Raw genomic sequence first — 57,449 nt, 5'->3', positions numbered from 1 at the left:
GTGAGCTTCGGCGCGATGTAGCCCGACGTGGCGCAGCCGCTGCCGCCTTGCGACGTGGTCCCCTCGCAGTTCGGCCAGCCGTAGTTCCCGCCCTTCTGGATGAGGTTCGTCTCATCCATCACGCTGTTGCCGAACTCCTGCTCCCAGAGCCGGCCCGTGGAGTCGAACGCCAGCCCCTGCGGGTTCCGGTGTCCATAGCTCCACACGAGGTTCCCGAAGGGGTTGTCCGACGGGACGCGGCCGTCAGGCTCCATGCGCAGGACCTTGCCATTGAGGCTGCTCGTGTCCTGCGAGAGGGCCGCGTTCTGAGCGTCACCCGTCGAGGCGTAGAGCTTGCCGTCCGGCCCGAACCGCAGCCGGCCGCCGTTGTGGTACTTGTTGCGGAGTATGCCGGAGACGAGCACCTGCTCCGTCGACGTGTCGAGCCTGTTGCCGACGACCTTGATCCGCACGATCCGGTTGTCCGTGGGCGACGTGTGCATGATGTACAGCCAGCCGTCGGTGCTGAACGTCGGCGCCACGGCCAGCCCCATCAGGCCGCCTTCGCCGTCCGTGCCCGCGACGTTCGGCACCGTGCCGAGCGTGGTCTTCGTGCCGGTGGCCGGGTCGAGGCGGATGATGTCGTCCGCGTCCCGCCGGCTGTAGAGGACCGAGCCGTCGGACAGCTCGACAAGGCCCCACGGAACGTCGTTGTCCGTGGCCACCTGGATGACCTCGCAGACCGCCGAGCTGCACGCCGCCCCCGTTGTCACCGAGACGGAGCCGCTCGCCGGCGAGACATTGCCCTGCGCGTCGCGCGCGATCACGTGATAAGCGTAGGCCCGCGTCGCCGCCAGCCCGCTGTCGACGAACGACGTCGGAGGGGGGTTCGAGGCCGTGCCGGCCACCGTGCCGACCTTGGCGCCGTCGCGGTAGATGTCATACGCCGTGACCGCCGCGTTGTCGGTCGACGCGTTCCACTGGAGGGTCACGCTGGTCCCGGACGCCCTCGCGGTCAGGTTGCTCGGAGCGGTCGGCGGCTGCGTGTCGACCTCGCAGTGCGGCGTGGCCAGCGGCAGCGTCTCGCTCGCCTGGGAGACATTGCCCGCGGCGTCGCGCGCGTTGACGTAGACCCCCCAGCTCACGCCCGGCATCACCGTGATGCTCGTCGACAGCGTCGAGCCGCTCACCGACGTCATCTGCTGGCCGTCGTGGTAGATGTCGTAGAACGCGACACCGGAGTCGTCCGTCGACGCCGACCACGAGATCGTCGCCGAGCTGCACGTCACGTTGCTGGCGCGCAGGCCGGAGGGGGGCGTGGGCGGCTGGGTGTCTCCTCCGGCCGGCCACGACCATTTCTGATTCGTCTGGCCGTTGCAGGTCCACAGATCGACGGGGCTGCTGTCGGCCGTCCGCCCCCCCTCGACGTCCAGGCACAGCCCGGATGGCTGGCTGACGATGGTGCCGTTCGTGTTCATCGTCCATTTCTGGCGAGGCTGACCGGAGCAACTGGCGATCACCACCTTGGTACCCGCGGTGGTCCCGCCGCCCGACGCCTCGACGCACCTGGTGGTTCCATAGACCCGGAGCTCACCGGCGGCTGTCTGAGTGAAGGCCTGGTTCTCCCCGCCATGGCAGGTGTAGATTTGCAGCGCGGCGCCTGCCGTGGTGCTCCTCCCCTTCACGTCCAGACACTTCCCGGACGCGACGCCCTTCACCGGGGCGCTCGTGAAGAGCGGCGCCTCGTCGGCGTCGATCACCTCGGCGTCCCCGCCAGATTCACCGATGCAGGCGGCGGGGAGGAGCGCCAGCGCGGCCGCTCCGGTCATCAAGTACCGTGATCTCACGTGTCTCCTCATGATCGTCCCATCCATGTTGGCGGTCCGTTGTGCTCGCCGAAGGGTCAGCCCCAGACGAGCCTGAAGCGACGCCTCGGCGCCCATCTCGAATGCTCTCGCCCGGCTGGCGCGCGACGAAATTTGACAATCGGCGGCGATCGCACGGCTACGCCGATGAGTCTGCTTTCCCTATCATGCTCGACCACGTGCGCAACGAATTTCCATTGCCTGAACACGCGAAGGCAGCCTGCTCGACCGATTGCAGGCATCAGCTCATCAAAAAGAACGACACGCCGTCCATCATCAACCGCTTGCGACAGGGCGAGAATTTTCTGATCAATCAGCGGCGACATGTCTGAATAGGCTCGTCGCCAGCCGAAGAATCGAGTCGGCCCCTGTGCAGTCGGCGTACCAGTGCCTGTTTTGCTCGGCGCGGTCGGCCGACGAGCGCGGCGCGGCGCAAAAGCGCCTCACTGAGCGCCACGCGGCGCAAAAGCGCCTCACTCGAGACGCGGCCGCGCCGCCGTCTCGGCGTCGAGCTTCGCTTTCGATGAGCGGCCGCCGGCATCGACGAAGCTGCAATGTTGTCGTGTACCTGATACAGCGTGACGGCCGCGCGACGGCGACAGCCAGGGAGACGGCGCCTCTCATCCCACCATGGCGCACGCCGCCCGCTCGGCGCCGGGCCCGCGAGCTACCGTTCGAGAAGAGGAGCCAGAGTCTGGTAAGGTGGGCGCAATGAGTCAGCCAGACGCCGCGGCCATGAGGGTGGAGCTCGCGTTCGTCCCTGGCTTCTCTGCGTCGCTCGCGGGCTGGGAGGCCACGCTTGTCGCGGGGGGTCGTGGCTCGTTGAAGTGCCACTGGATCGGGCCGTCGGGCCCCGAGGAGCGCTCCAGGGCGCGCCACGACTTCCCGTTGACGCCTCCCCTGTTCGAGAGGCTCTGTCGCGTGCTCGAGGGGCTGCCCGCGGAGCTCGGGGCGTCCACGATCGACGACGCTCCGGTCCGGCACATCCGGTGCCACGACGGCGATCGGATCATCGAACGTCGTCGATCGGTATGGAAAAAGGGCGTGACGCCCCCCGAGGCGGACTTCGATCGCGTCTGGTTCGAGCTCTTCGCGCTCGTGCGACCGATCTTGCTCGACCTCGGGATGCCTGCCTCTCGAGACAAGACGGGGGCGCTGCCCTGACACAGATGGACACCACCACTCGACACACTCGAGCGCGGCCGTGCAGGCGGCGACGGAGCGCTTCGTCGGCACCGGGTCACCTGGTGACACGTGATAGGCACCCCTGATGAAGAACGCTGAAAAAAAAGAGACGGCGCCCCGTGCCCCGCGGGGCGCGTCCCGGCCGAGGACCCACGTCAAGAAGGACTTCCCGGTGGCCGAGATCCGGCGGTTCCTCGAGCCCGGCCCGATCGTGCTCGTCAGCTCGGCGTGGAGGGGCGAGACCAACATCATGACCATGGGCTGGCACACGGTCATGGAGTTCACGCCGTCGCTGGTCGGGTGCATGATCAGCAGCGGGAACCACAGCTTCGAGCTGATTCGCCGGAGCAAGGAGTGCGTGATCAACGTCCCGACCGTGGACCTCGCCGGGACGGTGGTCAGGATCGGGAACTGCTCGGGCCGCGACACGGACAAGTTCGCCGCCTTCGGGCTCACGCCGGTCCCTGGCGCGACGGTCAAGGCGCCGCTCATCGCCGAGTGCCACGCGAACCTCGAGTGCCGGCTCGCGGATGCTCGCCTCGTGAAGACCTACAACTTCTTCATCTTCGAGGTGGTCAAGGCGCACGCCCCGACATCACCGCGCTACCCGCGCACGATCCATTACCGCGGCGACGGCGTGTTCATGCTCTCGGGGGAGAGCACAAGCCGGTATCGCCGGCTCTTTCGTCCCGAGATGCTGTGACGACAGGCCGCCTCCTCGCCGCCTCACCTCGGTACGAAGCGATCGATCTGCTTGTCGGAGCGCAGCTCCAGGATCTCGGTCTCCCGCTCCTCGGAGCCGGTCTTCATCGTCTCTCGAGGACCTTGAAGGAGGTCACGGCCTCCCAGATGGCCGCCGAGCGAGGGCGCCCGCGCTCAGTTCCAGAGCCGCGCGACAAGGCCGTAGGTGGGGAAGGTCTGCCGGATGCCGGCCACGAGCAGCTTGCCGTCGTTCGCGATGGTCATCGAGTGCACGAAATCCTCCTCGCCGAGGAAGAGCGACTCCACGCCCTTGTCGCCGAACGTCGGATCGAGCGTGCCGTCCGGCAGGAAGCGCACCAGGGTGGGCTGGCTGACCGCGTACTCCCCCACGTTGCCGGCGACCACGATGCGGCCGTCGAGCTGGAGCGCCATGTCGACCGGAGCGCCGTCCGTCAGCCCGGCGAGCGCCTGCGCGTCCTGCCCGAAGCTCAGGTCGAGGCTGCCGTCCGGCCCGAAGCGCACCACGAGGAAGTCGTCCTTGCCCGCCTCGACGCTCCGCGCGGCCACGAGGACGCCGCCGTCGGGCTGGACCGCCATGGCCACGGGCTCCTGGTTGCCAGCCCGCGAGACCTGCTGCATCCCCAGGCCGCCGAGCGCCCCCTCCCGCGTGAGCTCCACCAGCATGATGTCCCGGTCGCCGCCCTGCTCGACCCAGCCGGCCACCAGCATCGCGCCGCGCGCGCCCCTCGCGAGCGCCGTGCCCGCGCTCGCGCTGCCCGTGAGCGGGGCGGTCCACCCCTCCGTGCCGAAGTCGTTATCGAGGTAGCCGTAGGTCGGGTTGATCGCCGCGACGAAGATCTCGCCGTCGCGCTGGCCGGTCACGAGGAGCCGCTCCGCGGCCGACAGCTCCACGGCCGCGACGCTCTCCTCGCCGCCGAGATCGATCAGCCCTTTGCCCGTGTTGCCCGAGTCGACGCCGTCCAGGGTCCCGTCGTCGCGGTAGCGCAGGAAGGCGATGTCGTTCGTGCTCTCCCCGCTCGCGTCGCCGACGAGGGCGACGGAGCCGTTCAGGAGCCGCGTGATCCCGCTGATCCGCTGGGGCTTCGTGCAGCCGCAGAAGCTGTCCGTCACGCCGCCGCCCGCGAAGGTCGTGTCGGGCGCGCCGTCGCCGAGCAGCCGGAAGCCCCTGAGCCGCTCGCCGCCGAGGCCGCCGACGCTGTTGCCGGCGGTCAGGATCTTGTCCTGCGCCGTCTGCCGGATGTCGTAGAGCCCCCCGCCGTCGGAGCCGAGGTTCCAGGCGGAGATGCCCGCCGCGCCGAAGCTCTCGTCGAGCGTGCCGGGCTTGCCCGTGACCACGGCGCGCACGCTGTCGGTGCGCACCGTCCCGCCGGCGGTCGCGACGAGGTCGAGGTCGAACTCGGTCCCCAGCGTGAGCGTCCCGGAAGCGCCGACCTCCAGCCTGCCCGCGGTGCTGCCGGAAGGGATGGTGATGGACGGCGCGACGAGCCCGGGCGGCGGCGCCTGCACGACGACCTCGACCGGCTCGTCGAAGCCGGCGATGCGGGTGATCGCCACATCGAGGTGACCGACGCCGTCGTAGGGGACGTTGACCCCGGTCGACGGGATCGCGAACGTGAAGTCGCCCTGGGCCTGGCCCCCCTGCCCGCCCCCGCCCTCGCCCGGTCCCCCGCCGTTCGTCGCGGTGGAGGACGACGGTGACGACGAGGCGGCGCCGCCGCCGGTGCCGGCGCCCGGGTCGAGCGACACGTCGTCGATGCCGAGGATCGCCTGGCAGCCGAGGAGCGCCACGGCGCCCCCGAGGAGGGCCGCGACGGCGGCATGGCGGGCCAGGGCGGCGGTGGTTCGATGGGGTGTGCTGGTCACGGCACGACCGAGGCTAGGCCAGCGGAAGCACCGCGTCGAGGCGGCGGGCGCGGACAGCCGGGGCGTCCGCGATCCGCGCCTTCCAGCTCACGCGGATTCGAGCCGCGTGACGAAATCGCGCAGCGCGGACGCGAGCGCGAGGGGCGCCTCGAGGGGCGACAGGTGCCCTGTGCCGGGCAGGACGCGCAGGCTCGCGCCGGCGATGCGCGGCACCACCTCGCGCCGCAGGACGTCGAGGCGCTCGACCTCGTCGAGCTCACCGGCGATCAGCAGCGCCGGCGCGTCGATCGACGCGACGTCTGCGGAGATGTCCTCCAGCGACGCGACGTGCGGCCACGCGGCCTTGGCGGCGGGCGCGCCGCGCAAGCTGTCCTCGATCACCTGCTGGCGCAGCGCGGAGCTCAGCGGACGCGCGGTCAGCACATGATCGAGCACAGAGCCGATCGACTCCGGCGAGTCATAGGCGCGGGCCATGGTCGCGCGTTGCTCGTCGCTGAGCGGCATCGGCGTGGGCGGCGCAGGGGCGACGAGGACGAGCCCCCGCAGCCCGGCCGGCCGGCGGGACGCGCGGGACGCTAGAAGCTGCGCGACCTTGCCGCCCATCGAGTGGCCCACCAGCACGTGGCGCTGGAGGCCGAGCACCTGGATCACGGCCTCCGCGTCGTCGGCCATATCGCCGATGCGATAGCCCTCTTCCGGTGCGTCGGAGTCGCCCCAGCCGCGGTGGTCGATCGCGACCGTCCGGTACCTCGGGGAGAGCGCCTCGGCCACCGCCGCCCACGTGCGCGATGAGCCGCCCCAGTAATGGAGGAAGACGAGGGCGATGTCCCCCTCGCCTCGCTCGCGGACATGGATCTGGATCCGGTTCGCCTTGATCTTCATGAGCGCTCCGTCCAGCTCAGCTGTCGAAGGGGGCGCCCTCCAGGAGGGCGCTTGTGTCGACGGGCTCAAAACCCGGCACGTAGCGGCGGCCGAAGTCCGAGAGGAAATTGCCGACCGCGGTGTGCGGCTTCCGCTCCACGACGCCGCAGAGGACGCGCCGGAACTCCCGCTTCATCTCGAGCCGCGGATAGGCCCTCAGGACCTCCTCGACCGCCCCGCGCGGCAGCGCCTCCAGCCCGACGCCGCCGTAGTCCATGCTGATCCCGAGGTGGGCGACGGCGACCTCCGGCTCCTTGTGCGAGGCGATGCCCAGGCTGCTGTGCAGCGCGATGGCGTCCCACACGAGGGACGCCTTCTCCCGGGGCAGGCCGCGGTCGACGAGAAAGGCCCTGGCGGCGTTGGCGCCGTCGACCTCGAAGCGCTCGGGGCCGGCGAAGCGCTCGGTCAGGCCGAGGTCGTGCAGCACCACGGAGAGGTAGAGCAGCTCGCTGTCGCAGCCGAGGCCGCCGCGCTGCCGGGCCGCGAGCTCGCCGAAGTAGTACGAGCGCATCACGTGGTGGAAGAGGTAAGGGTCCGAGACCTCGCGCGCGAGCTCGGTCGCGTCACGGGCGAGGCGCGTGTCAGGGGCGTGGATTCCGGCGATCTGCGTGGTCATGGCGGGGGCTCCTGTGTGCCGGCGAAGGCCGAGCTCCAGGAGGGTGCGCGCTCGCCGGCCGGGCGCCCTGCCGACCTTCCGTCAATTCCTGCCACGCGCGCGGGCGCTCCCGGCGAAGCGCTCCCGGTGCTCGAGCGGTCCCGCGCCGCGTCGGCACCGACGCTTCCGTGCCCGGGTAAGACCTCCTGGTCAGGGGCCGCCGGAGAAGTGCACGTAGAGCACCGGCACGAGGACGCCGATGGCCAGCCACACGCCGCCCCGGCCGAGCAGGCCGCGGCGCCCCGGCAGCATGAAGATGCCGCTCACGGCCAGCACCAGGAGCCCGGCCGCGTAGGTGTCAGCCACGTAGGTCCACGCCTTCTTGCCGCGGTTGAGGTGCAGCCAGTTGGCCACGCGCAGGAGGAACCGCGGCTCCTGCCCCTCGTCGAGCACGCGGCCCGTGGCGGGGTTGACGTGCAGGGTGCGCTTGTCGAACACGACATCGAGCTGCTCATCCGAGGCTCGATAGACCTCTTGCGGCTCGCCCGAGATCTCCAGCCGCTCCATCACCGCGGCCGCCACCGCCTGGTCGTCGCCGACGATCGGGCCCCCGAGCTCGTGGGTGCGCTCGTAGCTCTCGAAGCTGGGATCCCAGTCCTTGATGTGGTTCACGGCCAGGCCGCTCAGCGCGTAGATGAACGTGAGCCCCACGGCGAAGTTGCCGAGGTCCGCGTGCACCACCCGGATCAGCTGGCGGGCGGAGAAGCGCCGCTTCCCCTTCCCCGCCTTGCCCGCGCCGGGCCCCCTCGGCGCGGGCGGCGCCGGCTCCGCCTCGCCCGGCGCTTCCTCAGCCATACCGCTCCTCCTTCCAGGGGTCGGCGTGGTTGTGGTAGCCGCGCGTCTCCCAGTAGCCCGGCTGATCCTTGGTGACGAACCGGATGCCGGTCAGCCACTTGGCGCTCTTCCAGAAGTACAGATCCGGCACCAGCGAGCGCACCGGCGGGCCATGGGGCCGGGTGAGCGGCTTGCCGTCGTGCTGGTGCGCGACAAGCACGCTGGGCGCGAGCGCCTCGGCGAGGCGCACGTTGGCGGTGTAGCCCTGCGCCGCCTCGAAGATGGCGTAGCGCGCCGTGTCCCGCACCTTGGCCAGCCTGGCGAGGTGCGCCACCTGCACCCCGCGCCAGCGGCCGTCGAGCAGGCTCCAGCCGGTCACGCAGTGCACGTCGCACACCTGGTCGGTCTGCGGCAGCGCCAGCAACGCGGCGAATTCCAGGTTGAGCGGGTTGTCCACCTCGCCGTGCACGCGCAGGCGGAAGGCGGCCGGGCTCGGGTCGCCGGGGTCGCCGCCCATGGGCTTGAGCGCGTCGATGATGCGCTGCCCGGGCGGCAAGCGCAGGCGCCCGTCGGGGCGGGCCGCCCGGGCCCGCGGGTCGTCCGCGGCGGCCATCACGTAGGTGCCGCCGCCGAGCGCCGTGATCACGGTGCCGGCGAGGGCGGTCTTGAGGAAACGTCTGCGCTCGATGGAGCGCGTCAGCTCCGGGTACTGGTCCAGCTTGGAGGAGCCCATCACCCCAGTCTACGCGCGGGGAGCCGGGCGGTTTCGGTTCCCGCCATGGTCTCTGCCCTCGGCGCTGGCTCCGAGCTGCGCGCCGGCAGGCGCCGGACGTTCCGCCAGATGAGGATGAGCCCGCCACGGCACACGGAAGTCCGGCCATCCATCGCCGGACTGCTGGCGGGCTGGCGGGCGGACCTAGCCGCGCTGCGGCCGGCCGGCGGCGAACGCGCCGTCGCCGAGCAGGGCCTGCGCGCCGAGCGCGATCATCAGGAAGGCGACGTACTCCCAGCCGCCCCCCTGGCCGGAGAACATCCAGCCGTTGGGGAGGTGCACGAGCAGCGCGCCGGCCATCACGGGCAGGAGCGCCAGCGAGACGAGGCGCGTCCGGAGCCCGGCCAGCAGCGCCGCGCCGCCGAGCAGCTCGGCGAGGAACACCGGGTACGCCGTCCAGCCCGGGAAGCCGCTCGCCGCGAAGAACGCCGCCGTGCCCGGCAGCGTGAACACGAGCAGCTTGGCGAGCGCGTGCGCCAGGAACACGGCGCCGAGCCCCAGGCGCAGCACGAGCGCGGCCAGCTCGGCCGAGCGGGGAACGGAGAGGATCGCGTCGAGACGGGTCATGGGTGATGCCTCCATGCCCCGAGGAGTAAGCCCCGGCGCCGCGCCACGGTAGAGCGCGCCCGGGAACGAATTGTTCGCGAGGGAGAACGATCCGCCGCTACGCCCACGAGGTCCCGCGGAAGGCGGCGGCAAGGTGGTCGATGAGCCGCCGCACCCGCGCGGGCGGGCGCCGGCCGGCCGCGTGCACCGCGTAGATGCCCATCGGCCGGGGCGCGAACGCGTCGAGCAGCGCGACGAGGCGCCCGGCCCGGAGATCCTCGTCGACCATGAAGCGCGGCAGCACCGCGAGCCCGATCCCGGCGACGGCCGCCTCGCGGAGCGCCGTCCCGTTGCTGGCCGTGAGCGGGCCGGAGACGGGGACCGAGATGCGCCCGGCGGCGCCGTAGAAGCGCCACTCGTCCTCGACCCGCAGGTGGGCGTAGCGCAGGCAGTCGTGGCGCAGCAGGTCGCCCGGCTGCTCGGGCCGCCCCCGCCGCTCGAGGTAGCCCGGGGCGCCGACGACGTGCAGCGCCGTCGTGGCGAGCTGGCGCGCGACGAGGCTCGAGTCCTTGAGCTTCGTGATCCGGATGGCGAGGTCCACGCGCTCCTCCACGAGGTCGACGAGCCTGTCGTTCAGCACGAGCTCGACGTGCGCGCCCGGGGTCGCCCGGAGGAACCGCGAGAGCGGCTGCGCGAGGTGCATCTGCGCGAAGCTGACCGGCGCGTTGAGCCGGATGCGGCCCCTGTCGGCGTCGGAAGCGCCCCGCACCGCGGCCGCCGCCTCCTCGAGCACCCGCGCGCAGCGCGCGTAGAGGTTCATGCCGGCGTCCGTGACGGTGAGCTTGCGCGTGGTGCGCACGAGCAGCCGCTCGCCGAGGCGCTCCTCCAGGCGCGCGACCCGGGTGCTCACCATCGATTTCGACACCCCGAGCTCGGCCGCGGCCGCGGTGAACGAGCGGCGCTCGACCACGCGGGCGAAGCACAGCATGCCGGGCAGATCGTCGAAGAGCGGGTCGATCACGCGCCCACTGTGCGCGGGGCGGCGGATTGTCCGCAAGCGAGAACAGCGCGCGCGCCAGGAGGGCAGGAGTCGGGCGGCGGCCGCCGGAGCGGCGCTGACGAGGGGTGCAGGGACCATGGGGTCCCAGCCTGAGGGGCGGTGGGTCAGACGAGGCGCTCGTCGGGGACACGGAGGACGTGCCGGCGGACGTGCTCGTAATGCTTCTCCCAGTCGGTGCTGGACGCCTCGACGCGCGCCAGGTAGCTCGCCTGCACCTCCTCGAACCGGCGGGCGAAGGTCGCCCAGTCGACGCGGGTGAGCCGCCCGTCGTCCTTCACCACCTCGCCGTGGATGATCACGGTCCTCACGTCCGCCGGGCTGGCGAAGAGCACCATGGCCTGGCTGAGGTCCACGGCGCCGAGCAGGTTCGGCGAGCGGAGGTCGACGAGGATCAGGTCGGCCAGCTTGCCCTCCTCGAGGCTGCCGATCTCGTGCTCCATGTGGAGCACCTCGGCGCCGCCCAGGGTCGCCATGCGCAGGGCCTGATCGGTCGTCAGCTCGAGCTTGCGGAGCAGCTTTCCAGGGTCCTTCGCGTCGACATGGAGCGCGTGATTGCGGATGGCGCGGGCGGACTGGAGGTGGAGCCGCATCTGGGAGAACATGTCCCCCGAGCACACCGTCTGGCAATCGGCGCCGAGCCCGACGCGATTGCCCCGTTGCAGGCACCGGAAGCCCTCCGGATCGCCGTGGCCCATCTGCATCTCGGTCTCGGGGGTCGCGGCCACGCCGGCGTTCAGGCTGCGCAGCGCGGCGAGCTCGGCCTCGCTCACGTGGTTCGCGTGCGAGACGACAAACCCCTCATCGAGGAGGCCGCGCTCGTGGGCGCGCGCGATGAGGCCCTCGCCCTGGAAGACAGGCGCATAGTGGAACGTGATGATCCGGGCGCCAGCGTCGCGGGCGACGCGGAGGGTCTCGCGCGCCAGCGGGGCCGCGTCGACCTTGACGTTGTCGTAGGCCATGCCGAGGGTCACCCGGCCGTCGTTGTCGTCGGCGGCGGCGAGGGAGCCCCCGATGCGCTGGATCTCGGCGAGCTGCCAGCCCCGCGCCGAGTCGGCCTCGTCGTAGGGCCGCCGCGCGTAGGCGTAGACGCTGCGCAGGCCCGACCTCAGGGTGGCCCGGAGGGCCTGGCGGGCGTGGTCCGCGGAGATGCTGCAATGGGAATGATCGAGGACGGTCGTCACGCCCGCGTGGATCGCCTCGCACGCGCCCTCGAGCTGCCCATGATAGATGTCCTCGGGCTCGAAGAAGCGGTTTCTGGCGTCGAGCTCGAAATAGCCCATGTACTCGAGCAGCGTCTGGTTGCCGGAAAAGGCGCGCATCACGTTCTTCCAGAGGTGGCGGTGGGTGTCGACGAAGCCCGGTGACACGACGTGGCCAGCCGCGTCGATGACCCGGGCCGAGGGGTGATCCGCGGGGAGGATCGTCTCGGCGATCGCGTGGATCCGGGCGCCGACGATGAGGATGTCGCGCCTGGGGAAGGTGATCTCGGGAGACAGGGCGGTGCCCTGCTCCGAGAACGTGAGGACACGGCCGTTCCGGATGAGAAGGGACGATTGCATGCCGGGAGCGTAGAGACGGCCGGCGCTCCCACCAGACATCGCGGCGCGCGAGCTCTGTTTCGCGGGTGGAACAATGCCGGGCGGCGGGCCGTCTCCCCTCCCCCGTCCGACGAGGGTCACCCCGCCTTGGCCCTGCGACGCGGCGGCGACAGCGCCGCGAGGGCCTGGCCGCGCGGCTGGAGGAGCGGCTCGCGCGCGAAGCGATCGACGACCCAGTCGACGAAGACGCGCAGCCTGGCGCTCGGGGTCTTGCTGCGCGGGTAGACGACGTGGATGGGCTTGGGGTCGGGGGTCCAGTCCTCGAGGAGGGGCACGAGCTCGCCGCGATCGAGGTGGGGTCGGGCGAGGAACGCCGGGGCGATCATGGCGCCGAGGCCCGCGAGCCCGGCGTCGAGGTAGGCGCACGAGTCGTTCATGGAGACGATGCAGCGGCCCTGCACCTCCACCCGCTCGGCGCCCCGCCTGAGCACGAACGGGATGAGCCGGCCCGTGATGGGCGAGAAGTAGCTGACGACGGTGTGCGGATCGCGCGCGAGCTCCAGGGGGTGCTCCGGCGCGCCGCACCGGGCGACGTAGCCGGGGGTCGCGCAGGACATGTAGACGAACTCGCCGAGGCGCCGCGCGACGAGGGACTCGTCGAGGATGCGGCCGCCGCGGATGACGCAGTCGATGTTGTCGCCGATCACGTCGACCACCCGGTCGGTGACGCCGAGGTCGATCTGGATGTCGGGGTGCCGCGCGTGGAAGTCGGGCAAGGCGGGGATGAGGAAGCGCCGGCCGAGGGCGCCCGGGACGTCGACGCGCAGCCGCCCGCGGGGGTTCATGCGGGCGTGGGCCATGCTCGACTCGAGCTCCTCGAGCTCGGCGAGCATGCGCAGGGCGCGCTCGTAGTAGGCGACGCCCTCGGGGGTGACCGTCACGCGGCGCGTGGTGCGGTGGACGAGCCTGGTGCGGAGCTGGTCCTCGAGCTGCTGGATGAGGCGCGTGACGGTGGTCTTGGGGAGGCCGAGGGAGTCGGCCGCGCGCGTGAAGGTGCCGCCCTCGACGACGCGAACGAAGGCCTGCATCGCGGCGAACTTGTCCATGGCTGCTCGACGGGCTCCGCGCCGAGACCGTACCGGCGCGGCGCCGGCGCCGCCACCGGCGCGGCGCGTCGGGCCTCGACCAGGGACTCGAGCCCCCGCGCGCAGCGCGCGTGGAGGTCCATGCAGACGGTCGCCTCGACCTCACCCGCGTCGAGGCCGTCTCATCCGTTGATTGACTTATTTATCAACCAGAGAGCTCGCCGTCCAGTGAACCGTGCTACCTTGCGGGCGTCCGGGCGGGGCCGGGCGCCTCGATCAGGCCGCTCCTTGTCGATGTCTGCCGCTCCTCCGCCAGGAAGAGGGGCGCCGCGCGCGATCGGCGCGCGATCAGCCGGATTGCGCCGCGCATCTCTGGCCGCGGGGCGGTGCTCACGGAGCGACGGGGCGCGGACGCCCGGGGAGACAGCCTTGCCTCGGACATTCAACACCCCTGGAAGGAAGGCAGATGATGAGAACGGTCAATGCGCCCTGGATTGTCGTGCTCGCCTCGCTTGTACCCATCATGAGCTGCGCCAGCGAGCCTGAGAGGACGGTAGTTCCGACCGAAGAGCCCACGGCGGACCCGACGTTCCACAAGGACGTGGCGCCCATCCTGCAGAAGCGATGCCAGGGCTGCCACTCGCCCGGCGAGATCGCGCCCTTCAGCCTGACCAGCTACGCCGACGTGAAGCAGGTCTCGCAGCTCGTCGTGACGGCGACCGAGGACCGGTCGATGCCGCCCTGGGGCGCCGTGGAGACCGACGAGTGCGCGCCGCGCTTCCCGTGGAAGGACGACAGCAGGCTCTCCGACGCGGAGCTCGCGACCCTCAAGGCCTGGCACGAGGCCGGCGCCCCCGAGGGCGACCCCGCGGACGCGCCCGCCGGGGCCGAGGTGCCGACGCGCAACGGCCTGGAGGGCGTCAGCGCGACCATCGAGCCCGCGAAGCCGTACGTGACGGGCGGCGACGACGACCAGTTCCGCTGCTTCGTCATGGATCCGCAGCTCACGGAGGACACGTTCGTGAACGGCATGAACGTGCTCCCGGGGAACTCGAAGGTCGTCCACCACGTGGTGGTGTTCACCGACCCGAACGCGGAGAGCGACGCCCTGGCCGACGCCGACGGCGGCTATGAGTGCTTTGGCAGCTCAGGGGTCCAGCAAACCCAGGTCCTCGGCGTGTGGGTGCCGGGCGGGCGGCCGACCGAGTTCCCTCCCAACGCCGGCTTCCTCGTCCGCGCAGGGTCGCGGCTCGTGATGCAGGTCCACTACCACCCGGCGGGCGCGGAGGCCGAGCCCGACGCGACGAGGATACAGCTGCGGTTCCTCCCGGAGCCGCCCGAGTACAGGGTCGTCTTCATGGCGTTCGGCAACTTCCCGTCCCAGTTCCCGAACGGCGACGGCCTCCAGCCGGGGCCCAACGACAGGGATGGGGTCGAGTTCTTCGTCCCGGCGGGGGTCAAGGACCACACCGAGACGATGAAGATCAAGATCCCCGAGGAGTTCATGGGGGAGCCGCTGGTGGACGGCATGAAGCTCTACAGCGCGATGACCCACATGCACTATGTCGGGACAGACATGCTGGTCGACGTCGAGCGCCCGAGCCCGCAGGGCAGCGACCCGGCCGAGGAGTGCGTGGTCCAGACGCCGAAGTGGGACTTCAACTGGCAGCAGACGTACGCCCTCGACGCGCCGATCGAGGAGCTCCCCGTCCTGAAGACCGGCGACATGATGACCTTGCGCTGCCGCTACGACAACACCCTCGACAACCCGTTCGTGAAGAAGGCGCTCCTCGAGGAGCACCTCAACGCGCCCAGGGATATCGTCCTCGGCGAGAGCTCGCTCGACGAGATGTGCATCGCCCTCTTCAACGGGTTCGTCAAGAACTGACGGGCGCTCGTCCAGGCGGCTGAGGCCGCTCGCGCGCGACGACCCGGCCCGGGCAGCCCTCGTCTACCCCTTCACCTCGGCGAGCGGGCGGGGCGGTCGGCCGTCGAAGGAGCGGCAGCGCGCGGCTCCGGCTTGCCTTCGCTCCTCGCCGCCGGTAGCGTCGGCCTCGGTAGACCTTCCCGTGGCGGCGCCGATCGTGGTCGAAATCGCGTCGGGCCCCGCCATGCAGGGCGAGCTCGCGGCGCTCCTCATCGAGGCGTGCTCTCGCGCGGCCGGGGGCGGCGGGTGCGCGCTCGGCGACCCGAAGCGCACCGGGACCCCGGTGAGGGCGCTCGCCGTGGTGTGGCTGGACGGACCGGAGCACCGTCACCTGCGGGTCGACGTCGCCTCGCTCGGCTCCCCCGAAGGCACGCTGTCGTCGCGCGAGATCGAGTTCCGCGACGAGGACCCGGTGCCCGATCGCTACCGCACCGCGGGGCTGATGGTCGCGGCCCTGGCGGCGGAGCGCGCCGGCGCGGCCGCGCCTCCCGCGGCGACCGACGCCGAGCGAGGTCCCGCGGCGCCGGACACCGAGCGCGACGCGGACGCGGCGCCCCCGCGCGCTCTCGGCTGGTCCGTCGGCGCTGGCGGGCTCGCTGGCAGCGGGATCGAGGGCGGCCCCGCCCGGGCCGGCGGCTGGGTCATGGCGACGGCGCTCGACCGGCGCTCCGGGTTCTTCGGGACGCTGTCGGCGTCCTACGCGACGGCGCTGCGCGAGCCGGCTCCTGGGCTGTCGGTCCAGTGGCTCACGCTCGGCGGCGGCGGCGGCATCGCGGCGCCGGTCCGGCCGCTCGACGCGCTGGTGCGGGCGAGGCTCGAGGCCACCGTCGACTGGGTGGTGGGCTCCGCGCAGGACCCGAAGAAGCCGCCGGAGCCGGAGATCGCGCGCGGGTGGGCCTTCGGGACGCGCACGGCGGTCGACCTCCTGTGGCCCGCGGAGAGCGCCGTGGCCCTGTTCGGCAGCGCCGAGGCGTTCGTGCGCATCCATGGGACCGCCCTGGAGGTGCACCCGAAGCCCAGGGCGGCGCTGCCGACGGGGGGCTTCACCGGGATGGTGGGGCTGCAGCTGCGTCTACACTAGAGCGGCGGCCACCCGCTTCGGATACGGGCCCATCTCGACGTTTTCGGTGCTCAGCGCACGAGAGTGCGCTTGCGCGCCGAAAACGCCGATCTGGACCCGTCTCCTGTGCGGGTGACCGCCGCTCTGTGTCTCATGGTTCAGACGCGGCCGAGCACCGCTCTAGACCGGGTTCACCGCGATCTGCATCTGCGCGATCACGATATCGCCTTCCAACACCGCCTTGGCGTGAAGGCCGCTGTTGCCCCGTTCGTCGGCCTTGATGGCGCCTGCGTAATAGTTCGCCAGATTGCCGGTGGTGCGCGCCTTGTACGGCTCGTACGCGGTATGGACGGAGTCGGTGAAGTCGGGATCGAAGTAGAACTGCGTCGTGAAGATGTGGCTTCCACCCTGGTAATTGACGCGACCCAGCGACGTCGATCCCTTCTTGAAGCAGACGAAGTGGATGTGAACATCACGGCCGTTGTACCAGCCGGGGAAGATGCTCCGGAACGAGACGACACCGTCTGCGTCCGTGGTCTGGACGCCACGACAGAAGCGTTCATTGGTGTCGAGGTTGTTCTGGTTCGGCCTGCCCGCGTACGGCGCGTCGGGGTTCTGTTCGTTGGCGGTGCCCCGGGCGCCGAAGCCGCTGTAGAACCCCTGCCCGTCCGTGTGCCAGATGTAGACCTCGACGTCGGGCAGGCCCACGCCCCTGCCATTGCAGTCGGGCTTGCTCATGTCGAGCACGCGCAGGTGGAGATGCATCTCCACGCCGGGGGGCGCACTTTCATTGTAGCGGCCACGAATGTCCTGCCGGACCAGGGAGATGTCGTCGTCCTTCTCGAGCTCGTGAATGAAGAAGGGGCCCTGACCGGCGCCGTCCGTCTTGTTGAGCGCCACGCACATCGGCACGTCGTCGAACGGCGGCGCAATGAGGTCGCCGCCGCCACCACCTCCCGTGCCTCCCGCGCCCGGGTCGGTGCCCCCCGCGCCTGAGCCGCCCGAGCCTACCGCGGTGGTGGAGCTCGCTCCCGCGCCGCCCGAGCCTGCCGTGGTGGTGGAGCCGGGCCCCGTGACTCCCGTGCCCGAGCCAGTGGTCCCGCTGCCACCGGAGCCCGTGGTGCCCCCGGTGCCGCTGGTGCCAGGGTCCGGATCCGACTCGCCGCCATCTCCGCACGACACGGTGATGGCTATCGCCCCAAGCCCCAGGAGGGCCTGCCGCCGGTCGACGACCCTGCACGACGGGCCCAGGGTCTCGGTATCTTGTTCCTTGCTCATAAGCAGCTCTCCTCAGGTGGCCGATGATCTGTCTGTCCGGCCGGACAATGCGCCGAACAGGCAGCATCTCCCAAGAACGGGCGCAGTAAAGCATGTCGGCGCGGAGCGCGGAAGATGGGACATGAGCCGATTCCATCTTCCCGCCCTCATGTAGTTATCCTCCGCTGTTTCACGCGCCCCTCGCGCCTGCTGCTCATTCAGGGCCGATCATTCCAGAATGACCGATCCTGAATGAGCAGCAGGCACGCGGACAGCTGGGCTCAACCATGGAACCAGCGCGCGCCGCGCGACAGGCGGCGGCTCCTCGGGCCGGGCAGCTCGGCAGACCTCCCGCGCAACCAGGGAACCAGGGACGAACCAGATGGGATGAGACAGCCCAGACCACGCCTGAGGCCGCCATCGCCACCGCACCGTCACAAGGTCCTGCTGCACACGCCACGTCCGCAACGTATGCCCACACGCCCAACGCAATGCGCCGTCGTCCGCCGCGTGATGACCGGCTCTTTGCCGGATCGAGCGAGCGAGGTGGACCGGCGCGACCACAGGTCGTGATCTAGTTCAAGAAGAAGTTGCGCCACGCGACAGACCGCCACGCGCGCATGGTCGAGCAGCGGCGCTGTCGAGCGCGAGCGCGACGTGCACGGCTGTCCTCGGATCACGATAGGGAGCCTGCCGTGCATGCAAGCACGAGAGGAGGCGTCGAATGACGACAACCATCCACGAGTCGATGGGATCGGTGCGGAACATCGCGGTCGACGACGCGCTGACTCTTCCCGAACGTGCAGACGTGCATCGCCGTCGTGGCCGTGGCCGGCGGCCAGCTGGTCGGCGTGGCGATCCCGATCACCTCGTTCCATCCGTGACCTCCCCGAGCGCGGGTGGCGCCCGGGGATGTCCTCTCGGCGCGCGACCCTCTCCAGCTCGGGTCGCCGGCCGCGCACCGGGCGGAAGCGCCGCCACCCGGTGCCAGCCGAGCGACCGATTGCAGCTCATCCAGCGACGTGGTCAAATGCCGCCAGCGGAGGAAAATCCACGGTTCAGCCTGGTTTCGGGCGGACCGGCGACTGGACGAACATGGGAACCGTCGAGCCACGACCAGCAAGCCGCCGGCTCAGGCTCGTCTCCCCCCCGAGCACCGAGCCCCCCGCGACCGTCAGCGACGAGGAGCTCCTGCTCGCCTTCGAGCGGGGCGAGCGCGGGATCGGGCTGCGCCTGTACGAGCACCTGCTTCCGGTCGTGGACCGGACCCTGTATCGGATCCTGGGTTGCCGCGAGCAGGACCATGCCGACCTCGTGCAGGGCGCGTTCGAGCAGATCGTGAGCACGCTGTCGAAGCGCCGCTTCGCGGGCGAGTGCAGCCTGGCCGGCTGGGCGTCGGTCATCGCCTGCCATGTCGGGCTGACCGCGCTGCGCGCCCGCCGGCGCGAGCGCAAGGTCATCGATCGCACGCCGGAACGGCCGGAGGCGGACGCCCGGCCCGAGCCGCCCGCGCGGGGCGCCGACCCCGAGCGGGAGGTGAGCACCCAGCGCGACCTCGAGGCCCTGCGCCGGCACCTCGCGGCGATGGATGGCGACCGGGCGACCGCGCTGCTGCTCCACGCCATGGGCTACTCCCTCAAGGAGATCGCGGACCTGACCCGCGTCTCCGAGGCCGCGGCGCAGTCCAGGCTGTCGCGAGGGCGGCGGGAGCTCGTGGCGCGCTGTGCGTCCGACGCGGCGGCGCGGCGCGACCCCGCTGGATCCGAGGAGGTACGATGAAACAGGACGACGTGGACGCCACCCCGGAGGAGCGCGCCGCGGCAGCCGGCGCCGAGGCCTCGCTGCTGGCGCTGATCGAGCAGCCGGTGCCGCCGCTGCCCAGGACCCAGGCGAGGTACCTCCAGCAGCGGGTCGCCTGCCGCATCGACCAGCTGGCCGCCGAGCAGGCCGAGCGGCGCGCCCGCGCTGGCCGGCGGCGGCGCGCCGTCGTCGCCGCGGCGGCGCTCGCGGCCGCCCTGGCCGCGGTGGCCGCCGGCGGCGCGCTCGTGTTCCGGACGCGCCCCCTGCCGGACGCCGCGGCGCAGGTGACGGCGCTCCAGGGCGAGGTCGAGATCGCCGCCGGAGACGCGACGCGCTCGCCGCCGCCGCGCGCGCTGGTGCCGCTCGCCAGCGACGAGGAGCTGCGGACCGGCGAGGGGGCGACGGCGAGGGCGTCGCTCGCGACGGGGGCGACGGTGGAGGTCGGGCCCTCGACCCGCGTGAGGTTCACGCCGGCCGGCGCGGGGCGCGACCACGTCGAAGACGTCGTCGCCCTCGATCGGGGCCGGGTCTCCGTGGACGTGCCGCCGCTGCCGGCGGGCGCGACCCTGTCGGTGCGCACCGCGGACGCCGTGGTGACGGTCCACGGGACGCGCTTCTCGGTCGAGCGGCGGCCCGGCGCGGCGGGAGCGCCGGCCGAGACGCGCGTCTCCGTCGCGGAGGGGCGCGTCTCCGTGCGCCGCGGCGAGGCCGAGCGCTTCCTGGGCCCGGGCGAGACGTGGTCGTCCCGCGACGAGGAGCGCCGGGTCGATCGGCCCGCCGAGGCACAGGCGGGCGGCGCGCAGGCGCCGTCGCCGGAGGCCGGGCAGCCGAGCGCCGCCCGCGAGGGCGGCGGCGGCGACGGCACCGCGGGCGAGCCGCGCGCCCCGCGCGACGTGCGCGAGGCGCGCGAGACGCCGGCGGCGCGCGCCTCGCTGGCGGCCGAGAACGAGCTGCTCCAGGGCGCGATGGAGGCGCGGCGGCGAGGGCAGCCCGGGCGGGCGATCGAGCGGATCGACCGGCTGCTCAGCCGCTACCCGGACTCGCCGCTCGCCGAGATCGCGCGCGTGGAGCGGCTGCGGGCGGTCGAGATGCTGGGCGACAAGGACCGAACCGCGGCGGAGGCGCGGCGGTACCTCAAGGACTACCCGCAGGGCTCCGGGCGCGACGAGGCCACGTCCGCGTCCCGCCCGGGCGGCGCGCGCCCGTGAGCGCGCCCGCGGGACAGCCCTCGTCAACAATCTGACGAACGGCTGCCTGCTCTCCGCGCCTCCGGTTACTTCCCCTTCATCGACGAGATCATCGCGCCGGCGATCGACATCGCGCATCGCCGGGCGCGATCCAGCCATGCTCGCCTTCGAGCAGGGAGGACCCTTATGCGTTCGTTTGCTTCGACGGGATTCTTTTGTGGTGGGCTGTTGCTTCTCGCGGTCGCCGGCCCGGCCTGCGGCCGGGTGTCGACGGGCGACGCCGGCGGCAACGTCGTCTCCGGGGAGCCCGGGGATGAGGTCTGCGTCCCTTCGGACGAGGAAGGGAGCGCGCCCGCCCCGACCTTCCCTGGCGCGGGCTTCTCGGGCGCCGGCGACCCCATCACCTCGGCGCTCGATCCGCTTTCGTGCGGCTCGGGCAGCCGGTTCACCCCCGTGGAGGAGACCGTCGAGGTCGACTGCTACTACTCGAACAACGATCAGACCACCCCGATGGCGTTCGTCGAGCGGATCGTCGAGATCGCCGCGAGCGAGGAGCTCGTGCACGTGCGGCTGACGCTGAACCCCGCGTTCGTCGACAACACCTACGGCGAGACGGCGATCGGCTGGGGCGGCGACGAGCAGGCTGAGCCCGCGCCCGGTCCCGGTCCCGGTGGCGGTCCCGCGCCGAAGCCGAAGGGGCACAAGGGGCACACGTTCAAGGATCTCGTGGGCAGCGACAAGGCCCAGTTCCAGATGACGGACGCGACGGGAGAGCTCGTGCTCGACTTCTTCGTCGACTACATCTCGGAGGACGGGTCGCAGCCGTCCGGCTACGGGTCGCTCGGCGTGGTCGGCGGAGAGGGCAAGATGCTCCTCGGCGACGCGGGCGCCGTCGTCGCGGCGACCACGTCGATCGACCGCGATCTCAACGCGTGCGGGTACGGCGAGTATATCGTCGACTCCCCGGCGACGGACGAGAGCTACACGGCCAACACGGAGACCCCGAACTGGGACTACCGCGTCGTCTACGACGTGTGGGTGAGCGCCTCGACGTTCGGCGCGGCGGGCTTCGGCGACGCGACCATCAGCTACGTGCACGCGTCTCCGAGCAAGTACCCGTCGGACACGCTCGTCGTGACGGAGGGGCCGTGCCCCTCGACGTGCGAGGACGAGGACCCGCCTGCGGGCGAGGGGGGCAGCGATCCAGGCGAGGAGCCGGGCGAAGACGAGGTCTGTCAGGAGTCGGGTGAGGAGTGCGCGGGCAACACCGACTGCTGCTGGGACGGCGACGTGTGCTTCAACGGCGTGTGCCAGCCGTTCGACATCCCGCGCTGAGCCTGCCTTCCCCGGCGCCGCGGCGCCCGCGCCTGCAGGCCGGGCGCCACGGCGGACGGAGGCCGCTCAGAGCGTGTCCTGGCGGTTCAGCACGACGTTGAAGACGGTCTGTGGCACGCGCAGGCGCTCGTCGCCCGCGTAGAGCGAGCGCAGCTCGGTGAAAGAAGCGTCGGGCGAGCGCGTGACCGCGGCGAGCCGGTCGAACAGCGCGAGGTGGTCGTCCCCCAGCGGCTCCTCGAGGCCGACCATCGCGCCCCAGTCATCCCAGGGCAGCATCTCCATGCCGTTGAGCGCCGCGAGATCGCGCACGACGTTCCCGGCGATGAACCAGAGCCCGCGCATGTCGAGGAAGCCGAACCGCGACGGATCGGCCTCCCCGGCGCGGCACTTCGCCCAGGCGTCGCCCGCGACAAGGAAGCGATCGCGCGGCACGTCGAGCAGGTCGAAGTCCGGCTTCAGCGCCGCCCGCTGGACGTCGTCGATCTGCGCGTCGACGAGGACCCAGCGCGACTCGGCGGCGTTCCAGTGCTCGCAGACCCAGTGGTCCACGAATTCGCCCGGCGCGAAGTAGCCGCCGAAGCCGCAGCGGGCGCGCGCCGGCACGCCCTTGGCGCGCAGCAGGGCGACGAGGAGCACCGTGATGTTACGGCAGGTGCCGACGAGGCGCGCGTCGAGCGGACGGGCGACGGAGAGCGGACGATCGCTGAGGGCGAGGATGCGATCCAGCATCCGGTCCGTCGGGCGGAGGTGGGACTCGTTGCGGCGCTCGTCCGAGAGCTCCACGCCATAGGCCCCAGCCCAGTGCTGGTGCAGCAGCAGGCCCTGCACGACGCGGACGAGCGAGGCCACGTCGCCCGGCAGCTCGTCGAACAACCTGGGCGCGTGCGCGCCGCCGGACGTCATGACCGCGGGGCGCGCGTAAAAGTCGAGGATCTCCTGTGCTGCCGTCATCGTCCGTCCTCCACGAGGTGGGTTGCACCCGGCGGTGCTGCCGTCTGCCCGGAGGAGCTTCACATGGAGGCGGGAGGGTGGGAAGAGCCCGGGCGTCCTCGCTGCGCGGAGGAGCGGACGACGGAGCAGGCTGACGTGGTCTCGGCCCTCGACGGCGTCACGACAGCTGCGGCAACCCCGTCGCGTCGACCGCGGCGGCCAGACGCTCGAGCACGTAATCGATCTCCTCGAACGTGTTGTACAGGCCGTGCGTGCTGATGCGGAATCCGACGCGGTTGTCGGCCGGATCCCAGGGCAGATCGCGCCAGGTGGTCGTGCGCAGATAGATCTTGGGGCGCTCCGACGCGAGCGTCCTGAGCACGCCGCCGAGCGCCGCGCTGAGCGCGGCGAACTGGCTCGAGTCCTCCCTGCCGACGAAAGGATTGAAGGAGGTGAGCGCCGTCGCGAACGCGGGGTCGGGGTGGTCCTCTACCCAGAGCGCGCCCCTGCCCCAGCGGGCCGCGACCCGGCGCCGCAGGTGGCGCGCCAGCGCGAGCCCGCGCTCGTAGATGTCTCGAAGGCCGACCTGACCCAGGAATGCTGCCGAGTCGGTCATCGCGTACAGCGCCGGCGTGTTCGCCTCGCCGCGCGGCTGGATCGCGCTCGCCGGCGCGTACGCGCGCTCCTGCGCGTCGACGGAGGCGTACTGGAAGAAGTTGCCGAGCAGGAACGGGGGGAGGTCCGGCCCCGAGTTCCGGACATAGAGGATGCCTGTGCCGGGCCCGCCGCAGAGCCACTTGTGGCCGGCGCCCGCGATGAAGTCGGCCCCGTACGCGTGGGCGTCGATCGGGCGCTGACCCCACCCGTGCGCTGCGTCGATGATCGTGTAGGCGCCGTAGCCGCGGGCCAGCGCGGACAGCTCCTCGATCGGCAGGCGCAGCCCCGTCTTGTAGAAGATCTCGCTCACCGCCACGTACTGCTTGGCGCCGGGCGGCAAGGGCCGCTCCAGCTCTTCCTCGAACAGGCCGAGCACATCCTCCCTGGTGATGTCGCGCGTGAACCGCGAGGGCAGCCCGATCTCGCGGACCTCCACGCCGAACTGATCGCGCGCCCACGCGGTGGGTCCCCGCAGCGCCGGGTGCTCCCAGTGCGTCGTGATGATGCGATCCCCTGCGCTCCAGGGCGTGCCCGCGAAGATCAGGTTCGAGGCGTCCGTCGTGTTGTACGAGAGGACGATCTCGTCGGCGTTCGCGCCGTACTGCGCCGCGATCGCCGCCTGTCGCGCGGCGACGCCGGAGACGGCGCCGGAGGCGCTCGTGACGACAGGAAAGAGGTCCGGAAACGCGGCGTTGAGGTTCGCCTCCCAGTCGCGCGGATCCAGGGACTTGTAGAGATTGTAGACGGCCAGGTTCACGAGCGAGAAGCGCGGCTGCGAGCCGGTCGTGCCCGTATTCAGATGAATGTAGTGGTCGGGCAAGAGGAACGCGCGGCGGACCTGCCGCCAGTACCGCTCCGTGCCCCTCCGCGCGGTCAGGACCGGCGAGCGCGCGAGCCCCTCTCTCGCCTCGTCGAGAAGCTCTTCGGGTCGCGGTCGCCTCGGCGCGTCATCTGCCCGAGCTTCCGCTATTCCGCCGAACGCTCCGACCAGGGCCGTCGAGCCGAGCCCTCGCAAGAAGCCGCGTCGATCGAAGCCTGTCGTAGATCCCATAGGTGCTCCCTTCCGGGTCCTGGGTCGGCTGAAGACGACGTAGTGCTCAGCGCCGAACACCCAGTACCACGAGCCAGCGTCGCCGTCCAATATAACAGATGATTCGTCCTGTATAACGGATAAATGCATCTGGCTGCCCCGGGTGGGGACGATTCGGCGGACTGGCGCGCCGCGGGGCGCCCCGGAGGTGCTGCAGGTCGAGGTGTCGATGGAGAGGGGGGTGGAGCCTGCCGGCGCTTCCCGCGGCGCTCCGCGCTTTTCCAGGTGAGCGGCCATTCGCCGGGTGCTTCCATGGGCGGCATGTCGATCATCCAGCCCAGCTTCGATAGGTCGGTCGTCGTCCGGGGCTCCCACGCCGAGGTCGTCGGCTCTCCCACCGCGCAGGTCCAGCTCCTCGCGGACAGCAGCGCGACCGGCGGTGCCCTGTCCACCGTACGGGTGACGCTCGCGAAGGACGCGGACGGCGCGCGGCCGCACCGCCACGACGCCTCGGCCGAGATGTTCTACGTGCTCGACGGCGCCGTGCAGGTCCTCTCGGGCAACGACATCGTGACGGCCGAGCGCGGCGATCTCCTCGTGGTCCCACCGCGCATGGCCCACGCGTTCGCGGCCGCGCGCGGCAAGAGCGCAGAGCTCTTGATCGTGATCACCCCAGGGGTCGAGCGCTTCGAGTACTTCCGCAAGCTCACGCGCATCGCAGCTGGCCAGGAGCCGCCCGAGACGCTGCGCGACGTGCAGGACCTCTACGATACGCATTTCCTGAGCAGCCCCGAATGGGACACGGCGCGCCGGTGAGCCCCGCAGCGCCGGGCGCCGAGCGCCCCTGATCGTCGTATTTTTCTACGCACGCCACGGCCAGGAAGGCCGGGCCGCGCCGCGCCAGCTCCTCCACATCCGCCCACCCGAGCTCAGGGTGCGTCGCCGCCACAACGAGGCGTTGCACTGTAATCGTTCGCCTGGAAGCGAACACATCGTCGCTCGTCGAGAGCCGTGATTGGTTCTGCACCCGCGCCGACACCATCCTGATCACTGCATCTCTGCAGTCGCTCAGCGCTGCCCTTTCGAGGGGGCCCGGGCGTCGAGCCCCAGCGCGAGCGTCGACCAGGGACGGCAGGCTTCAAATTACCGTTCGGAGCTTATGATGAAGAGCAAAACACTTACAGTTCGTACGATGTCGGTCACTCTCGTCGGCCTGCTCATGGCAGCAGGCTGCATCTCGGCCCCTGGGGGCGGTCAGGAAGACAGCGGCGACAGCTCGGTCGTGGGGGACGCGCCGTCGAGCGGCGGCTCCGGCGCGGACGACGCGCTCCCGCTCGTGGGTGGCTCGGAGGGCACCGACAGCGCGGCCGGCCTCAGCGGCGGTGATGCGGCGTATCCCTGCGACGGCAGCACGAGCGGCTACAACGCCGTGGTGACCCGATCCGGCTCCAGCTGGGTCGCGCGGAACGGCTCCCGCAGCGTGTACAGCGGCGGCGACATGCGGGCCGCGGTGCAGGCGGCGCTCGACAGCCTGCGCCGCGGCCGCACCAGCAAGGAGAGCGTCCTGGTTCAGGGCTCCGGGACCATGGCCGCGAGCTCTCGGCTGAGCGTGCCCAGCTACACCGTGCTCAACGTGTGCGGCACGATCGACGTGACCGGCAGCGGCTCCGGCGACATGGCGCCCATCTACGCGCGCGGCCGGACCGACATCGAGATCCCGAACGTCACGATCACCGGCACCCCGCTCTACGCCATGTTCTTCCGCGACGTCGAGAACCTGCGCCTCGGCCACGTCGAGCTGCGCGTCTCGAGCGGCCTCGGCATCCGCATCGACAACCATGGGCGCTCGGACCGCGCCGACAAGGTGACGAACATCGACATCGACCACGTGTACGCCGAGGGGACCAGCTCTCACGCGGTCGAGACGTACGGCGTCGACGACCTCCGCATCGGCACCGTCATCGCGCGCGACACAGGGGAGTGCGGCCTCCTCCTGAACGACACGACCAACGCCGAGGTCGGCACGGTCGACGCCGTGAACGCGGGCACGGGCACCGGCTACGCTGCGTTCCGCCTCGCCAATCGCGCGGGGCGCATCGGCAGCGGCTACCCTACCAACATCCACGTTGGCCAGGTCATCGCCCGGGGCGGCGGGCGCGGGATCTTCTGCGTGTCCGAGAGCGGGGGCGCGACGATCGACCGCATCGACCTCTCCGGCACGGGGAGCAACTCGATCCTGCTCGAGAACTGCCATAACATGAACATCGCCGCTGAATCCGGGACCGTCACCGGCGGCGGCGACATCCGGCTCGCGGCGCGCACCCAGTTCGCGAACTCCTCCGATATAACGATCCAGAACCTCACGATCACGAACACCGCCGTCAACGAGAGCCCCTGCGCCACGAACAGCACCTTCCGCAATCTCACGTTGGTGAACGCGCGCGACAACTCCTGCGACTAGCCACCAGGTTCGCGCGTCAGGAATCCCCGACGGGACTGTTCCGCGGGGGCGAGCCATCGCGTTCGGTCGCTTACCCGGGGAGTTTTACGAGAGCGGAAGAGTGATCAATAGCGGGGTACACCCGCGCCCGGGCAGGATCACGGCGGCGCGGCATCGGCCTCGATGGGTCGGCTGGCGAGGAGGTCGTCCAGCAAGGTGCGCAGCGCCACTGACTGGATGGCGGCCCGGGTATACAGGGCGGTCGCTTGAATCACCGGCAGCTCGTGGTCGGGGAGCAGGCGTACCAGCGACCCTCGTTCCAGGTCACCCAGCGCAAGGAACTCGGGTATGAACGCGATGCCCAGCCCGGCCCTCGCGGCATCCCGGGTGACGATCATGTTGCCGGTGCTCATCCGCCAGGGGACGCGCACGGTCTCCCCGCCGACTTTCCACTGGACGAGCTCGGGCCGCGTGACGATCGCGGCATGCCGGCCGAGATCGGCGGGTTCCCGGGGCACGTCGTGCTCCTCCAGCCAGCTCGGCGAGGCGACGATGACCATCGTGATGTCGGCCAGCTTGTGGCTGATCAGCTCGCTGTCCTCGATCGTCCCCATGCGGATGGCCAGGTCGTAGCCGCCGTTGACCAGGTTGACGCGCCCGTCGTGGAGATGCAGGTCGATGCGAACTGCCGGATAACGCCTCATGAATGAGAGCAGGCGGGGCGCGATCGCCGCCTGGCCGTAGGCGACGGGCGCGGTGACGCGCAGCAGCCCGTAGGGAGCCGCATGGTGGCTCTTGACCTCGGCGGTCGCCTGCTGCGCGTCTCGAACGATGGGGTGGACCCTGTCGAAGAAGCGCCTGCCGGTATCCGTCAGGCTGAGCGCGCGCGTGGAGCGGATCAACAGCGGTGCGCCGAGCCGCTTCTCCAGCAGCGCGAGGTTGCGGCTGATGGTCGCCTTGGGCAGGCCGAGCGCCCGGCCGGCCGCGCTGAGCGAGCCTTCCTCGACGATCCGCACGAACATCGACAGACCAGACAGATCGTCGGGCTCCCTCAAATGGTTCCACTCCTCGAACGCGGCCGTCCCGGGGCGCCATCTGGCGCCGCCACGGGCATCTTCGCATACTCCGGCCGTCTCGAGCGCGAGCGCCGGCGCAACGCGTGCGGCGCGCAGGGCCAGGAGCTCGCGGCGGCGGCGAGGTTCGCGACTGCCGTGATGACGCGCAAATTCGGCGAGGACCAGGCGTACCCGTCGTAGAGCGCCAGCCTTGAGCCGGGGGGACGCGGACGGAGCTGATCCGCCCGTTCCATGAGAGCAATGGACCGCTGAACAGGAAATTGCCGTCGACACCGTACATAAACAAGTGCCGACCCGGCCGGCGCCGCGTCGGCGAGCTGGACGACCGGGCCCGCCGGCGTCCTCGGCCAGGTGGAGCAGCGCGATGTCTACCTCGGCCGAAGGCGCGATGTCTACCTCGGCCGAAGGCACCTCGACGCCATCGACCGCGATGCGCAGGCCCCCGCGGTACGTGTTGCTGCGCGGAGGAGCTCATTCTCCCGACGCGCGGCGCCTGCTCGCCGCCGCCGCATTCGTGTCCTCCTCGTCCACGGCGGCGGCAGACTCAGCTTGAATATTCACTATCACGCGATCCTTCCAGGTAGCGTCTTCTTGAAGAGCACCACCGGTCGACCAGCAGGAAAACGACGCCGTCCCGCGCGGTTCGAGCGAAGGACGACCGAGGACGCCGGCATTCACATGGCTACCGAGCAGCGACGCAGGGTCCACCCGGGCCTCGATGGTCGAGCCCGTCTGCGGCCGTTCCTGTCGAGGCGCTCCGTGCCTTCCACGCAGGGAGGATGACTCCATGGGACAGCCTCGTCGGCGGCTGCTTGACGAGCCGGCGCGCCGCGCCTGGCATGCGAGCTGCAATCAACATGTAGATCAACATGTAGATCAACATGTAGATCAACATGTAGATCAACATGTAGATCAACGCGCAAAGCTGAAACGCAAATTGACGCGCACCGTTCCGCGCAGCATGCGCGGCGAAAGGAACATCATGATCGCTGTCTGGCTGCGGAGCACAAAAAGCATCCTCGTCACGGCAATGGCCACGAGCGCAATCATGGGGTGCTCGAGCCCCCCCGAGGGAGCCCTGGAACAGGATCCGGATGGGATCGAGGTGTCGGACATGCCGCTGGCCGGTGATGAGCCGGTGTCCGAGTCGGACGTGAAGCTCATCGTCGAAGGCGTCGCGGCAGCTTATGCCCCGGAAGCGCAGGCCCACGGGGCGCAGTTCACCGTGCGCATCGAGGGCTCGTTGACGTACATCGATATCGACGAGGACCGCAGCTGGAACATCATCGTGGGGACCGACCTCTTCCGGGCCGGCCTCACGCGCGACCTCGCTGTGTTCATCGGCTGCCACGAGGTGGGCCACGCGCTCGGCGGCTTCCCGTTCAAGGACGGCCCGCCGCAGCGCGCCCAGGTGAGCGGGCTCGAGCAAGGCCAGTTCGGCACGGTGAGCGCCGCCGAGGGCCAGGCCGACTACTTCGCGTCGAAGGACTGCCTCGTCCGGATGTGGGGCGACGACATCGACGCGAACAGCGCATACAGGACGTGGGTGTCGCCGGCGACCAAGGCCCGCTGCGACGATGCATGGGCGAGCGAGGCGGAGCGCGATCTCTGCTACCGCATCGCGGTGGTCGCCAACGACTTCGGGGTATGGCTCGGCGGGAATCCGGCGTCGACCGACACGCCCTCGACGAGGGTCGTGACGGGCACCAACGTCAACAACACGGGGGGGCAGTGCCGCGTGGACACCATCTTCGCCGGCGCCCTGTGCCCGGTGCGAAACGGCGGCACCGACATCCCCGGTCTCCTCCCGCCGTACGCGCGCCTGGTCGAGATCGATCCCACGGTCGAGGCGGACGCCGCGTACGCCGCCTGCGCGGAAGGCCCCGGCGCGCGTCCGCGCTGCTGGTTCCGTCCGAACTCCACGCCGTACGATTGCTCGTCCGTTCCCGAGATCGGCGACTGCGCCATCACCGAGGAAGGCGTGTCCGCCATGCGGACCTGCTCGCCGCGGATGGGGACCGAGCTCTTTCCGTGCCTGGCCGGCACGAGCTGCGAGCTGGACGAGGAAGGCTTCCCGGTCTGCGCGCTGGACGCGAACTGAGGCGGCACGCCCATCAACGCGCCTCCCGGAACCAGAGAATGCTGAACTGGGGGCCAGGTAATGCCCCAACTTGCCCGTTTCGGTCGCAATTTTCCATGCGCGACCTCGCGAACCGCTCGGGTCCGGAAACCGTCGGGGGCCCTGATCAGGACACCACCCACCTGGGCGTGGTGGGTCCGCCGCTCCAGCGCGACATCGAGTCGGCGATCTGATAAGTCTGACGAATGAGCCTGCGTCGCGCGATCCCATACTTCTGTCTGGTGGCCCTGCTCGCCGCGTGCGCGAAGGAACAGCGCTCCGACGTGGGCACCGGCGGAGGCACCGGGACCTCCGAGAGCACCGGGAGCACGAGCGCAATGACCGGGACCAGCGCAGGCACTGGCGGCAGTGGCGGCGATAGCGGCAGCGGCGGCAGCGGCGGCAGCGGCGGCAGCGGCGACGAGCCGCTCCCGGAACCCGAGGAGGTCCCGGTGCTGGAGAACATCGTGTTCTACGACGGCTACGCCGCGACGGTCGACGAACCGATCCCGGAAGGCGTGATCCGCCACGACAACTCGCTGGTTGCGACCAGGCTGACCGACGAGCTGCTCGCCAAGATCCAAACCACCCTGAAGGTCCGCGTGATCGTGGGAGCGCTGTGCGACAACTACGATCGACTCGGCTCGGTCAACCTGGCGCTGGTCCCCAAGGGTGCCCGGACCTACGTTTCCGGCGAGGTCGACCGGATCGAGGTCGCACGGTTCGTCACGCCGTTCATGAACATGAACAAGCAGCCGACGACGGTCCCCTACGAATGGGAGGCCAGCAACCTCGTACCGATCTTGAAAGACCCCGACCTCCTGGCCGAACACGATTTCTGGCTCGAGTTGAGCATCTTCGGCGTGCCTTACGCCGCAAACGACGAGGTCGCCGGTTGCGCTGGTCGCAATGACACGCAGCTCGGATCGCTGCTGCTGTATACCGACAGCACGCAGGAGGCCCAGGCCTTCAGCGTCCTGTTGCCGCTGGCGATCGGCGAAGAATTCAACAATTACGCCATGGGCGCCAGCGACAAGGTCGGCACGACCCGCAAGACCGTCAGCTTCGAATTGCCGGCAGATACACAGAACGCACAGCTCGTGTTGATCACGTCGAACCACGGCGCCAACCAGGGCGGCGAGGAGTATATTCGCCGCGAGCATCACGTGTACGCCGACGGCAAGCTGGCCTTGCAGTACAAGCCCGGGCGCACGTCGTGCGAGCCATTTCGCAGGTACAATACCCAGAGCAACGGCATCTACGGGCAGTCCCCGCGGTCGGACGAAGAGTGGCAGTCGTTCAGCAACTGGTGCCCTGGCGACGTGATCGACACCCGGATCGTCCCGTGGGGGGCCGCGAGCGCCGGCATGCACGAGCTCGTGATCGACGTCCCTGACGCGACCTTCGTCGACGGGCAGGGTAATTTCCCGTTCTCGCTCTACGTGCAGGCTCAGTGAACGCGTCCCCCTGACGTTCTCGACGACTTGCGTCGCGACGCTGTCGTCGTGCTCGAGGCCGAGGGCTCGGCGCCCGCGCCCTGGCCGAGGTCCGCGCTGAACCGTCGGGGATCTGGCGCGGCGGAGCACGTCCCGCACTCCTTCTCCCATCCATCTCCCATCTATCTCCCATCTATCTCCCATCTATGCCCGGGACGAGCCGCGCTGTCCCTCGTCGATGTTCGCGAGCCGGGCCCCTCGACGTGCGTCAGGCCGCCTCCCCTCGCTACGCCGCGTCACCAGCCGGCGCCGCTGCTGCACGACGCGCCGCTCCCGGACGCGGCGGCGCCGGAGCCGCCAGCCCCGGCGCGCTCGAGCCGTCACCTCAGGGCTCGCCGCCGGCGCAGCCCACCGCAGCGCCGGCGTTGACGAGACTGCACAAGTGCCAGAGGAGCAGAAGTCGGCCCATTGTTGCACGCTCCTGCTGCAAGGATATGCCATCTCCGGTCTCGGAGCTCGGGGCGAAATGCTTTAGGGTCGATCGGCAGGTCGAGGTGCGGAACGGCGCCGAGCGCCGGCGCCGAGCGGGAGCAGCGCGATGAACGAGATCAATTTCTACAAGCTTCCGCGTGCCATTCAGGACGGCGTGATCGAGGCGTTCCGCGGGCGGTTCGCGCCGGCGCCGATCGTCAGCCGGTTCGGGACTCGGCGCACCATCGTGGCTTGGCTCGCGGTCAGCGCCGCGGCGGGCCTCCTGCTGGCGGCGCTCTGCGCGGCCGGCTTCGGGGACGTCAACAGCGCCCTCGCGCTCCACCCGACGGCGGCGGCCGCCGCGTACGTGCTGCTCGCCGCGATCACCGCCGTCGGCGTGCTCCGGGCGCTCGCCTACAACGCCGACCTCATCACGCTGCCGTTCGCGCCCGGCCTGTTCGTCTTCCCCGCGAACCTGATCGACGCGCGCGACCACAGGCTCCGGGTCTTCTCGCTCGCGGAGCTCTCGCGCGTCTCGGCGGACCCTCGGGGCGCCGTGGTCCTCACGTTCGGGGGCACGCAGCACGCATTTCCCCTCGAGGACCCGTCGCGCTCGGGCGACGTGATCCGGGAGATCGAAGAGGCGTGGAGCCGCATGAAAGCGAAGCCCGACGCCGCGGAGCTGCGCCGGCTCGATCCCTTCGAGCCGCCTGCCATCGATAGCCCGTTCGCGTCGCGGATCCCGCTCTCGCGCGAGGTCCCGGGGTGGCAAAGCCATGCATGGCTCCTCGCGGCCGCGGTCGGCGTGGCCCTCGGCTCGGGGCTCTTCTTCCTCCGCAACCGGATGAGCGACGCTCGGATGTACGCCGCGGCGCGGGCGCGCGACGACGTGGCCGCGTACCAGAGCTACATCACGCGCGGCCGCGGCCACGGCGAGCTCGTCTCGCAGGTGCTGCTGCCACGGGCCGAGCTGCGCCTCGCGGTGGCGAGAGGCTCGGTGGAGGCCATCGACGACTTCATCCGCGCCTACCCCAGGACGGGCATCCAGGCCGAGGTCGCCGCGGCCCGCCGCGCCGCGCTCGGCGCGGAGCTCGAGCGGGCGCGGGAGGTGGGCACGCTCGCGGCGCTGATGGCGTTCGCGGAGCGCTACCCGAAGCACGGCCTGGACAAGGCGTTCAACGACGCCAGGCACGCGCTCTATGTGCGCGCGCTCGATCGGTACAAGAGCGAGATGCCAGAAGGGAGCGAGCAGAACGCGGACTTCGTGCGGTGGCTCCTCGCCCACGCGGAGCGCGTGGGGCCCAGGAGCACGCCGCAGGGCCTCCGCGGCCCGGCCGTCCAGGTCCGCTTCCGGCGGCTTCCGTCGCAGGACCTGGAGCGCGCCGACGAGATCGTGATGAAGAGCCAGATGTTCCGCGGCGTGACGTCCCTGCCGACGCGCTACGTGGATGCGACCCGCCTCGATCCCCAGGAGGAGCGGACCGCGTCGGCCCTGGCGGAGGGGCTCGCTCGGGGGTTCGAGCCGGAGTTCGTCACCTTCGAGCCGGGCCCGCCCTTCGAGGGCTCCGCCGCGGAGCAGCTCTCCGTGACGTCCCCCTCCCTCGTGGTGAGCTATCGCGTCGAGTCGTCCGGGCTCGCCTATGCCAGCAAGAAGCCGCAGATCATCATCATGGGGCTCAAGTTCCTCTACAGGACGGAGTTCATCTTGCCCGGAGGCGCGCAACCGCTGCTCACGAGCCACAAGATCGCGCGGCGGGTCCCGGCCGGGCTCATCCAGCAGCAGACCGCCGCCGCGCCCCCTGGGACCCTCGAGGCCATCGTCTACGAGGCCATGATGCGCGAAGCCTTCATCGACTTCGGGGAGCGCTACCTCTCCACGTGGTTCCGGAAGCGCGACGAGCCCCGGTAAGGGTGGACGAGCTCCTCGGCGTTCCTGGTAGCGTACACGACCTGCCGAGACGGGCTTCGGAGGCCCTCGGCTTCGGTTTCGGATCGACCGGACCCCCTTGGAAGGGGGTCCGTGCAGGTCGCGCCCTGCCGGAGCGGGCCTCGGAGGCCGTCACGTCGGCGCCAACGGACAGAGTGGTGGGGCGCACCACGCCCACGATTTCTCCCATCGGGAAGGAGATGTGCTCATGCTGAACGGCTCATTACATGATTGCGAACATCAGACACATCCGACGACCAGAACCGCATCCATTTGCTTCTTCATCGGAGCGCTGGCCATGCTCGGCTGCAGCTCCTCGAGCACCACGGCCGAAGGCACCGAAGTGTCTTTGCATGAGAGATACGCAGACCATTTCCCGATCGGGGCCGCCGTCGACTCCACTTCGTACAAAGACGCACATGCCCCTCTGCTAGCAAAGCACTTCAACAGCATCGTCTGTGAAAACGAGATGAAGTGGGAGGCCTTGCAGCCCACAGAGGGCGTCTTCGACTACACGACCGCCGACCAGATTGTCGCGTTTGCTGAGGCGAACGACATGGCGGTCCGCGGACATTGCCTTGTATGGCACAGCCAGACTCCGCCTTGGGTGTTCGTCGACCAGGCGGATGCCCCGGTCGCAAAGGAAACCCTGATAGAAAGGATGAGGAATCATATCACAGATGTAGTCACTCACTTCCGCGGCAGGGTCAGCGCCTGGGACGTCGTCAACGAAGCCATCACAGGCAACAAGGAAGATGGGGAGGACGCGGGCGAAGATCTGTCCCTGGTACAATCATGGGGCTATCGCAACAGTGATTGGTACAAGATAGGCGGCGAGGACTACATCCTCGAAGCGTTCAGGGCCGCGCGAGCTGCCGACCCCGACGCGAAGCTATTTTACAATGACTACTGGAACTACCTCGACGAAAAGCGCGAGGCGATCCTATCGATGATAGAGAAGCTGAAGAGCGAAGGCTTGATCGACGGCGTGGGGCTCCAGTGTCACTTGAACATCGAGCCTGCCCAGGAGAAGCCGACCAACCAGACCGTTTATCAGACGGTTGAGAATCTCGAAAAGGAAATCAAGGCATATGCAGCGCTGGGCCTGGAGGTCCACATCACGGAGCTGGATGTCTCGATGTATACGAGAGACTATGGCTCGAGCGACGAGTCAAAGTGGTACAGGACCGAAGCGGAGCTGACTGACGCGCTGAAGGACAAGCACGCGGCCCGCTACAAGGAGTTCTTTGACATGTTTCGCCGGAACAGCGAGCTCATAGGCAATGTCACCTTCTGGGGGGTCGCAGACGACAATACCTGGCTGTCGGAGTTTGATTCTGGCAGGCCGGATTATCCGCTGCTATTCGATAAGCAGCTCGAGCCCAAGAAGGCTTTCTACTCGGTCACTGATTTCTAGCGCTGCTGCGTCAGGGCGGCGCGGAGACGAGCAGGTGCGTTCGGCGGCGCGAGGGCGTGCGCGCGACGCCTGTCCTGATGCTGTGGACCCGATGTGGAGCGCCGTTCAGCCATACCCGTCCGCCTCTCCCCGCCCCGCATCCGCGCTGATCGAGCGCATCACGAAGCGCTGGTCATCGCGTCCCTTCGCCTGGGGGGACCACACGCCGCGTGCGGGCGCGGCGAGCTCGCCAGGCCGGGTGGCGCGAAAACACAACCGAATGGCGCGTTTGTGAACGCGCGCCCAGCGGCCTGCGCGTACACATCGTCACGACGATCGCGCGACGGGCGGGCCCCTCCCTCACCGCAGCCGCGCGTCGACCCGCTGCGGCGGGCCGGCGCCGGGGCACGCCCGGGCGCCGTCACAACGAGGGAGTAAGAAGACCATGCTGAAGAACATCTTTGTCGCTCTCGGCCTCGCCACCTCTCTTGCCGCCTGCATGGCCGAGCCGAGCGAATCGGCGCCTGAGGCCGAGGGAGCCGCCAGCGAAGAGGCCGTGGATACGGCCGAGCAGCCGCTGATGTCGACCGGCTTTACCCGCACGTATTACAGCGACAGCTCGTTCACGACCGCGATCGGCGTCGAGACCCGAGATTGCGACCCCAACTATAACGAGTTCTTCGGAGAAGCGTCGAGGTACTACAAGCAGCGTCGCTACAACTGCCCCGGCAGCAGCATGCCCGGGCTGCCCTCGACGAACTGTTACATCTGCTACGACAACGCGCTCCCCGGCGGCCCGCCCTCCGTGGCGTGCGTCGGCTCCTCGTGCCCGGCCTTCTGAGCGGCCGCTTCCGTCGTATCTGCCAGGAACCGCGGCGAGCTCCTTCGGCTCACGCCCAGACCCGCCGGCTTCGGCACCTCGATTCTCTTCGGACGTAACGGCGATCCCGCCGTGCGTCAGCCCGAAGATCAGCGCGGCTCGGCTCGGAGCCCGGCGGTGCGCCGAGCCCAAGAGCGTCGCCGCCTGACCGGCCGGCGGTCAACGGCGCCTGCGGTGCAGGGCCTGCCGCCGCAAGGGAAGCGGCGCGAGGGGGTCGCGGCGCGCGATCACGAGGGGCTCGCGCTGTCGAGGGCAGGCTGAAGGACAGCGGGCGCCCGGTACCTCGCCACCACGATCGTGACATCATCGCCCGGACTCGGACAGAAGGCCTCGACCTCGCGGAGGATCTCGTCGCGGAGGGCCTCGGCAGGCGCGTCCTGGGCGGCCTCGATGATCGAACAGAGCCGCGACAGCCCGAACAGCTCGTCGCGCGCGTCACGCGCTTCCGTCACCCCGTCGCTGTAGAGTACGAGGACGTCTCCGTCCTCCAGGACGAGCTCCTCGTCGCGCGTCACCGCGTCGATGGCGGGCACGGCGCCGACCCGCACGCCGGAGCTCGGGATGCGCTCGCAGCGCCGCGTCCGCGCGCGGCACACGAGGATGTCCTCGTGCGCTCCCGCGTACGTCACGCGCCCGCTCCGCTCGTACCGGAGCAAGAGGAGCGTCGCGTGCTGGTCGCGTCTCAGGCGGTTTCGGATGTTCTCGTGCACCGCGGCGTTCAGCGTCGAGAGGATGTCTCGCGGGCTCGCGGCCGGCTCGCCCTGCGTCAACGCCGAGAGCATGCTGTGGATCATCAGCATGATGAGGCCCGCCGCGAGGCCGTGCCCGGCCACGTCGCCGATCGCGAGCCACCCGCCCTCGCTCGTCGCGAACACGTCGTAGTAATCGCCGCCGACCTCGGGCGCAGGGTTCATGATCGCGCTGAGCTCGAGCCCCTCGATCTGCGAGAGCGGGGGCGCCAGCGTGGTCTGGATATGCGACGCGACCTGGAGCTCCCGGCGCACCGCTTCCTGCTCCAGCCGCTCCCGCAGCTCCACCTGACAGACGATCTTCCGGTGCAGCGCCGCGGTCTTCATCGCAGAGCCGATCTGGACGCGCACCGCGTCGCACACGGCCTCGTTCGGCCCGTCGCCGAGCACCAGAACGCCATAGTGCTCGGCGCCGCCGAACGTGATGGGCATGACGGTAACGCTGCCTCGCTCGCTCGACTTCAAGAACCCCGGCGGCGCGAGGAGCCGCGCCGGGAAGCTCTCCGGAGGCGGAGAGAGCTCGCGGCCGTTCTCCATCAGAAAGAACGGCTTCAAGGTGGCGCGGTGGGCGTCCTCGTAGAGCGACAGCGACGCGCGCCTGAAATACAGCCTGTCGAGCTCCGAGGCGAGCGTGCGCTTGAGGAGCGGCAGGCTCAGGCACGTCGTGAGCCACCTCCCGGTCCAGCCGAGATCGTTCGCCGCGAACTCCACGCTCAGGCGCTGTCGCCCCTCGGCGCGCACGGACGCGCGCCCGATGAGGAGGCGCGCCGCGTGCCAGAGCTGCTCGAGAGACTTGCTCGATCGCGCTCCGCCAGGCCTCCAGGGGTACCGGGCGCGCAGCAGCGTGATCACGAGCTGAAACTGGTCGAGGAAGCAGCGCTCATCGCCGGCTCGGTCGAGCAGGCGCTTCAGCGCGCCGAGGAAACGGCCCTCGCGCCCCGCGAGCTCCTCGTCGAGCGCCGACAGCAGCTCTTCAGGCCAGCCCCCGAGGACGGCCGCCGGCATGCTCACCGCCTGATCGAGCGCGCGCGCGAGCTCCTGCCGCTCCTCGGCGCCCGAGAGCGATCCGTCGCGCGCCGGCGCCTCCGCGCGCGCGCTCCTCGTGATGACCTGACGCGCGCAGCCGCACGACTCGCGATGGATGAGCTCGAGCGGCTGCGCGTCGCGCAGCGGCACCGCCTCGCCGTCGAGCAGGCGCAGGACGGTCTCGACGGCGAGCGCCGCGACGTGCTTGATGGGCTGGCGGACGCTGGTCAACGACGGCTTCGTGTAGCGCGCGACGTCGACGTCGTCGACGCCGCACACGAGGACGTCCCGCGGGATCTCGACGCCGTGCGCCTTGAGCAGGTTGATCGCCCCGAGCGCCATGTCGTCGTTGGCCGCGACCACGGCGTCGAACTCGACCCCTCGGCTCATGAGCTCGCGCATGGCGACACAGCCGCTCTCGATCGTGAGCTCGCCGATCGCGACGAGGCGCTCGTCGTACGGAATCGCGTGCGCCTCGAGGGTTCGCCGGTACGCGTCGGCGCGCGGCTTCGCCTCGGTGCGGGTCGTCCGTCCGCCGATGTACGCGACGCGCCTGCACCCGTGCTCGCCGAGCAGGTGCCCGACCGCGAGCTCGATCGCGCGGCCGTCGTCGACGACGATGCTGGGGATCCCGGCGAGCGCGACGCCGATGCTGCATACCGGCAGCGGCGCGAATGTCCGGCAGAAATCGACCAGGCTCTCCACGCCGGTGTGGTTGCCGAGCGTCGCCGAGGCGACCACGACGCCGTCGGCCACATCCGCTCCGATGAGGCCAACTATCGAGTTCTGGGCCTTCGTGCCCGTGCCGGGGCCGCCGAGCTCCTCCCCGAGCGCGATCACGACATCGACGCCGTGCGCCTCGGCGGCGCGCTCGACCCCGAACCGCAGCTCGGACTGGTACTCGCCGCGCGCGTAGTCCATCACGAGAGCGATCGTCCGGCGCTTCATGGTCATCCTCCGGGGGCCCGGTACCTCGCAACCACGATCGTGATGTCGTCGTCCGGGCTCGGACACCAGCGCTCGACCTCGCGGAGGATGCCGTCGCGGATGGACTCGGGCGACGCCGACTGGACAGCCTCGATCACCGAGCAGAGCCGCTCCAGCCCGAACAGCTCCCGGTGCGCGTTGCGCGCCTCCGTGACTCCATCGCTGTAGAGCACGAGGAGGTCGCCGTCCTCCAGCATGATCACAGCGTCCTGCGTGATCTCCCGGATGTCGGGCAAGACGCCGACCCACAGGCCGGAGCTCGGGACGCGCTCGCAGCGCCGCGTCCGCGCGCGGCACACGAGGACGTCCTCGTGCGCTCCCGCGTACGTCACGCGCCCGCTCCGCTCGTACCGGAGCAAGAGGAGCGTCGCGTGCTCGTCGCGCTTCAGCCGGTCGCGGACGCTGTGGTACACGGCGCTGTTGAGCGTCGAGACGATCCGACTCGGGCTCTCTGTCGGCATCCTTCGCGTGAGCGCCGCGCTCATGCTCTGGATCATCAGCATGACGAGGCCGGCGGCGAGGCCGTGCCCGGCGACGTCGCCGATGCCGAGCCACCCGCCCTCGCTCGTCGCGAGCACGTCGTAGTAGTCGCCGCCGACCATGGCTGCCGGCTTCGTGATGGCGCTGAGATCGAGCCCGTCGAGGCGCAGGCGCGCGGGCGCCAGCGTGGTCTGGATGCGCGCCGCGACGCGGCTCTCCTCGCCGGCCTTCTCCTGCTCCAGCCGCTCGCGCAGCTCCACCTGCCGGACGACCTCGCGGTGCAGCGCAGCGGCCTCCACCGCGGAGCCGAGCTGGAGCATCAGCGTGTCGTAGATCAGCGCGTTCGCTCCGCTGTCGAGCACCGCGACGCCGAATTTCTCCGCCTCGCCGAACGCGACCGGGAGCGCGATCATGACGCTGCGCTCCCCGGAGAACAGGAACCCGGGAGGCGCGAGGAGGCGCGCCGAGAAGCTCGACGAAGGCGGATCCGCTGCGCGTCCGTCCTCCATCACGAAGACGCACTTCAGGGTGGTGCACTCGGGGTCTTGATAGAGCGACACCGCGACGCGCGACAATTGCAGCTTGGGAAGCTGCGACGCGAGCGTCTCCCGGAGGACAGGCAAGCTCAGGCAGGTCGAGAAGGCCCTCCCTGTAGAGCGGAGATACAACGAGGCGAGCTCCAGGCTGAGCCGCTTTTCCCCTTCGGCGCGGACGGACGCGCTGCCGATCACGCAGCGAGACGCATGCCAGATGCGCTCGAGCTCCTCGTTCAGCGCCTCGTTGCCCTCGCCCTCGAGCGCGCTGCCGAGCCGCTCGCGCAGCAGCGTGATCACGCCCTGGAAGTCCTCGAGGCTTGCGCCCTCGCGCTTCGCCTTGTCGAGCAGATCCTCGAGCTCGCGCAGGAACCGCCCCTCTTGCCCGGCGAGCTCCTCTTCGAGCCCGGAGAGCAGCGCCGCGGGCCAGCCTACGAGCGAGCGGGTCGGCATCGACAGGGTCTCGTGCATTGCGCGCTCCAGGCTCTCCCGCTGCGAGGCGAGGGCGAGGGGCTCGCCGTGCGTCGGCGCGGCCGAGGGGCTGGGAGCCGCGGCCGGCTGGGACGCGCAGCCGCACGACTCGCGTCGCTTCAGCTCGACCGGCAAGAGGCGCCGCGCGGGGGCGGCCTCGCCGCGCATCATGCGCAGGACCGTCTCGACGGCGAGCGCCCCGAGCTGCTTCATGGGCTGGCGGACGGTCGTGAGCGACGGGCTCGTGAAGCGCGCGACGGACACGTCGTCGAAGCCGCACGCGAGGACGTCCCGCGGGACGTCGATGCCATGCGCCTTGAGCTCCTCGATAGCCCCGAGCGTCATGTTGTCGTTGGCGCCGACCACGGCGTCGAAGTCGACCCCGCGCTCCAGGATCTCGCGCATCGCGGCGCGGCCGCTCTCGACCGTGAACATCCCGTACGAGAAGAGGCGCTCGTCGAAGGGGATCGAGCGCTGCGCGAGCACCCTCCTGTACGCGTCGGCCCGCACCTTCGCCTCATCGTTGTTCGCCGGGCCGCTGATGTACGCGATCCGCCGGCGTCCGTGGGCGTCGGCCACATGCCCGACGGACATCTCGGCCCCGCGGGCGTTGTCGACGATGAGGCTGGGCGTGCCGTCGACCTCCACGCCGATGCTGCAGACCGGCAGCGGCGCATAAGAGCGGCAGAAAGCCCTCATGCCCTCGACACCCACGTAGTGGCAGAGGGTCGTGGAACAGACGACGATTCCATCGACCGTGTCGGCTCCCACGAGATAGTAAACGCTGTTTACGGCCGTCGCGGTGGAGCCCTGGGGGGCGAGCGTCTCGCCGAGGACGACGAGGAGATCGGCGCCGTGCGCCTCGGCTGCGCGCTCGGCCCCGAACCGCAGCTCGGCCTGGTACTCGCTGCGCGCATAGTCCATCACGAGCGCGATCGCCGGGCGCTTCCTCGTCATGGATGCGGCCTTCGATCAAGCGCGTCGTCGATCGAGCTCAAGCCGGGGGATTGTACGTCGATCTCGATGGGCCTCCAATCCCTTCGCCCGCGACCGCGACCGCGTTGCGGAGGGAGACCGACAGGCGTCGCGCTCTGCTTACATGGTCACATGGTTACATCGTCACATGGGGGTTGACTTCACTCGGTCGCGGTGGTTGCGGTGAGGGCCATGCGCTGGGCCCTGAGCTCGACGGAGTCGAGGGCGCTTCACCTGGCTCTATTTGTCGTCACGTACCTGTTGTTTCTGTTCTGGGCCTGGCGCCGGGTAAGCTCTGCGCGACGACTGTTCCGTCATGGCACGTTCACCGACGCGACCGTGAACACGGTAAGACACTCATACATGGGCCATGGGCTCTGGCGAATGCCCGCCACGATCGTCAGCCTTCACCTCACCCCCGATGGCAAGAAGTACCTGGGATTGTCGCTGTTCGGACACGTCGATGGGATCGAGCGGGGCGACATCCTTCCGGTGCTCTGCGCTCCTGGGCACAAGTATTGTGCCGCATTCCCTCGTCGTGGAGAGCTCGTCGTTGCGAAGCAACACAACTTTCCCTGGGACTCCTCGACGCGGTCGGCGCGTGGGCAATCGACCTGGGGCCGCTACTTCTGAGCGAGCTCCAGGCGAGCCTGGACAAGGTGGCCCGCTGGCCATGGCGTGAAGGCCGGCTGTCGTCGAGCTGGTCCACGCTGCCTCGCTCGCGATCCTGGCGAGCGCTCCGCGTCATGGCGCGAGCTCAGCCGCGCCGAGGGCTGCCTCCACGGGGAGCTGCGGCCCACCGGGGGCGCGACGCGGAGCTGAGCCGTCGCGACGGGGACCGGCCATCTTAGAAGTCACCGCGATGTCCGCGCACCTCCGCGTCGTCCGAAAGCCCCGCTCGCCGGATCCCCCGGTGGCCGCGCAGCCCACCTCGTCCGAGGTCCTGCGCGGCCTTCACGCCCGGAATCCCGCGGCGGAGCGCCGCCTGCTCGACGCTTACGCGGGCCTCGTCGAGCGGATGCTGTTTCGCCTCCTGGGCGACATCCGGACCCTGGAGGATCTCGTGCAGGACGTGTTCGCCCGGGTGTTCTCCCGCATCGACGACGTGCGCGAGCCCGCGGCGCTGAAGCCGTTCATCACCAGCGTCACCGTGTTCGTCGCGCGCGAGGCGATCCGCAAGAAGCGGCGGCACCGATGGCTCGCGTTCTTCGCGAGCGACGAGCTGCCGGAGATCTCGGCCAGCGTCGATCCAGAGGCCCGGCAGGGCGTGCGCGCCTTCTACCGCGCGCTGGAGACGCTCGACCCCGACGAGCGGCTGGCCTTCACGCTGCGGATCGTCGAGGGCCAGGAGCTCGCCGAGGTGGCCGCCGCTTGCAACGTGTCGGTGGCGACCGTCAAGCGCCGGGTCCACCTCCTGGGCCCCTGCGTCGAGCCGCCCGGGCGCGCCGTCGCCGCCCCCGAGTCGATACGGCTGACCTGCGCGGCCCCGCGCGCCGCCGCGCCGCAGGCGCCGCCGCCGGCCGTCGCGCCGACGGCGAGCGCGCACGCTCAGCCTCCCGCCCTCGTCCCGAGCGCGAGCGCCGGTCCGAGCGCGAGCGCCGGCGCGCCCGCGCCCGATCCCCCTCCTTCGCCGCCGGCCCGCGCGGCGGCGCCCTCGGCCGTTGTGGCCCCCTCCGAGAGCTGGCGCTCGCACCTCGCCGCGGGCGAGCTCGGCGAGGCGCTCGCCGACGTGGAGCTCCTGGGCGTCGACACGGTGCTCGGGCGCGCCGGCGGCGCGGAGCTGGTCGATCTCGGATCCGCGGCTCGGCTCTCGCGCAAGCCGAGCGTCGCGGCGCGGTTCTACGAGACGGCGCGCCATCGGTTCGCCGGGAGCGACGCCGCGGCCGCGGCGGCGTACCACCTCGGCCGCATGGCGTTCGACGGGCGCGGCGCCTGGGCGGAGGCCGAGCGCTGGTTCGCGGTGTACCTCGCGGAGAGGCCGCGCGGCGCGCTCGCGCCGGAGGCGCTCGGCCGATCCATCGAGTGCGCGAGGAACCTGAAGCTCCACGCGCGCGCCCGCGAGCTCGCCGCGCGCTACCTCGCGGCCTACCCGAACGGCGCCCACGCCGGGCTCGCGACGACGCTCGCCGGCGGGGCGGATTGAGCCTGCGCCCGCGGAGGTCACGGGGGTCGCACCGGCGACGACGGCGCTCGTCCAGAGCGCGCGCCGCGGCGAGCTCGATGAGCGGCGCGCTCGTCGCGTTCCTGGCGTTCCTGGCGCTCGCGGCGCCGTGCTCCGCCGACGAGCGGTCGCCGGTCACCGTCGTCGCCGGTGCGCGCGGGGCGCTGGCGCACCGGCTCTCGCAGGAGCTCGAAGCGGCGGGCTTGCGGGTGCAGGTCGAGGCGACCCCGACGGCGGTCGCCCCCGGCGGGCTGCTCATCGTCGTCCCCGAGGGCGACGAGGGGGCCCTCGAGATCTGGTCGGCGTCGGGCGGGCGGGCGGACCTCGTCGCGAGCGTGGCGCCGGACGGCCCGCTCGACACCCGGGTGCTCCGCGCGGCGGAGCTGGTGCGGGCGCTCCTGTCGCCGGCCCGCGCCCCCGGCGACGCGGCGCCGGCGGCCGTCGCGCCGGCGCCGCTCCCGCCCGCACCCGTCGCGCCTCCGGCCGTGGCCGTGGGGCCCGGCGAGGCGTGGCGGAGCCTGCCGCTCGGCGCGTGGGCGCCTCCCGCTCCCCCCGCATCCCCGTTCCCGGTGCCCGTTGCGCCCAGGGCCGCGCTCGTCGATGTGGGCGTCGCGATGGCCGTGGGATGGCAGACGCCGGGAGTGTCGCTGGCGCTCGATGCCTCGCTCCGGATCTGGCCTTCGGCCCGGGTCGGCATCGGGCTCCTTGCGGACCTGCCGATCGTCAGCCCGACGATCGAGGCAGCGGAAGGCGAGGTGGGCTTTCGCTCCACGCTCCTCGGCGCCGAGCTCGTCCTGGCGCCCGTCGCGAGGACGGGCCGTTTCGGGCTCGTCCTCTCCCCTGGCCTGGGCCTCGCTCACGTGAGCGCGTCGGGAGAGGCGAGGCCGCCCCACCTCGACAGCGACGAGTCCACGTTCACCGCCCTCGTCTACGGGCGAGCCGAGGTGCGTCTCCGGCTCGTCGATTCCCTGGTTCTCACGGCGGGCGCGCTCGGCGGCGCGGCGATTCCCCCTGTCGATATCCGGTTCGTGGGACGGGTGACCTCGACCTTCAGCCCGCTCGCGTCGTTCTCGCTCGGCGTCGTCGTCGAGCGGTGAGCCGCCGCCGCGGCAAGCGGCCATTCCTGGGAGCAGGCGGCGCGCACTTCCTCAGTCGAGATCGGAGAGGGCTCCTTGAAACACCTCATCGTACCTGGATGCATCGTGCTCAACCTGCTTGCCGCGGCGTGCGACAGGATTCCGCTCGATCCCATTCGCGGTCACGGCGCCGGCGGCGCGACGGGAGAAGGCGGTGACGGCGCCGGCGGCAGCGCCGGCAGCGGCGGCGGCAGCGCCGGCAGCGGCAGCGCCGGCAGCGGCAGCGCCGGCAGCGGCATTGCCGGCAGCGGCGGCGCCGGCGGCGGCAGCGCCGGCAGCGGCATTGCCGGCACCAGCGGCGCCGGCGGCGGCGCGCCCAGCACCGGCGATCCTCTCTGGAGCCGGCACTTCGGCGCGAACGCAGGCGAACCCCACATGTCGGAAGGCCGCATCGCCGTGGACGGGGCGGGCCACGTCGTCCTCGCGGCGGAGGTCGCCGATGGCGTCGACTTCGGCGGCGGTCCGCTTTCGATCGAGGGCAGCTCGGTCTTCGCCCTCGCGAAATTCGACGGCGAAGGAGATCTCCTCTGGAACAAGCAATTCTCCGACTCCAGCTCCGTGCGCGACGTCGCGGTCAACCCCGCGGGGCTCATCGCCACGACGGGATGGGTTCATGGAAGCAGCGTCGACTTCGGAGGCGGTCCGATCGGGGGGCAGGAGGATGGAATGGACGCCTTCGTGGCCGTCTTCACGGCAGACGGAGATCACGTCTGGTCGGCTCGAATCGGCGCTGATTCCGACCAATACGCGGACCACATCGCCGTGGACGCAGCCGGAAACGTCGTCGTGGCAGGGTTCTTCCTGGACCAGATGAGCCTCTGCGGGGCTCCGCTGACCAGCGCCGAGCAGGCCGACTCCTACATCGCGAAATTCGACCCTGCGGGGAATTGCCTCTGGAGCAAGCAATTCGGCTACACGGAGATCCACAACGTCGCTCTCGACGCGTCGGGCAGCGTCGTTCTTGCCGGCAGCTTCGGCGACTACTTCACCGAGACGATCGACCTCGGCGGCGGTCCGCTGATCACCGCGGGACTCGAGGATATCTTCGTGGCGAAGCTCGACGCCGACGGAGAGCACCTCTGGAGCAAGCGGTTCGGCGACGCAGCGCTCCAGAGGGCGTACGGCGTCGCGGTCGACGGCTCTGGAGATGTCGTCGTCAGCGGGACGTTCCAGGGGAGCGTGGATTTTGGCGGAGGTCCTCTGGTGAGCTCGGGAGGGTTCGGACCGCTTGAGCCCAGCTCTGTCACGTGGGGCGGCAACGCCTTCGTGACCAAGCTGAACCCCGAAGGCGAGCTCCTCTGGGCCAAGCGCCTCGGGCAGGACGGGCCACAGACGGCCCTGGACGTCGCGACGACCGTGGACGGCGAGCTCGCCATCACCGGCTTGATGTACGGCGACGTCGATTTCGGCACGGGCCTGATGGAATGCACCTATGGCGACGCCTTCGTCGCGAAGATCGACGCGACGGGCACCGTGCGCTGGGTGAAGCACACAGGCGACAGGGGGCACCAGTACGGCCATTCCACGGCCATGGACAGGGCGGGCGACGTGTTCGCCGCCGGGCCGTTCGTCGGGACGATCGACTTTGGCGCGGGGCCGCTCCTGAATCCCAGGTCCGCCAGGGATCTCTTCCTCGTGAAGCTCGGCCCCTGAGGCCGCGGGCGGCGGTCTGCGAGATGTCTCTCACCGCAGGCAGGCGCCGAGCCATCGCGCGGCGTTCTGTCCGAGGACGGGGCCCAGGAGCTCTGGGGGAAGATGAAGGCCTTGATAGGTGCCGAGGGTGCGAGCTGACTGGTCGGCGGTTTGACGAAAGAAACGAAAATGGGCCTCTTTCAAAAGACCTATGTTCGACTCCACCTGAAGGTCCCACATCTCCGTCGACGTCGGGTTCAGCCCGCTCGTCACGAGATCGGTCCCGAACAGGAAGCGCTCGGGCCAGCGGGAGAACAGCCTGAGAAGCTGGGCGCGCTCGCGCTCGAGGTGCGCGAACCCCTCGGCCGCCGGGCCGGCAGAGCCATGGCTCGTATCGACGAGGAGGCCCGGAAACGCCTGCATCAGGGACTCGACGCGGGCGAGGTCGGTGCGGCTGCCGCAGAGATGGGCGCACACCACCCGGAGGTCGGGGAAGGCGCGCAGGACCGCCTCGAGCTCGCTCCGGTAACGGACCGTGTTGGCATGAAGGAGAACCGGGAGCGCCTGATGGGCGAGCGCCTGCCATACCGCCTGGTGCGAGGGGTCGTCGAGGGGACGCTCGTGGAAGAGGTTGTGCCCCTGGTAAAGCTTCACGCCGCAGGCGCCTCGGCGGCGCAGCTCGACGAGGTACGCGGGGTCGTCGTGGCCCAGATCCAGGGTGACGAACGGGATGAGCTTTCCGGGGTGAGCCGCAGCGGCGTCGAGGACGATCTCGTTGCCTGTGCGGTAGCCGGAGAGCCCGGATCCGCCGCGGCCGCTGGTCAGGTCCGGGCTGGCCAGGACGACGGCGCGATCGATGTGATGTCTGGTCATGTGAGCGAGCAATGGAGCCACTGCGTCGGCCTGCGTCAGGTGCACATGGATGTCGATGACCTCCTGACGGGCCGGCGGAGCCGGCGACGAACGGCACCCCAGGACGGCGGCGAACGCAGCTCCCCACGCGACGCCGCGGAGGCGAGCCCCGCGATCTGCGTGAGGGACCATCGAACGAGGACGACGCGGACGGCGGCAACGACGATAGCCGCGAGAGCACATTGAGCGATGCGGATCCATCGCCGGCAAGGATACGGCGCAGCCGCGCTGGTGCCATGAGAAAAAGGAGGGAGCCGTGAGAAATGATGTGATCTGACATGACGATTTCAATCAGGATTCGCGCGATGTTCGATGCTTGCGCTTCGAGGGCGAGGCCTTGCCCTGAAGTCGTTATTCACCCGTGCCCAGTGGAGTTCTGTATGTCGCTCATCCGTAGCTCGATTCATCTCATGGGTTTCGCTGCGCTCTGCACTTCGTTGCTTGGAACGACCTCGTGCTTGCGATGGTCGGACGACGGCGCAGGCGTCGGTGCTGGAGGCGCTGGCAGCAGCAGCACTGGCAGCGGCAGCACCGGCAGCAGCAGCAGCGGCAGCGGCAGCACCGGCAGCAGCAGCAGCGGCAGCAGCGGCAGCAGCGGCAGCAGCGGCAGCAGCAGCAGCAGCAGCGGCAGCGGCAGCAGCAGCGGCAGCGCTGGTGGGGCCGGTGGAGGCAACGCCGAGACGGGGAGCGGCGGAGCGGCGGAGTGTGCAGACGACGCCTACGAGGGGAATGACGTGTCCACCTCCGCGGCGCCGCTCGCGTATACAGGAGGCGGTGACGGCTCCATGGACGCGTGGTTCTCGAGGAGAGATTTCGTCCTCTGTCAAGGCGATGAGGACTGGTACCTGCTCGATACCTCTCTCGGGTTCGAAGAGTTCTACTGGAAGCTTCGCGTCCTGGCCGCCGGGGCAGAGCTTTGCGGCGCAGTTTGTGAGCAGTATACTCCGCCATCCCGTCCAAAGAACACCGTGATCGTGGAGGTCTACAGCGCGGCCACGATGGACCTCATCGGAGCTGCGCAGAGCGATCAAGGGCGGGTGTGGCTCGATGGCGAGGGGCTGGATTCCGCGAACGACCTTCTCCTCCGCATCTATGGGCCGCCCGAGGCGACCTACCCGTACGACATCACGTTCATCGCCAAGTCCTATGAAGGGGAGGACGAGTGCGAGTGCTGAGCGCCGCCTGGCGAGCGTCCGCGCTCCGACCTCAGGTCTCCCTCATGCAAACCGACCACGAGCCTCGACGGCCCCCGCAGCGCCTGTAAGCTCACCCTCGCTGGACGCTCGCGCCGAACGCCTGCTGCGCGACCTCGCGCCGGCACGCGCGTGCCTGGAGCGGCGAGCGAAGGCGTCCGCCTGGCTGCACATCCCGAGCGCCGGGCATGTCCATGACCATGGCTTCGAGGACGGCGCGTCGTGCCTCTCGGCGGAGCTGCGCGCGACCGGAAAACATCTTGCTCGCGCGCCAAGGAGGTGACGGGCTCGTCGAGCCCCTCGACCTCGGGATCGTCGAGGCCCACCGCCTGGCCCCGGCCAGGGCGGCGAGCACAGCACGGGCTCTCGGATCAGGTTCCTTCCGGCCACCCTCGCGGGTATGGTCAGGCCGGACGTCCTGGCTGCCCTCGTCGCTGACCGCCCGGCACGATGACCGCGCCCTCCAGGTCAGCCAGGCCTCGGCAAAAACAGACCACCGCCCGCACCGAGACCTCGATCCCCGGAGGGGAGACCTCATGCCGCCGACCCGACCTACCCTGGTTGACTCCACCCCACGCTTCGGACGCTCGGCCTCGTCCAGGGGCGCCGCCCCAGCGTTGCTGCTCGTCCCGGCCGGCGCCTCGACGGTACAGGGCGGCATCGGAAAGTCGCCTGCGCCAGCCCTCCAGGCGAGCTTCGGGCCCGGCCAGATCACCCGCCACGGAAGCTTCCGATGAGAGCGCACGCAGTCCGGACGACACTGCCTCTCGCGACGGTGGTGGCCGCGGCGCTCGCCCTCGCGTGCGGGAGCGCGACATGCAACGCGATCTCGGGGGTCGACGAGCTCGACTTCTCGGGCACCGCCGATACGACGGGCGCCGGCACAGCCGGCAGCGGTGGTGACGCCGGCGCAGCCGGCAGCGGTGGCGGTACCGCCGGCGGTGACGCGGGCAGCGGCGGCGCTGGCGGTGCTGGCGGCGCTGGCGGCACCGGTGGCGCTGGCGGCGCTGGCGGCACCGGTGGGGCTGGCGGCACGGCCGTCGACATCTCTTACCAGATCCCCTGTGGGAGCGGCAACGTGGCTGTCGGCGTCCACGGCCGGAGCGGCGGCTCGATTGACCGTATCGGCCTGATCTGCGCGCCGCTCGCCAGCGACGGCACCCTGGGCACCGCGTTCCAGACCGTGACCGCCGGCGGCGACGGCGGCTCGCCCGGCAGCGTGATCTGCCCGGCGAGCCAGGTCCTGGTCGGGATCAACATCTGGGTCGACACCCTGGTTTACCGGATCGATCTGCTGTGCCAGACGGTCGAAGCGTGGAAGATGAGCGACATGAACACCAATGCCGTCCCTGGCATCGGCACCGTCCATGCCACAGGTTACACGGTCAAGTGCCCGGTGGGGACCGCCATCGCTGAGCTCATCGGCGACGCCGACCAGCTCGTACACTCCGTGAATCCAAAGTGTCGCATGCTGTGATGGGCCATTCTCACTCCGGAGCTGCGGCTCTCGTGAGAGCGCCTCACAGGCCATCGCCTGCAGTAGCCCCTCCCCGGCTCCTGGTGACACGAGATCCGACCGGATCACGCCGTCAAGGAGGCAGCACGGATCTTGTGTAGCCGCTGAGCCCGAGACACTGGGTCGGAGGAGCAACGCTGCGGGTTGCGTGGGGTCGCCGCGTGATCTAAGGAAAGGAACTCGCCCATTCCGGGCACTCTGTACTTTGTTTTTGTTTTGTTAAGGAGGTCTTTGATGAATTCTTTCACCGCGCGTCATCAGTTTGCCTTCACTGCGCTCCTCTTGTGCGTCCCGCTGCTCGCCGGGGCGAATGACGACGGCTGCGGCCAGGCTAGCCCCGAGATCGACGGTGTGGACAGCGCGCCCGCCGAGCTCGTCTCTGCGGCGGCCGGGGGGATCAAGCCCGGCCGCTGCAGGCCGACCGGCTGCAGCGGGCAGGTCTGCGCGGACCAGACCGTGTACACCACGTGCGAGTGGCGCGAGGAGTACGCGTGCTACGGCGACCACGGCATCTGTGAGCGCGACGCGTCCGGCCAGTGCGGCTGGCGACAGACGCCGGAGCTCACCGCGTGCCTTGGGGGCGGGGACGTGCGGGAGGTACCGCCTGGAGGCGAGCTCGGGCTCTGCGTGGTCACCGGCTGTAGCGGGCAGGTCTGCGCGGACGAGGAAGTGTTCACGACGTGCGAGTGGCGCGAGGAGTACGCGTGCTACGGCGAGCACGGCGTCTGCGAGCGCGACGCGTCCGGCCAGTGCGGCTGGCGGGACACCCCCGAGCTCGACGCCTGCCTCGCGTCGTCCTCGGGTATCTGAGCGGCGCGCCGGAGCGGGCCCCGGGGCGCTCCCTGTCCGGGCGTCGGCTCAAGCGGGCGCCCCCGTCCATGGCCTCACGGCGCCACGCACCAACCCGTTACCACGCCTTCGAACACGTCCGTCCACGGGCCCGTCCCCCATGTGTCACGTCGTCCCAGGCGACGACCCCGCGCCCGTCGTCGTAGACTTCGGGGCGTGCCCAGCACGCTCGCCCCTCGTGACAGATCTCGTCAAGCGGCCTCCGCGTTCCGGCACGCGCTCCGGATCGAGCGGGCCACGGCGCTGCTCCGCGACACCGACCAGCTGGCGCTGCTTGAAGCGTCACCCGAAAGCGAGCCTGGATGACGCGGTCACGAGCGCGATCGGCTGACGCGAACGCCAAGGGACGGCTGGCGCGGCCGCGCGTGGCCGAGGCGAGGGTCGGCCACGGGTCGCCGCTGCGCGTGAAGCAGACGGAGACGGATCTTCTCTTCGCGGACGTCGAGTGGGGCTCTCCGGCGATCGTGCGCGTCCTGCAGGGTCAGAAGCAGCTCCGCCGCGCGGACGAGTCCCTCGCGGCGCGGCCGGGTGAGCTGCTCTACTTGCCCGCGGGTACTCGGGTCGACGTGCGCAATGTACCGGCGCAGGGGGCCTACGAGGCGGAAGGCGTCATTCTGTCTTTCGAGCTCGCGCGCTACCTGCCGCCTCGCGCGGAGGCGCGCGAGCTCCAGCAGGTCCGCAAGCTCCGCGTCGCCGAGCACGAAGAGCTCGACGCGGCGTTGACCCGTTGCCTGGAGGCGTTCGAGCGAGGCCTCCCCGCGGCCGTCCAGCGCTCGCGCCTCCTCGAGCTCGTCGCATGGCTCGGCGAGGCAGGCATCGACCCCTTCGTCGCGGCGTCCGACGTTCGTCTCCGGCTGAAGCGGATGCTCGGCGAGCGCCCCGCCCACCCGTGGCGCTTGCCGGACGTCGCCCGGCAACTGGGGATGAGCGACGACACGCTACAGCGTCACTTGCGCCGAGAGGGCACGGGGTTCCAGCAGCTGCTGCTCGAGATCCGGATGGATCATGCGCTCATGCTGCTGTGGACGACCGAGCGACCGCTCGCCGTCGTCGCCGAGCAATCCGGCTACGACTCGCCATCTCGGTTCGCGGAGCGCTTTCGAGATCGATTTGGCGTGCTGCCTTCGGAGCTGCGCCGCCGTCGCTAGCGCCCCTTCACCGAGGGGTGTCGCGCCGCGGATTGCGGCGTTCGAGCGCGCGATTGCGGTTCCGGGGCGACCCGGCGGCGCTACGGTTCAGAGGCGTGAGCTTGATTCACGCGATCGCCTGCTGCGCCGTCGTCGCGACCGCGATGGCACCGGGGCGCAGCACGACCAACGGAGCAAGGAAGATGCAGATCGCATCCGTACACCTCCGCTGCACATCGCTAGACTGAACGCGCTTGTTTCCACGCATCTCGCAAGGAAGGCTCCATGCTGAAGATCCATCACCTCGGTCACTCCCAATCGGAGCGGATCCTCTGGCTCTGTGAAGAGCTCGGCGTTCCCTACGATCTCGAGAAACACACGCGCGATCCCGTCACGCGCCTGTCGCCGCCGGAGCTGAAGGCGCTGCACCCGCTCGGCGCGGCCCCGCTCATCGAGGTCGACGGGATGTTGCTGGCCGAGTCGGCCGCGATCGTCGACTTCATCCTTGCCCGATACGGTCGCGGCCGTCTGCGACGTGGGCCGGATCACCCCGATTTCGCTTCCTATCTCTACTGGTTCCATTTTTCCAACGGCAACCTCCAGCCGGCGATGCTCCGCTCGATGATCGTGGGACGGTGCGGGCTGGCGCCGGATCATCCGGTTCAGACGTCGGTGCAGGGACGATTGGACCAAGTGCTCGCGCTGATCGAAGCGCGACTGGGGCAGACCGACCATCTCGCAGGAAGCGAGTTCACCGCCGCCGACATCATGAGCGTCTTCTCGCTCACCACGATGCGGCTGTTCCATCCGGTGGATCTCGCGCCTTGTCCCAACATACTCGGCTATCTACAGCGCATCGGGGCGCGGCCCGCCTATCGGCGAGCGATGGCCAAGGGCGACCCGGACCTGACCCCCATGCTCACCTGAAGCCGGGCCGACGCCCGCTCACCACGGCTGCCCCTCCCCGCCCCGGGCCCGAGCCCGGGCGCGCTCTTCAGCGCGCACCCGGCGTGATCTTGTAGATGTGGGCCGTGTGCTCGGCCGCGAACGCGTCGGTGAAAGCGCCGCCGGCGATGTCGATGGTGCGATCCTCGTAGAGGACCTCGACCACGGAGCCCGCGAGCTGCTCCGGCAGCGTGAGCGTGTAGCTCCCGGTCGGCCTCGCGCGGCCGAGCATCGCGAAGACGTAATAGGACCCGTCGTGCTCCTTGAGCATCGTGTCGAGGCCCTCGTTGAAGGAGAACGCGTAGGACTGCGTGTTGAGCACGGGCGCGAGCTCCCGGATGCGCCGGTTGATCTCCCTGACGCTGGCGCGCTGCGCGGCGTAGCAGGGCTCGCGGAGCGCGTGCTGGGACTGGCACGGGCCGCCGAAGCTGTGGTTGAAGTAGAGGATCCCGCGGGCCTCGTGGATCAGGGACGACATCACGGCGCCCGCGATCTGCTCGGGCGCGATGCTCGGCGCCGAGTCCTCCGTGAACGGGTGACCGACCTCGATGAAGGCCCAGATCGGCTGGCGCTGCCCGTCCATGCCGTCGAGCTGGCGCATCTTGTCCATGGTCACCCCGTAGTTCGCGGACAGCCGGCACGTGCTCGACGGGAGGCCGAGGAAGGTCTGCATCTCGGCGCAGACGTTGGGATCGGTATACCAGTAGATGTCGTTGGGGACGACGTCCGTGTACGCATTGACGAACTGCTGCGCCTGCTGGACGCTCTGCCAGAGCATCACGCCTTTGCCGTAGTTCGCGTAGCGCACCCGGCCGTCCGGCGGGGTGCTGTCCACGAGCGTCTGCATGACCGTATAGCCGCAGGACGCGCCCGCGGGGCTGCAGATGTCCCCCTGCCCTGGGCTGTTCCCGGTCCAGGCGGCGGAGCCGGGCCCGGCCCACATATCGGCTTCATCCGTCAGCATGTGGCCGACCGTCTCGCTCCCCTGGCCGCCCACGCCCGCGATCGCGAACATACCATTCTGGCGGATCAGCGCCAGATCGCTCGAGCTGGTCAGCTCGACATAGGTGTTGATGCCGGCGTCCCTGTCCAGGTCGATATCGCTCTGGCCGTACACGCCCTCGAACCAGACGCCGATCGGGAAGAAGGCCGGGGCGTCCCAGCCCGCAGCGTCGGTGTACGGGTGCGCGCTGTAGTACGCCGGCCCGCCTTCCCAGGGCACGGGCGGCAGGTTCAGGCTCCCGCCCGGCGCAGGGGGGCTCTCCGGGACGAAGAGCACGTCGACCCAGTAGTTCGAGCCGCGCCACGAGCTCGTGGGGAAGCCGGCGCTGCCGTAGCGGTAGACGCCGTTGCCGCCGGACTCGCCGTCCTCCAGGGCGTACAGGGCGCTGCTCAGGTTGCGTCCTTCTTCGAGACGCCGGAGGTCCCTTCGGCTCCGGCTCGGGCGTATCGCCTCGGGGAGATGCCCATGACGCGCTTGAACGCCGTGTTGAACGCGTGCTCGGACTCATAGCCGAGCGACCCCGCGATTCGCGCCAACGTGTCACGACCGTGGATGAGCTTTTCTCCCGCCAGCATCATCCTCCAGCGCGTGAGATAGGCGATCGGCGTCTCCCCGACCCGCGCGCGAAAGCGCTCGGCGAAGATCGAACGCGACATACCAGCCCGCGCGGCCAGCTCCTGCAAGGTCCAGGGGAACGCTGGATCCGCGTGTATCGCTCCGAGCGCCGCGATCAGTTGAGGATCGGCGAGGGCTGCAAACCATCCGACGTCGTTGTGTGAACGCTCGGACAGATACAGGCGAAGCGCCTGCACCAGCATCATGTGCGCAAGCTGTTGCGCCACCAGCGACGAGCCTGGCCGGGCCTCCCGCAGCTCCTCCATCATGAGCTCGATCGACCATCTCAGCCTCGCGCGATCGCCCGAAGTCTCGACTTGCATGAGAGGCGGCATCGTCCGAAGCAGCACCTCGGCGTGCCGGCCGTTCACTTCGAAGCGACTGCCGACCAGAAACACGTCGCCGCCGCCGTTATAGGTGACGACCTCGCCGCTGCGGTTGGGGTCGAGCACCTCGCTCGCCCTTCTCGGCTCGACGCCCAGATCGCTGCCGATCCTCACTGGCCGTCCGCTGGGCAGGACGAAGCACTCGCCTGACTGGAGCCGTACCGGCGCGTCGATGCCTTGCATCGCCAGCCAGCAGGTGCCCTTGATGACGGCATAGCACTTGATGCGGCCAGCCAGGTCATCGAGCGTGAGCGCCCATGCCCCGCCGGCGTCAAAGCCCGCAGTGATGTAGCTGTGAGGCTTCAGCAGGGAGAGAACCTCGGAAAGTGGATCCATGCGCCCCTCGGACGATCGCGAACAAAATTCCGACTTTCGAGCATGGATCGTCCTGCTCACCCTGTCTACACAGAAGCGACAGGTCTCCGCGAGGGGACCCCTGGACATCTCTCTGGAGGCAAACAGCATGAAAGCTGCAGTCGTGAATTCATTCGGCGTCCCGCCGTCGTTCCAGGACTTTCGTGAGCCAGAGGCCGGCGACGGCGAAGCCGTGCTCACGGTGCGCGCCGCCGCGCTCAGCCCGATCGTGAGGGGCCTGGCCTCGGGCAGGCACTATGCGAGCGGCGCGTCCGCTGGATTCGTGCCGGGGGTCGACGGCGTCGGGATCGACGGAACGGGGCGCCGCGTCTACTTCCTGTTCCCGAAGGCGCCCTTCGGCTCCATGGCGGAGAAATCACTCGTCGCAAGCCACATGATGGTGCCGGTACCCGAGAACCTGTCCAGCGAGCGCGCGGCGGCCGTCGCCACGGCGGGGCTGGCGTCGTGGATCGCGTTTTCACGGCGGGCCAGGCTTCAGACTGGTGAAACCGTGCTTGTCATCGGCGCGACAGGTGCTGCGGGCAGCATGGCGCTCCAGACCGCCCGATATCTCGGCGCGAGCAAGGTCATCGCGGTCGGTCGTGATGAGGCGAAGCTCGAGCGTCTGGCCGCAGACGTGAAGATCGCCCTGAACGATGACGCGGACAGCGCGCTGCGCGCGCAGTTCGACCAAGGGGTCGACGTCGTGCTCGATTTCGTCTGGGGCGAGCCCGCCGTTCGCGTCCTGAGGGCAGCGACCAGGGACCGCGGCTCTCGAGCGGGCGAGCCGCGCCTGCGCTACGTGCAGCTCGGCACCGTGGCAGGCGATGAGATCGCCATCCGCGGCGACATGCTGCGCAGCACGGGTCTGGAGCTGATCGGAAGCGGCATCGGCAGCGTGGCCGTCAAAGAGCTCCTGGCCGGTGCTGGCGAATTGCTCGCAGCTGCTCCTGCCGCCGGATTCAACACGTCGTTCACCAGCCTGCCGCTGCGAGCCGTGGTCGATGCCTGGACCGGTGATCCGGACGCTCGCTACATCCTCGTGCCCTGACATCAAGCCGCGAAGCCCCTGCGCATGGTCGCTCGACTCCGCTGCCGGGGCCTTGCCGCTCGCCAGATCCCTTCTATTTACCCTGATTTCTTGGCGCCCTTGGCGTCATGGCGGTTTCAGGCGTCGCCCCGAGGCGAGCAGGGTCTCTCTGTGCCGGGAGAAGCCGATGGTCGATCGCTCAAGCCGCGCGAGCGGCGCCTCGGGCAGGATGAGCGCGTCGCGCTCGAGCCGCGGGAGGCTCTGGAGCTCGATCTTGGTTGAGGGCGAGACGCCGTCCGTGGTCTCGCCCAGGGTGACCACGCGGCTGCGGTAGACGTTGAGCCGGCGGAGCAGGACGCGGAGCTCGGCGACAGGCCCGAAGTCCGGTGATCGCGATCGGAGCTCAGTCGACGGGGCGGGGACCGGCGGCGGCTCGTCGTCGCGTGGGCCTCGCCGCAGAACGCCCGGCTGTCCTCCTTCAAACAGCGCCGCGTCGGTCGTCGCGCGCCGCGCGCGACGACGGGGTGTCCCTCGGCGCGAGCGAGGTGTAGGATGCCACCTTGAACCAGCCCCCGCCATCCGCCCCCGATCTGCTCGACGTCCTCGAGGCGCGGTTCGGCTTCCGCGAGCTTCGCCCAGGCCAGCGCGCGGTCATGGATGCCTTGCTCTCGGGCCACAGCGCGCTCGCGGTCTTCCCGACAGGCGGCGGCAAATCGCTCTGCTACCAGCTCCCCGCGCTCCTGCTCGACGGGGTCACGATCGTCATCTCTCCGCTGATCGCGCTGATGAAGGATCAGATCGATTTCCTCAGCACGCGCGGCATCGCCGCGGTCCGGCTCGACTCGTCGCTGTCGGCCGACGACGCGGCGGAGGCGCACAGGGATCTGCGCTCGGGCAAGACGAAGCTGCTCTATGTCGCCCCCGAGCGGTTCGTGAGCGAGCGGTTCATGGCGCTGCTGAAAGAGCTCAAGATTGCCCTCTTCGCGGTGGACGAGGCGCACTGCATCTCCGAGTGGGGACACAACTTCCGCCCCGACTACCTGAGGCTCGCGGACACCGCCCGGGCGCTCGGCGTGCCGCGCGTGCTCGCGCTGACGGCCACCGCGACGCCCGGGGTCGTGCGCGACGTCTGCGCCACATTCGGCATCCGCGAGGAGCACACGGTCATCACCGGCTTCTACCGACCGAACCTCGAGCTCCGCGCGACGGCGGTGAGCGCGGCCGCGCGCGACCGGGTCCTGGTCGAGCGCCTGCGATCCCGGCCGCCCGGCTCCACCATCGTCTATGTCACGCTCCAGAAGACCGCCGAGCACGTGGCCGAGAAGCTCGCTTCTGCGGGGCTGCCGGCGCGCGCGTACCACGCCGGGATGGAGGCGGCGGAGCGCGCGCGCGTGCAGGACGACTGGATGCAGAGCGACCGCGGCATCGTGGTCGCCACCATTGCGTTCGGGATGGGGATCGACAAGCCCGACGTG

The 57,449-nt window shown here is 70.2% G+C and carries 45 protein-coding genes (2 of these 45 running past the window's edge); 25 read left to right on the top strand and 20 right to left on the bottom strand.

The window, feature by feature from the left end:
• Nucleotides 1-1,838 carry the 5' portion of a lectin gene (locus WME89_RS06295; protein WP_438008333.1) on the bottom strand. It extends 277 nt beyond the left edge of the window, so 1,838 of the gene's 2,115 nt are visible here — the first part of the coding sequence; it begins with the start codon at nucleotides 1,836-1,838; the stop codon falls past the left edge of the window.
• A gap of 89 nt (nucleotides 1,839-1,927) precedes the next feature.
• On the opposite strand from WME89_RS06295, the gene WME89_RS06290 reads away from it, so the two are divergent.
• From WME89_RS06290 to WME89_RS06280, 3 genes are all read left to right on the top strand, one after another.
• Complete coding sequence (locus WME89_RS06290) at nucleotides 1,928-2,176, top strand: hypothetical protein (protein WP_438008332.1); 249 nt, start codon at nucleotides 1,928-1,930, stop codon at nucleotides 2,174-2,176.
• A gap of 379 nt (nucleotides 2,177-2,555) precedes the next feature.
• Nucleotides 2,556-3,008 carry a hypothetical protein gene (locus tag WME89_RS06285; protein WP_438008331.1) on the top strand — a complete coding sequence of 151 codons (453 nt, stop codon included), beginning with the start codon at nucleotides 2,556-2,558 and terminating at the stop codon, nucleotides 3,006-3,008.
• A gap of 106 nt (nucleotides 3,009-3,114) precedes the next feature.
• A complete protein-coding gene (locus WME89_RS06280) occupies nucleotides 3,115-3,732 on the top strand; it encodes a flavin reductase family protein (protein WP_438008330.1) in 618 nt (205 codons plus the stop codon).
• A gap of 173 nt (nucleotides 3,733-3,905) precedes the next feature.
• Here WME89_RS06280 and WME89_RS06275 read toward each other — a convergent pair whose 3' ends face one another.
• From WME89_RS06275 to WME89_RS06235, 9 genes are all read right to left on the bottom strand, one after another.
• The gene (locus WME89_RS06275) at nucleotides 3,906-5,615 is read right to left on the bottom strand and encodes a delta-60 repeat domain-containing protein (protein ID WP_438008329.1); all 1,710 of its coding nucleotides are present in this window, start codon (nucleotides 5,613-5,615) and stop codon (nucleotides 3,906-3,908) included.
• An 87-nt stretch (nucleotides 5,616-5,702) separates the two neighbouring features.
• Complete coding sequence (locus tag WME89_RS06270) at nucleotides 5,703-6,497, bottom strand: alpha/beta fold hydrolase (RefSeq protein WP_438008328.1); 795 nt, start codon at nucleotides 6,495-6,497, stop codon at nucleotides 5,703-5,705.
• Between the two features lie 16 nt (nucleotides 6,498-6,513).
• Entirely contained in the window at nucleotides 6,514-7,152 is a 639-nt protein-coding gene (locus WME89_RS06265) for an HD domain-containing protein (protein WP_438008327.1), read from the bottom strand.
• A 189-nt stretch (nucleotides 7,153-7,341) separates the two neighbouring features.
• Nucleotides 7,342-7,986: a PepSY-associated TM helix domain-containing protein gene (locus WME89_RS06260; RefSeq protein WP_438008326.1), complete on the bottom strand. Its 645-nt coding sequence runs from the start codon at nucleotides 7,984-7,986 to the stop codon at nucleotides 7,342-7,344.
• On the bottom strand, nucleotides 7,979-8,698 hold the full coding sequence (locus WME89_RS06255) for a molybdopterin-dependent oxidoreductase (RefSeq protein WP_438008325.1): 720 nt from the start codon (nucleotides 8,696-8,698) through the stop codon (nucleotides 7,979-7,981). Before WME89_RS06255 ends, WME89_RS06260 begins: the two co-directional genes overlap by 8 nt.
• A 183-nt stretch (nucleotides 8,699-8,881) precedes the next feature.
• Nucleotides 8,882-9,304 carry a DoxX family protein gene (locus WME89_RS06250; RefSeq protein ID WP_438008324.1) on the bottom strand — a complete coding sequence of 141 codons (423 nt, stop codon included), beginning with the start codon at nucleotides 9,302-9,304 and terminating at the stop codon, nucleotides 8,882-8,884.
• A gap of 97 nt (nucleotides 9,305-9,401) precedes the next feature.
• Nucleotides 9,402-10,304, bottom strand: coding sequence for a LysR family transcriptional regulator (locus WME89_RS06245; protein ID WP_438008323.1), 903 nt, complete (start codon nucleotides 10,302-10,304; stop codon nucleotides 9,402-9,404).
• A 143-nt stretch (nucleotides 10,305-10,447) separates the two neighbouring features.
• Nucleotides 10,448-11,902, bottom strand: a complete 1,455-nt coding sequence (locus WME89_RS06240; RefSeq protein WP_438008322.1) for an amidohydrolase family protein — start codon at nucleotides 11,900-11,902, stop codon at nucleotides 10,448-10,450.
• A 116-nt stretch (nucleotides 11,903-12,018) separates the two neighbouring features.
• Nucleotides 12,019-12,987, bottom strand: coding sequence for a LysR family transcriptional regulator (locus WME89_RS06235; RefSeq protein ID WP_438008321.1), 969 nt, complete (start codon nucleotides 12,985-12,987; stop codon nucleotides 12,019-12,021).
• Between the two features lie 445 nt (nucleotides 12,988-13,432).
• On the opposite strand from WME89_RS06235, the gene WME89_RS06230 reads away from it, so the two are divergent.
• Nucleotides 13,433-14,854, top strand: coding sequence for a hypothetical protein (locus tag WME89_RS06230; protein WP_438008320.1), 1,422 nt, complete (start codon nucleotides 13,433-13,435; stop codon nucleotides 14,852-14,854).
• Nucleotides 14,855-15,050: 196 nt separating this feature from the next.
• Nucleotides 15,051-15,974 carry a hypothetical protein gene (locus WME89_RS06225; RefSeq protein ID WP_438008319.1) on the top strand — a complete coding sequence of 308 codons (924 nt, stop codon included), beginning with the start codon at nucleotides 15,051-15,053 and terminating at the stop codon, nucleotides 15,972-15,974.
• 159 nt (nucleotides 15,975-16,133) lie between these two features.
• Here the strand turns inward: WME89_RS06225 and WME89_RS06220 are convergent, their stop codons facing one another.
• Nucleotides 16,134-17,231, bottom strand: a complete 1,098-nt coding sequence (locus WME89_RS06220; protein WP_438008318.1) for a hypothetical protein — start codon at nucleotides 17,229-17,231, stop codon at nucleotides 16,134-16,136.
• A gap of 1,074 nt (nucleotides 17,232-18,305) precedes the next feature.
• Here WME89_RS06220 and WME89_RS06215 point away from each other — a divergent pair.
• The 3 genes from WME89_RS06215 to WME89_RS06205 all read left to right on the top strand — a co-directional run bounded on the left by WME89_RS06215 (nucleotide 18,306) and on the right by WME89_RS06205 (nucleotide 21,532).
• Nucleotides 18,306-18,989, top strand: coding sequence for an RNA polymerase sigma factor (locus WME89_RS06215; RefSeq protein ID WP_438008317.1), 684 nt, complete (start codon nucleotides 18,306-18,308; stop codon nucleotides 18,987-18,989).
• Nucleotides 18,986-20,218 (top strand): FecR domain-containing protein, encoded by a 1,233-nt coding sequence (locus tag WME89_RS06210; RefSeq protein ID WP_438008316.1) that lies wholly within the window; start codon nucleotides 18,986-18,988, stop codon nucleotides 20,216-20,218. The genes WME89_RS06215 and WME89_RS06210 overlap by 4 nt, the downstream gene beginning before the upstream one ends.
• 207 nt (nucleotides 20,219-20,425) lie before the next feature.
• On the top strand, nucleotides 20,426-21,532 hold the full coding sequence (locus WME89_RS06205; protein ID WP_438008315.1) for a hypothetical protein: 1,107 nt from the start codon (nucleotides 20,426-20,428) through the stop codon (nucleotides 21,530-21,532).
• A 66-nt stretch (nucleotides 21,533-21,598) separates the two neighbouring features.
• Here WME89_RS06205 and WME89_RS06200 read toward each other — a convergent pair whose 3' ends face one another.
• Complete coding sequence (locus WME89_RS06200) at nucleotides 21,599-22,483, bottom strand: transglutaminase-like domain-containing protein (RefSeq protein WP_438008314.1); 885 nt, start codon at nucleotides 22,481-22,483, stop codon at nucleotides 21,599-21,601.
• Between the two features lie 157 nt (nucleotides 22,484-22,640).
• Nucleotides 22,641-24,170, bottom strand: a complete 1,530-nt coding sequence (locus tag WME89_RS06195) for an aminotransferase class V-fold PLP-dependent enzyme (protein WP_438008313.1) — start codon at nucleotides 24,168-24,170, stop codon at nucleotides 22,641-22,643.
• A gap of 300 nt (nucleotides 24,171-24,470) precedes the next feature.
• Between WME89_RS06195 and WME89_RS06190 the strand changes: the two genes are divergently transcribed.
• Both WME89_RS06190 and WME89_RS06185 read left to right on the top strand, forming a co-directional pair.
• Nucleotides 24,471-24,965, top strand: coding sequence for a cupin domain-containing protein (locus tag WME89_RS06190; RefSeq protein ID WP_438008312.1), 495 nt, complete (start codon nucleotides 24,471-24,473; stop codon nucleotides 24,963-24,965).
• Between the two features lie 376 nt (nucleotides 24,966-25,341).
• Nucleotides 25,342-26,610 (top strand): hypothetical protein, encoded by a 1,269-nt coding sequence (locus WME89_RS06185; protein WP_437653296.1) that lies wholly within the window; start codon nucleotides 25,342-25,344, stop codon nucleotides 26,608-26,610.
• A 137-nt stretch (nucleotides 26,611-26,747) separates the two neighbouring features.
• Here the strand turns inward: WME89_RS06185 and WME89_RS06180 are convergent, their stop codons facing one another.
• Together WME89_RS06180 and WME89_RS06175 are read right to left on the bottom strand one after the other, a co-directional pair.
• Entirely contained in the window at nucleotides 26,748-27,644 is an 897-nt protein-coding gene (locus WME89_RS06180) for a LysR family transcriptional regulator (protein WP_438008311.1), read from the bottom strand.
• Between the two features lie 933 nt (nucleotides 27,645-28,577).
• A complete protein-coding gene (locus WME89_RS06175) occupies nucleotides 28,578-28,715 on the bottom strand; it encodes a hypothetical protein (RefSeq protein WP_438008310.1) in 138 nt (45 codons plus the stop codon).
• Here WME89_RS06175 and WME89_RS06170 point away from each other — a divergent pair.
• From WME89_RS06170 to WME89_RS06150, 5 genes are all read left to right on the top strand, one after another.
• A complete protein-coding gene (locus tag WME89_RS06170; RefSeq protein ID WP_438008309.1) occupies nucleotides 28,714-29,766 on the top strand; it encodes a hypothetical protein in 1,053 nt (350 codons plus the stop codon). The genes WME89_RS06175 and WME89_RS06170 overlap by 2 nt on opposite strands.
• A 224-nt stretch (nucleotides 29,767-29,990) precedes the next feature.
• Nucleotides 29,991-31,241, top strand: coding sequence for a peptide-N-glycosidase F-related protein (locus WME89_RS06165; RefSeq protein WP_438008308.1), 1,251 nt, complete (start codon nucleotides 29,991-29,993; stop codon nucleotides 31,239-31,241).
• Nucleotides 31,242-31,818: 577 nt separating this feature from the next.
• Nucleotides 31,819-33,600, top strand: coding sequence for a hypothetical protein (locus tag WME89_RS06160; protein ID WP_438008307.1), 1,782 nt, complete (start codon nucleotides 31,819-31,821; stop codon nucleotides 33,598-33,600).
• A 226-nt stretch (nucleotides 33,601-33,826) separates the two neighbouring features.
• On the top strand, nucleotides 33,827-35,035 hold the full coding sequence (locus tag WME89_RS06155) for an endo-1,4-beta-xylanase (protein ID WP_438008306.1): 1,209 nt from the start codon (nucleotides 33,827-33,829) through the stop codon (nucleotides 35,033-35,035).
• Between the two features lie 424 nt (nucleotides 35,036-35,459).
• Nucleotides 35,460-35,855, top strand: a complete 396-nt coding sequence (locus tag WME89_RS06150; protein ID WP_438008305.1) for a hypothetical protein — start codon at nucleotides 35,460-35,462, stop codon at nucleotides 35,853-35,855.
• Nucleotides 35,856-36,121: 266 nt separating this feature from the next.
• Here the strand turns inward: WME89_RS06150 and WME89_RS06145 are convergent, their stop codons facing one another.
• Nucleotides 36,122-38,617 carry a SpoIIE family protein phosphatase gene (locus WME89_RS06145; RefSeq protein ID WP_438008304.1) on the bottom strand — a complete coding sequence of 832 codons (2,496 nt, stop codon included), beginning with the start codon at nucleotides 38,615-38,617 and terminating at the stop codon, nucleotides 36,122-36,124.
• A 2-nt stretch (nucleotides 38,618-38,619) separates the two neighbouring features.
• Nucleotides 38,620-41,097, bottom strand: a complete 2,478-nt coding sequence (locus WME89_RS06140; protein ID WP_438008303.1) for a SpoIIE family protein phosphatase — start codon at nucleotides 41,095-41,097, stop codon at nucleotides 38,620-38,622.
• Between the two features lie 880 nt (nucleotides 41,098-41,977).
• Between WME89_RS06140 and WME89_RS06135 the strand changes: the two genes are divergently transcribed.
• From WME89_RS06135 to WME89_RS06125, 3 genes are all read left to right on the top strand, one after another.
• The gene (locus WME89_RS06135; protein ID WP_438008302.1) at nucleotides 41,978-43,258 is read left to right on the top strand and encodes a sigma-70 family RNA polymerase sigma factor; all 1,281 of its coding nucleotides are present in this window, start codon (nucleotides 41,978-41,980) and stop codon (nucleotides 43,256-43,258) included.
• Nucleotides 43,259-43,335: 77 nt separating this feature from the next.
• Nucleotides 43,336-44,373 (top strand): hypothetical protein, encoded by a 1,038-nt coding sequence (locus tag WME89_RS06130; RefSeq protein ID WP_438008301.1) that lies wholly within the window; start codon nucleotides 43,336-43,338, stop codon nucleotides 44,371-44,373.
• A gap of 105 nt (nucleotides 44,374-44,478) precedes the next feature.
• Nucleotides 44,479-46,065: an outer membrane protein assembly factor BamB family protein gene (locus WME89_RS06125; protein ID WP_438008300.1), complete on the top strand. Its 1,587-nt coding sequence runs from the start codon at nucleotides 44,479-44,481 to the stop codon at nucleotides 46,063-46,065.
• Nucleotides 46,066-46,095: 30 nt separating this feature from the next.
• Here the strand turns inward: WME89_RS06125 and WME89_RS06120 are convergent, their stop codons facing one another.
• A complete protein-coding gene (locus WME89_RS06120) occupies nucleotides 46,096-47,088 on the bottom strand; it encodes an amidohydrolase family protein (protein ID WP_438008299.1) in 993 nt (330 codons plus the stop codon).
• 278 nt (nucleotides 47,089-47,366) lie between these two features.
• Here WME89_RS06120 and WME89_RS06115 point away from each other — a divergent pair, with 278 nt between their 5' ends.
• The 5 genes from WME89_RS06115 (at nucleotide 47,367) to WME89_RS06095 (ending at nucleotide 52,568) form a co-directional block, all read left to right on the top strand.
• Nucleotides 47,367-48,131: a hypothetical protein gene (locus tag WME89_RS06115; protein WP_438008298.1), complete on the top strand. Its 765-nt coding sequence runs from the start codon at nucleotides 47,367-47,369 to the stop codon at nucleotides 48,129-48,131.
• 751 nt (nucleotides 48,132-48,882) lie between these two features.
• Nucleotides 48,883-49,626 (top strand): hypothetical protein, encoded by a 744-nt coding sequence (locus WME89_RS06110; protein ID WP_438008297.1) that lies wholly within the window; start codon nucleotides 48,883-48,885, stop codon nucleotides 49,624-49,626.
• Nucleotides 49,627-49,899: 273 nt separating this feature from the next.
• Nucleotides 49,900-50,475 (top strand): hypothetical protein, encoded by a 576-nt coding sequence (locus WME89_RS06105; RefSeq protein ID WP_438008296.1) that lies wholly within the window; start codon nucleotides 49,900-49,902, stop codon nucleotides 50,473-50,475.
• Nucleotides 50,476-50,816: 341 nt separating this feature from the next.
• Nucleotides 50,817-51,662: an AraC family transcriptional regulator gene (locus WME89_RS06100; protein WP_438008295.1), complete on the top strand. Its 846-nt coding sequence runs from the start codon at nucleotides 50,817-50,819 to the stop codon at nucleotides 51,660-51,662.
• Nucleotides 51,663-51,926: 264 nt separating this feature from the next.
• Nucleotides 51,927-52,568: a glutathione S-transferase family protein gene (locus WME89_RS06095; protein WP_438008294.1), complete on the top strand. Its 642-nt coding sequence runs from the start codon at nucleotides 51,927-51,929 to the stop codon at nucleotides 52,566-52,568.
• Nucleotides 52,569-52,635: 67 nt separating this feature from the next.
• Here WME89_RS06095 and WME89_RS06090 read toward each other — a convergent pair whose 3' ends face one another.
• Together WME89_RS06090 and WME89_RS06085 are read right to left on the bottom strand one after the other, a co-directional pair.
• Complete coding sequence (locus WME89_RS06090) at nucleotides 52,636-53,865, bottom strand: hypothetical protein (protein ID WP_438008293.1); 1,230 nt, start codon at nucleotides 53,863-53,865, stop codon at nucleotides 52,636-52,638.
• 113 nt (nucleotides 53,866-53,978) lie between these two features.
• On the bottom strand, nucleotides 53,979-54,926 hold the full coding sequence (locus tag WME89_RS06085) for an AraC family transcriptional regulator (protein ID WP_438008292.1): 948 nt from the start codon (nucleotides 54,924-54,926) through the stop codon (nucleotides 53,979-53,981).
• A gap of 127 nt (nucleotides 54,927-55,053) precedes the next feature.
• Here WME89_RS06085 and WME89_RS06080 point away from each other — a divergent pair, with 127 nt between their 5' ends.
• Both WME89_RS06080 and WME89_RS06075 read left to right on the top strand, forming a co-directional pair.
• Nucleotides 55,054-55,995, top strand: coding sequence for a zinc-binding dehydrogenase (locus WME89_RS06080; RefSeq protein WP_438008291.1), 942 nt, complete (start codon nucleotides 55,054-55,056; stop codon nucleotides 55,993-55,995).
• A 539-nt stretch (nucleotides 55,996-56,534) separates the two neighbouring features.
• A protein-coding gene (locus tag WME89_RS06075; protein WP_438008290.1) for a RecQ family ATP-dependent DNA helicase crosses the window boundary here: on the top strand, nucleotides 56,535-57,449 show its 5' portion. 1,053 nt of this gene lie beyond the right edge of the window; the window shows 915 of its 1,968 coding nt (coding positions 1-915); its start codon is at nucleotides 56,535-56,537; its stop codon lies off the right edge, out of view.

The sequence above is a fragment of the Sorangium sp. So ce321 genome, from assembly GCF_051530195.1.
Lineage (GTDB): Bacteria > Myxococcota_A > Polyangia > Polyangiales > Polyangiaceae > Sorangium.
The sequence above is the reverse complement of the archived record's forward strand: the minus strand, read 5'-3'. Positions and strand labels throughout refer to the sequence as shown.

What these genes read in the sequence shown, in the direction of transcription:
- WME89_RS06235 (WP_438008321.1), bottom strand. Translation starts at nt 12,987, where the DNA reads ATGGACAAGTTCGCCGCGATGCAGGCCTTCGTTCGCGTCGTCGAGGGC.
- WME89_RS06120 (WP_438008299.1), bottom strand. Translation starts at nt 47,088, where the DNA reads ATGGTCCCTCACGCAGATCGCGGGGCTCGCCTCCGCGGCGTCGCGTGG.
- WME89_RS06285 (WP_438008331.1), top strand. Translation starts at nt 2,556, where the DNA reads ATGAGTCAGCCAGACGCCGCGGCCATGAGGGTGGAGCTCGCGTTCGTC.
- WME89_RS06165 (WP_438008308.1), top strand. Translation starts at nt 29,991, where the DNA reads ATGAGCCTGCGTCGCGCGATCCCATACTTCTGTCTGGTGGCCCTGCTC.
- WME89_RS06100 (WP_438008295.1), top strand. Translation starts at nt 50,817, where the DNA reads ATGACGCGGTCACGAGCGCGATCGGCTGACGCGAACGCCAAGGGACGG.
- WME89_RS06155 (WP_438008306.1), top strand. Translation starts at nt 33,827, where the DNA reads ATGCTGAACGGCTCATTACATGATTGCGAACATCAGACACATCCGACG.
- WME89_RS06145 (WP_438008304.1), bottom strand. Translation starts at nt 38,617, where the DNA reads ATGAAGCGCCGGACGATCGCTCTCGTGATGGACTACGCGCGCGGCGAG.
- WME89_RS06210 (WP_438008316.1), top strand. Translation starts at nt 18,986, where the DNA reads ATGAAACAGGACGACGTGGACGCCACCCCGGAGGAGCGCGCCGCGGCA.
- WME89_RS06220 (WP_438008318.1), bottom strand. Translation starts at nt 17,231, where the DNA reads ATGAGCAAGGAACAAGATACCGAGACCCTGGGCCCGTCGTGCAGGGTC.
- WME89_RS06175 (WP_438008310.1), bottom strand. Translation starts at nt 28,715, where the DNA reads ATGATTGCGCTCGTGGCCATTGCCGTGACGAGGATGCTTTTTGTGCTC.
- WME89_RS06085 (WP_438008292.1), bottom strand. Translation starts at nt 54,926, where the DNA reads ATGGATCCACTTTCCGAGGTTCTCTCCCTGCTGAAGCCTCACAGCTAC.
- WME89_RS06135 (WP_438008302.1), top strand. Translation starts at nt 41,978, where the DNA reads ATGTCCGCGCACCTCCGCGTCGTCCGAAAGCCCCGCTCGCCGGATCCC.
- WME89_RS06170 (WP_438008309.1), top strand. Translation starts at nt 28,714, where the DNA reads ATGGGGTGCTCGAGCCCCCCCGAGGGAGCCCTGGAACAGGATCCGGAT.
- WME89_RS06190 (WP_438008312.1), top strand. Translation starts at nt 24,471, where the DNA reads ATGTCGATCATCCAGCCCAGCTTCGATAGGTCGGTCGTCGTCCGGGGC.
- WME89_RS06150 (WP_438008305.1), top strand. Translation starts at nt 35,460, where the DNA reads ATGCTGAAGAACATCTTTGTCGCTCTCGGCCTCGCCACCTCTCTTGCC.
- WME89_RS06195 (WP_438008313.1), bottom strand. Translation starts at nt 24,170, where the DNA reads ATGGGATCTACGACAGGCTTCGATCGACGCGGCTTCTTGCGAGGGCTC.
- WME89_RS06290 (WP_438008332.1), top strand. Translation starts at nt 1,928, where the DNA reads ATGCTCTCGCCCGGCTGGCGCGCGACGAAATTTGACAATCGGCGGCGA.
- WME89_RS06110 (WP_438008297.1), top strand. Translation starts at nt 48,883, where the DNA reads ATGAGAGCGCACGCAGTCCGGACGACACTGCCTCTCGCGACGGTGGTG.
- WME89_RS06250 (WP_438008324.1), bottom strand. Translation starts at nt 9,304, where the DNA reads ATGACCCGTCTCGACGCGATCCTCTCCGTTCCCCGCTCGGCCGAGCTG.
- WME89_RS06130 (WP_438008301.1), top strand. Translation starts at nt 43,336, where the DNA reads ATGAGCGGCGCGCTCGTCGCGTTCCTGGCGTTCCTGGCGCTCGCGGCG.
- WME89_RS06270 (WP_438008328.1), bottom strand. Translation starts at nt 6,497, where the DNA reads ATGAAGATCAAGGCGAACCGGATCCAGATCCATGTCCGCGAGCGAGGC.
- WME89_RS06230 (WP_438008320.1), top strand. Translation starts at nt 13,433, where the DNA reads ATGATGAGAACGGTCAATGCGCCCTGGATTGTCGTGCTCGCCTCGCTT.
- WME89_RS06265 (WP_438008327.1), bottom strand. Translation starts at nt 7,152, where the DNA reads ATGACCACGCAGATCGCCGGAATCCACGCCCCTGACACGCGCCTCGCC.
- WME89_RS06140 (WP_438008303.1), bottom strand. Translation starts at nt 41,097, where the DNA reads ATGACGAGGAAGCGCCCGGCGATCGCGCTCGTGATGGACTATGCGCGC.
- WME89_RS06095 (WP_438008294.1), top strand. Translation starts at nt 51,927, where the DNA reads ATGCTGAAGATCCATCACCTCGGTCACTCCCAATCGGAGCGGATCCTC.
- WME89_RS06105 (WP_438008296.1), top strand. Translation starts at nt 49,900, where the DNA reads ATGAATTCTTTCACCGCGCGTCATCAGTTTGCCTTCACTGCGCTCCTC.
- WME89_RS06160 (WP_438008307.1), top strand. Translation starts at nt 31,819, where the DNA reads ATGAACGAGATCAATTTCTACAAGCTTCCGCGTGCCATTCAGGACGGC.
- WME89_RS06080 (WP_438008291.1), top strand. Translation starts at nt 55,054, where the DNA reads ATGAAAGCTGCAGTCGTGAATTCATTCGGCGTCCCGCCGTCGTTCCAG.
- WME89_RS06255 (WP_438008325.1), bottom strand. Translation starts at nt 8,698, where the DNA reads ATGGGCTCCTCCAAGCTGGACCAGTACCCGGAGCTGACGCGCTCCATC.
- WME89_RS06260 (WP_438008326.1), bottom strand. Translation starts at nt 7,986, where the DNA reads ATGGCTGAGGAAGCGCCGGGCGAGGCGGAGCCGGCGCCGCCCGCGCCG.
- WME89_RS06185 (WP_437653296.1), top strand. Translation starts at nt 25,342, where the DNA reads ATGTCGGTCACTCTCGTCGGCCTGCTCATGGCAGCAGGCTGCATCTCG.
- WME89_RS06115 (WP_438008298.1), top strand. Translation starts at nt 47,367, where the DNA reads ATGGGTTTCGCTGCGCTCTGCACTTCGTTGCTTGGAACGACCTCGTGC.
- WME89_RS06280 (WP_438008330.1), top strand. Translation starts at nt 3,115, where the DNA reads ATGAAGAACGCTGAAAAAAAAGAGACGGCGCCCCGTGCCCCGCGGGGC.
- WME89_RS06215 (WP_438008317.1), top strand. Translation starts at nt 18,306, where the DNA reads ATGGGAACCGTCGAGCCACGACCAGCAAGCCGCCGGCTCAGGCTCGTC.
- WME89_RS06240 (WP_438008322.1), bottom strand. Translation starts at nt 11,902, where the DNA reads ATGCAATCGTCCCTTCTCATCCGGAACGGCCGTGTCCTCACGTTCTCG.
- WME89_RS06200 (WP_438008314.1), bottom strand. Translation starts at nt 22,483, where the DNA reads ATGACGGCAGCACAGGAGATCCTCGACTTTTACGCGCGCCCCGCGGTC.